This window comes from Pseudomonas sp. PDM18 (genome assembly GCF_014852585.1).
Lineage (GTDB): Bacteria > Pseudomonadota > Gammaproteobacteria > Pseudomonadales > Pseudomonadaceae > Pseudomonas.
Map to the genome: position 1 here is coordinate 171,249 of NZ_JACVBX010000001.1, position 56,758 is coordinate 228,006.

The 56,758-nt window shown below is 65.3% G+C and carries 49 protein-coding genes and 5 tRNA genes (2 of these 54 only partly in view); 21 read left to right on the top strand and 33 right to left on the bottom strand.

Features of this window, described 5'->3' with window-relative positions:
- Both IB274_RS00745 and IB274_RS00750 read left to right on the top strand, forming a co-directional pair.
- On the top strand, positions 1-616 hold the 3' portion of the coding sequence (locus IB274_RS00745; protein WP_024766911.1) for a LysR family transcriptional regulator. 278 nt of this gene lie to the left of the window's left edge; only the last 616 of its 894 coding nucleotides appear in the window; the start codon falls outside the window, past its left edge; the stop codon is at positions 614-616.
- A gap of 112 nt (positions 617-728) precedes the next feature.
- On the top strand, positions 729-3,605 hold the full coding sequence (locus tag IB274_RS00750; RefSeq protein WP_192430230.1) for a GGDEF domain-containing phosphodiesterase: 2,877 nt from the start codon (positions 729-731) through the stop codon (positions 3,603-3,605).
- Positions 3,606-3,611: 6 nt separating this feature from the next.
- Here the strand turns inward: IB274_RS00750 and IB274_RS00755 are convergent, their stop codons facing one another.
- Positions 3,612-4,235, bottom strand: a complete 624-nt coding sequence (locus IB274_RS00755; protein ID WP_192430231.1) for a helix-turn-helix domain-containing protein — start codon at positions 4,233-4,235, stop codon at positions 3,612-3,614.
- A 111-nt stretch (positions 4,236-4,346) separates the two neighbouring features.
- Here IB274_RS00755 and IB274_RS00760 point away from each other — a divergent pair, with 111 nt between their 5' ends.
- From IB274_RS00760 to IB274_RS00770, 3 genes are read left to right on the top strand one after another with little or no spacing between them, the layout of a single operon-like run.
- A complete protein-coding gene (locus IB274_RS00760; protein WP_192430232.1) occupies positions 4,347-5,459 on the top strand; it encodes an NAD(P)/FAD-dependent oxidoreductase in 1,113 nt (370 codons plus the stop codon).
- Positions 5,460-5,478: 19 nt separating this feature from the next.
- A complete protein-coding gene (locus tag IB274_RS00765) occupies positions 5,479-5,853 on the top strand; it encodes a RidA family protein (RefSeq protein ID WP_192430233.1) in 375 nt (124 codons plus the stop codon).
- 57 nt (positions 5,854-5,910) lie between these two features.
- On the top strand, positions 5,911-6,972 hold the full coding sequence (locus tag IB274_RS00770) for a hypothetical protein (protein WP_192430234.1): 1,062 nt from the start codon (positions 5,911-5,913) through the stop codon (positions 6,970-6,972).
- 89 nt (positions 6,973-7,061) lie between these two features.
- Here the strand turns inward: IB274_RS00770 and IB274_RS00775 are convergent, their stop codons facing one another.
- Positions 7,062-7,508, bottom strand: coding sequence for an Hsp20 family protein (locus IB274_RS00775; RefSeq protein WP_192430235.1), 447 nt, complete (start codon positions 7,506-7,508; stop codon positions 7,062-7,064).
- Positions 7,509-7,655: 147 nt separating this feature from the next.
- Here IB274_RS00775 and IB274_RS00780 point away from each other — a divergent pair, with 147 nt between their 5' ends.
- On the top strand, positions 7,656-8,402 hold the full coding sequence (locus tag IB274_RS00780; protein WP_192430236.1) for an SDR family oxidoreductase: 747 nt from the start codon (positions 7,656-7,658) through the stop codon (positions 8,400-8,402).
- 117 nt (positions 8,403-8,519) lie between these two features.
- Here the strand turns inward: IB274_RS00780 and IB274_RS00785 are convergent, their stop codons facing one another.
- The 11 genes from IB274_RS00785 to IB274_RS00835 all read right to left on the bottom strand — a co-directional run bounded on the left by IB274_RS00785 (position 8,520) and on the right by IB274_RS00835 (position 15,593).
- Positions 8,520-9,479 (bottom strand): tRNA dihydrouridine synthase, encoded by a 960-nt coding sequence (locus tag IB274_RS00785; RefSeq protein WP_192430237.1) that lies wholly within the window; start codon positions 9,477-9,479, stop codon positions 8,520-8,522.
- Positions 9,480-9,555: 76 nt separating this feature from the next.
- Entirely contained in the window at positions 9,556-10,011 is a 456-nt protein-coding gene (locus IB274_RS00790) for an acyl-CoA thioesterase (RefSeq protein ID WP_192430238.1), read from the bottom strand.
- Positions 10,008-10,658, bottom strand: a complete 651-nt coding sequence (locus IB274_RS00795) for a bifunctional 4-hydroxy-2-oxoglutarate aldolase/2-dehydro-3-deoxy-phosphogluconate aldolase (protein WP_192430239.1) — start codon at positions 10,656-10,658, stop codon at positions 10,008-10,010. The genes IB274_RS00790 and IB274_RS00795 overlap by 4 nt, the downstream gene beginning before the upstream one ends.
- Before the next feature lie 168 nt (positions 10,659-10,826).
- A complete protein-coding gene (locus tag IB274_RS00800; RefSeq protein ID WP_192430240.1) occupies positions 10,827-11,666 on the bottom strand; it encodes an alpha/beta fold hydrolase in 840 nt (279 codons plus the stop codon).
- A 13-nt stretch (positions 11,667-11,679) separates the two neighbouring features.
- Complete coding sequence (locus IB274_RS00805; protein WP_192430241.1) at positions 11,680-12,219, bottom strand: TetR/AcrR family transcriptional regulator; 540 nt, start codon at positions 12,217-12,219, stop codon at positions 11,680-11,682.
- Positions 12,220-12,387: 168 nt separating this feature from the next.
- Positions 12,388-12,463 (bottom strand) — tRNA-Glu (locus IB274_RS00810).
- Positions 12,464-12,521: 58 nt separating this feature from the next.
- Positions 12,522-12,597, bottom strand: a tRNA-Ala gene (locus IB274_RS00815).
- Between the two features lie 44 nt (positions 12,598-12,641).
- Positions 12,642-12,717: transfer RNA gene (locus tag IB274_RS00820), tRNA-Glu, on the bottom strand.
- A gap of 52 nt (positions 12,718-12,769) precedes the next feature.
- Positions 12,770-12,845, bottom strand: a tRNA-Ala gene (locus IB274_RS00825).
- A 281-nt stretch (positions 12,846-13,126) separates the two neighbouring features.
- Complete coding sequence (gltX, locus tag IB274_RS00830) at positions 13,127-14,611, bottom strand: glutamate--tRNA ligase (protein WP_192430242.1); 1,485 nt, start codon at positions 14,609-14,611, stop codon at positions 13,127-13,129.
- 61 nt (positions 14,612-14,672) lie between these two features.
- The gene (locus IB274_RS00835) at positions 14,673-15,593 is read right to left on the bottom strand and encodes a LysR family transcriptional regulator (RefSeq protein WP_192430243.1); all 921 of its coding nucleotides are present in this window, start codon (positions 15,591-15,593) and stop codon (positions 14,673-14,675) included.
- Positions 15,594-15,702: 109 nt separating this feature from the next.
- Here IB274_RS00835 and IB274_RS00840 point away from each other — a divergent pair, with 109 nt between their 5' ends.
- Together IB274_RS00840 and IB274_RS00845 are read left to right on the top strand one after the other, a co-directional pair.
- Positions 15,703-16,737 carry an HlyD family secretion protein gene (locus tag IB274_RS00840; protein WP_192430244.1) on the top strand — a complete coding sequence of 345 codons (1,035 nt, stop codon included), beginning with the start codon at positions 15,703-15,705 and terminating at the stop codon, positions 16,735-16,737.
- 49 nt (positions 16,738-16,786) lie between these two features.
- A complete protein-coding gene (locus tag IB274_RS00845; protein WP_192430894.1) occupies positions 16,787-18,286 on the top strand; it encodes an MDR family MFS transporter in 1,500 nt (499 codons plus the stop codon).
- A 16-nt stretch (positions 18,287-18,302) separates the two neighbouring features.
- On the opposite strand, the gene uvrB is transcribed toward IB274_RS00845, so the two are convergent.
- Complete coding sequence (gene uvrB / locus IB274_RS00850) at positions 18,303-20,318, bottom strand: excinuclease ABC subunit UvrB (RefSeq protein ID WP_192430245.1); 2,016 nt, start codon at positions 20,316-20,318, stop codon at positions 18,303-18,305.
- 184 nt (positions 20,319-20,502) lie between these two features.
- On the opposite strand from uvrB, the gene IB274_RS00855 reads away from it, so the two are divergent.
- The gene (locus tag IB274_RS00855) at positions 20,503-21,699 is read left to right on the top strand and encodes an amino acid aminotransferase (protein WP_192430246.1); all 1,197 of its coding nucleotides are present in this window, start codon (positions 20,503-20,505) and stop codon (positions 21,697-21,699) included.
- Positions 21,700-21,768: 69 nt separating this feature from the next.
- Positions 21,769-21,844 (top strand) — tRNA-Asn (locus tag IB274_RS00860).
- 111 nt (positions 21,845-21,955) lie between these two features.
- Here the strand turns inward: IB274_RS00860 and IB274_RS00865 are convergent.
- The 9 genes from IB274_RS00865 to IB274_RS00905 all read right to left on the bottom strand — a co-directional run bounded on the left by IB274_RS00865 (position 21,956) and on the right by IB274_RS00905 (position 29,617).
- The gene (locus tag IB274_RS00865) at positions 21,956-22,303 is read right to left on the bottom strand and encodes a ComEA family DNA-binding protein (protein WP_192430247.1); all 348 of its coding nucleotides are present in this window, start codon (positions 22,301-22,303) and stop codon (positions 21,956-21,958) included.
- Positions 22,304-22,496: 193 nt separating this feature from the next.
- Positions 22,497-24,485, bottom strand: a complete 1,989-nt coding sequence (locus IB274_RS00870) for a polysaccharide biosynthesis protein (protein WP_192430248.1) — start codon at positions 24,483-24,485, stop codon at positions 22,497-22,499.
- A 71-nt stretch (positions 24,486-24,556) separates the two neighbouring features.
- Positions 24,557-25,582 (bottom strand): MraY family glycosyltransferase, encoded by a 1,026-nt coding sequence (locus IB274_RS00875; protein WP_192430249.1) that lies wholly within the window; start codon positions 25,580-25,582, stop codon positions 24,557-24,559.
- Entirely contained in the window at positions 25,579-26,541 is a 963-nt protein-coding gene (locus IB274_RS00880; protein ID WP_192430250.1) for a UDP-glucose 4-epimerase family protein, read from the bottom strand. The genes IB274_RS00875 and IB274_RS00880 overlap by 4 nt, the downstream gene beginning before the upstream one ends.
- 55 nt (positions 26,542-26,596) lie before the next feature.
- Positions 26,597-27,748, bottom strand: coding sequence for a tetratricopeptide repeat protein (locus tag IB274_RS00885; protein WP_192430251.1), 1,152 nt, complete (start codon positions 27,746-27,748; stop codon positions 26,597-26,599).
- Positions 27,741-28,046, bottom strand: coding sequence for a lipopolysaccharide assembly LapA domain-containing protein (locus IB274_RS00890; RefSeq protein WP_081519338.1), 306 nt, complete (start codon positions 28,044-28,046; stop codon positions 27,741-27,743). Before IB274_RS00890 ends, IB274_RS00885 begins: the two co-directional genes overlap by 8 nt.
- 33 nt (positions 28,047-28,079) lie before the next feature.
- Complete coding sequence (gene ihfB, locus IB274_RS00895) at positions 28,080-28,364, bottom strand: integration host factor subunit beta (protein WP_015478091.1); 285 nt, start codon at positions 28,362-28,364, stop codon at positions 28,080-28,082.
- A gap of 197 nt (positions 28,365-28,561) precedes the next feature.
- Positions 28,562-29,161 (bottom strand): FMN-dependent NADH-azoreductase, encoded by a 600-nt coding sequence (locus IB274_RS00900; protein ID WP_192430252.1) that lies wholly within the window; start codon positions 29,159-29,161, stop codon positions 28,562-28,564.
- Between the two features lie 141 nt (positions 29,162-29,302).
- A complete protein-coding gene (locus tag IB274_RS00905; RefSeq protein ID WP_192430253.1) occupies positions 29,303-29,617 on the bottom strand; it encodes a 3-phosphoglycerate kinase in 315 nt (104 codons plus the stop codon).
- A 55-nt stretch (positions 29,618-29,672) separates the two neighbouring features.
- On the opposite strand from IB274_RS00905, the gene IB274_RS00910 reads away from it, so the two are divergent.
- The 4 genes from IB274_RS00910 (at position 29,673) to IB274_RS00925 (ending at position 33,921) form a co-directional block, all read left to right on the top strand.
- Positions 29,673-30,599, top strand: coding sequence for a LysR family transcriptional regulator (locus tag IB274_RS00910; protein WP_081519335.1), 927 nt, complete (start codon positions 29,673-29,675; stop codon positions 30,597-30,599).
- Between the two features lie 30 nt (positions 30,600-30,629).
- Positions 30,630-31,421, top strand: coding sequence for an alpha/beta fold hydrolase (locus IB274_RS00915; RefSeq protein WP_192430254.1), 792 nt, complete (start codon positions 30,630-30,632; stop codon positions 31,419-31,421).
- A gap of 29 nt (positions 31,422-31,450) precedes the next feature.
- On the top strand, positions 31,451-32,011 hold the full coding sequence (locus IB274_RS00920) for a peptidylprolyl isomerase (protein WP_192430895.1): 561 nt from the start codon (positions 31,451-31,453) through the stop codon (positions 32,009-32,011).
- Between the two features lie 77 nt (positions 32,012-32,088).
- Complete coding sequence (locus IB274_RS00925; RefSeq protein ID WP_192430255.1) at positions 32,089-33,921, top strand: ABC transporter ATP-binding protein; 1,833 nt, start codon at positions 32,089-32,091, stop codon at positions 33,919-33,921.
- A gap of 93 nt (positions 33,922-34,014) precedes the next feature.
- Here IB274_RS00925 and IB274_RS00930 read toward each other — a convergent pair whose 3' ends face one another.
- Positions 34,015-35,013, bottom strand: coding sequence for an AraC family transcriptional regulator (locus tag IB274_RS00930; RefSeq protein ID WP_192430256.1), 999 nt, complete (start codon positions 35,011-35,013; stop codon positions 34,015-34,017).
- A 148-nt stretch (positions 35,014-35,161) separates the two neighbouring features.
- On the opposite strand from IB274_RS00930, the gene IB274_RS00935 reads away from it, so the two are divergent.
- Entirely contained in the window at positions 35,162-35,479 is a 318-nt protein-coding gene (locus IB274_RS00935; protein WP_192430257.1) for an Mpo1-like protein, read from the top strand.
- 12 nt (positions 35,480-35,491) lie between these two features.
- Here the strand turns inward: IB274_RS00935 and IB274_RS00940 are convergent, their stop codons facing one another.
- Positions 35,492-37,012, bottom strand: a complete 1,521-nt coding sequence (locus IB274_RS00940) for a glycosyltransferase family 39 protein (protein WP_192430258.1) — start codon at positions 37,010-37,012, stop codon at positions 35,492-35,494.
- A 57-nt stretch (positions 37,013-37,069) separates the two neighbouring features.
- A complete protein-coding gene (locus IB274_RS00945) occupies positions 37,070-41,386 on the bottom strand; it encodes a DEAD/DEAH box helicase (protein ID WP_192430259.1) in 4,317 nt (1,438 codons plus the stop codon).
- Between the two features lie 111 nt (positions 41,387-41,497).
- Between IB274_RS00945 and IB274_RS00950 the strand changes: the two genes are divergently transcribed.
- Positions 41,498-41,866, top strand: a complete 369-nt coding sequence (locus IB274_RS00950) for a hypothetical protein (protein ID WP_192430260.1) — start codon at positions 41,498-41,500, stop codon at positions 41,864-41,866.
- Positions 41,867-41,874: 8 nt separating this feature from the next.
- Here the strand turns inward: IB274_RS00950 and IB274_RS00955 are convergent, their stop codons facing one another.
- On the bottom strand, positions 41,875-43,437 hold the full coding sequence (locus tag IB274_RS00955) for a sigma-54-dependent transcriptional regulator (RefSeq protein ID WP_192430261.1): 1,563 nt from the start codon (positions 43,435-43,437) through the stop codon (positions 41,875-41,877).
- A gap of 259 nt (positions 43,438-43,696) precedes the next feature.
- Here IB274_RS00955 and phhA point away from each other — a divergent pair, with 259 nt between their 5' ends.
- The 3 genes from phhA to IB274_RS00970 all read left to right on the top strand — a co-directional run bounded on the left by phhA (position 43,697) and on the right by IB274_RS00970 (position 46,139).
- On the top strand, positions 43,697-44,485 hold the full coding sequence (gene phhA / locus IB274_RS00960) for a phenylalanine 4-monooxygenase (RefSeq protein WP_192430262.1): 789 nt from the start codon (positions 43,697-43,699) through the stop codon (positions 44,483-44,485).
- A 104-nt stretch (positions 44,486-44,589) separates the two neighbouring features.
- Positions 44,590-44,946 carry a 4a-hydroxytetrahydrobiopterin dehydratase gene (locus tag IB274_RS00965; RefSeq protein WP_192430263.1) on the top strand — a complete coding sequence of 119 codons (357 nt, stop codon included), beginning with the start codon at positions 44,590-44,592 and terminating at the stop codon, positions 44,944-44,946.
- Positions 44,943-46,139, top strand: a complete 1,197-nt coding sequence (locus IB274_RS00970; protein WP_192430264.1) for an amino acid aminotransferase — start codon at positions 44,943-44,945, stop codon at positions 46,137-46,139. The genes IB274_RS00965 and IB274_RS00970 overlap by 4 nt, the downstream gene beginning before the upstream one ends.
- A 120-nt stretch (positions 46,140-46,259) precedes the next feature.
- Here IB274_RS00970 and IB274_RS00975 read toward each other — a convergent pair whose 3' ends face one another.
- The 6 genes from IB274_RS00975 to IB274_RS01000 form a co-directional block, all read right to left on the bottom strand.
- Complete coding sequence (locus IB274_RS00975; RefSeq protein WP_192430265.1) at positions 46,260-47,282, bottom strand: transporter; 1,023 nt, start codon at positions 47,280-47,282, stop codon at positions 46,260-46,262.
- A gap of 162 nt (positions 47,283-47,444) precedes the next feature.
- Positions 47,445-48,575: a TIGR03364 family FAD-dependent oxidoreductase gene (locus IB274_RS00980; protein ID WP_192430266.1), complete on the bottom strand. Its 1,131-nt coding sequence runs from the start codon at positions 48,573-48,575 to the stop codon at positions 47,445-47,447.
- 91 nt (positions 48,576-48,666) lie between these two features.
- On the bottom strand, positions 48,667-49,692 hold the full coding sequence (locus IB274_RS00985; protein WP_192430267.1) for a putative 2-aminoethylphosphonate ABC transporter substrate-binding protein: 1,026 nt from the start codon (positions 49,690-49,692) through the stop codon (positions 48,667-48,669).
- Between the two features lie 95 nt (positions 49,693-49,787).
- Positions 49,788-51,503: a putative 2-aminoethylphosphonate ABC transporter permease subunit gene (locus IB274_RS00990; protein WP_192430268.1), complete on the bottom strand. Its 1,716-nt coding sequence runs from the start codon at positions 51,501-51,503 to the stop codon at positions 49,788-49,790.
- A gap of 1 nt (position 51,504) precedes the next feature.
- A complete protein-coding gene (locus tag IB274_RS00995; protein ID WP_192430269.1) occupies positions 51,505-52,560 on the bottom strand; it encodes a putative 2-aminoethylphosphonate ABC transporter ATP-binding protein in 1,056 nt (351 codons plus the stop codon).
- A gap of 285 nt (positions 52,561-52,845) precedes the next feature.
- Entirely contained in the window at positions 52,846-53,697 is an 852-nt protein-coding gene (locus IB274_RS01000; RefSeq protein ID WP_192430270.1) for a LysR family transcriptional regulator, read from the bottom strand.
- Positions 53,698-53,951: 254 nt separating this feature from the next.
- On the opposite strand from IB274_RS01000, the gene wecB reads away from it, so the two are divergent.
- Positions 53,952-55,106, top strand: a complete 1,155-nt coding sequence (gene wecB / locus IB274_RS01005; protein ID WP_192430271.1) for a non-hydrolyzing UDP-N-acetylglucosamine 2-epimerase — start codon at positions 53,952-53,954, stop codon at positions 55,104-55,106.
- Positions 55,103-56,758 carry the 5' portion of a cyclic di-3',5'-guanylate-activated glycosyltransferase NrfB gene (gene nrfB / locus IB274_RS01010; protein ID WP_192430272.1) on the top strand. Its footprint extends 519 nt past the window's final position, so only the first 1,656 of its 2,175 coding nucleotides appear in the window; the start codon lies at positions 55,103-55,105; its stop codon lies beyond the right edge, outside the window. Before wecB ends, nrfB begins: the two co-directional genes overlap by 4 nt.

Consider the following 56,758-nt stretch of genomic DNA (forward strand, 5'->3'; position numbering starts at 1 on the left):
GGTCCTGGCCACCAGTCACCACATCGGCCTGCACCGCCTGCCGCCGCTGCTGCGCGCCTTCACCAAGGCCCACCCGCAGGTCGCGCTGGACATCCAGTTCTGTGACTCGGAAGTGGCCTACGAAGAGATTCTCCACGGCCGCGCCGAGCTGGCCGTGATCACCCTCGCCCCGGAAACCGCCGAACCCGTGCGCGCCGTGCCGGTGTGGGACGACCCGCTGGACTTCGTCGCCGCCCCCGAGCACCCGCTGTCGGTACAGGGCCCGGTGTTTCTCGCCGACGTGGCGCGGCACCCGGCGGTCTTCCCCGGCGGCAACACCTTCACCCACCACATCGTGCGGCGCATGTTCGAGGCCGAGGGCCTGACGCCGAACATCGGCATGAGCACTAACTACATGGAGACCATCAAGATGATGGTCTCCATCGGCCTGGCCTGGAGCGTGCTGCCACGCACCATGCTCGATGACAGCGTCGTCCGCCTGCCACTGCAGGACATCCAGCTCAGCCGCCAGCTGGGCTACATCCTGCATACCGAGCGCACGCTGTCCAATGCCGCACGAGCCTTCATGCGCCTGCTCGACGCCCAAGCGGCCGGGCTTGCGCCTGTCGCGGCCTAACCTCTATTGTTCTGACAGAACTAGAAGAAGGGGCCCGAATGCCCGTCCGCACACCCGTTCGCGTTAGCCGGCCCCACTTGGCCGGCGCTGCCAGACACAGGGGGAGCGCCGCATGAGCCGCGATCCGCACACGCCCCCGCACGCCTCCCACGGACAGGACAAGTTCGCCAAAGCCTTTCATACCGCGCCCGATGCCATGGTCATCACCGACCGGGACAGCGGAAAACTCCTCGAACTCAATGCCAGTTTCGTCGACCACTTCGGCTGGAGCCGCGAAGAAGCCCTCGGCCGCACCTCCCTGCAACTCGGCCTCTGGCGCAGCCTGGACGAACGCCAGCGGATGCTCGACAAGATCACCGCCGAGCGCCAGGTCGACGGCTTCGACGTCACCCTTATCACCCGTACCGGCGAAGTCCGCAGCGCCCGCGTCTACGGCTGCCAGATCGAACAGGACGGTCGCCCCTGCCTGGTCCTGACCGTTCGTGACATCACCCGCATGCGCGCCCAGGAACGCGCCCTGCGCGACAGCCAGGAGCGCCTGGACCTGGCGCTGGACTCCGCGCAGCTGGGCATCTGGGACTGGCACATCCCCAGCGGCCTCCTCTACGGCTCGGCCCGCGCCGCCGTTCTGCACGAATTGCCTGACCGGGATTTCCACGGGCCCTTCGGCGAATTCTTCGCCTGCGTCGACAAGACCGACCGCCAACGCATGCGCCAGGTATACGCGCGGCTCGCTCGCGGGCCGGAGAACGACTACCAGTTCACCTACCGCGCCCAGCTCGACTCCGGCGAAGTGCGCTACCTGGAAAGCCGCGCGCGGCTGTACCGCGATGCCGATGGCAAACCGCTGCGCATGGCCGGCACCCTGCTCGACATCACCGACCGCGTCCTGCGCGAACGCAGCCTGCAAGCCTCGGAAGAGAAGTTCGCCAGCCTGTTCCAGGGTAGCCCGGACCCGATCTGCGTATCGCGGGTGCGCGACGGCGAGTTCGTCGAAGTAAACCCGAGCTTCTGCAGCACCTTCGGCTGGCTCGCCGAGGAGATCATCGGTCGCTCGTCCCACCAGGTGACTTTCTGGGCCGACCACCACCAGCGCTCGCGGCTGTTCGAGCAACTCATGCGCGACCACTCGCTGCAGAACGTCGAGGTGCAGTTCCTCACCCGTGAAGGCCAGACCATCACCTGCATGGTGGCCAGCCGGCTGATCTGGGTCGACCGCCAGCTGTGCATCCTTTCCAGCTTCCGCGACGTCACCCGCCGGCTGCAGGCCGAAGCCGCGCTCAAGGCCAGCCAGGAGAAGTTCGCCAAGGCGTTCCACTCCAGCCCCGACGCCATCACCATCACCGAACGCGAGACCGGCCGTTATATAGAGGTCAACGAAGGTTTCTTCCGCCTCACCGGCTACCCTCCGGACGAGGTCCTGGGACAGACCTCGCTGGGCATGAATATCTGGGCAGACCCGGACGAGCGCCTGAACATGATCGCCGCGCTGAACCGCGACGGCTTCGTCCACCACCTGGAAATGCGCGGCCGCCACCGCGACGGCACGATCAAGACGGTGGACGTGTCGGTGGAGCCGATCGAACTGGGAGGCGTGGACTGCCTGCTGCTCACTGCCCGCGACACCAGCGAGCTGCGCGAGGCCGAGGCGCGCATCCAGCACCTGGCCTACCACGACGCCCTGACCGACCTGCCCAACCGCGCGCTGCTGATGGACCGCCTGAAACAGCAGATTTCCCTACTGCAGCGCCATAGCCTGCGCGGCGCGCTGATGTTCCTGGATCTGGACCATTTCAAGCACATCAACGATTCCCTCGGGCACTCGGTCGGCGACTCCATCCTGCAGATGGTCACCGCGCGCCTGGAGGCCAGCGTGCGCCAGGAAGACACCGTAGCGCGCCTGGGCGGCGACGAGTTCGTGGTGCTGCTGACGGGCATCGAGGGTAGCCGTCTGGAAACCGCCCAGCAGGTGCGTCAGCTGGCGGAAAAACTCCGTGACCTGCTGGCCGAGCCGATGCTGCTGGACGGCCACCGCTTGCAGATCACGCCGAGCATCGGCATCGCGCTGATCCCCGATGACGGCGCGACCCCGGACGACCTGCTCAAGCGCGCTGACATCGCCATGTACCGCGCCAAGGACGCCGGCCGCAATACCGTGCAGCTGTTCCACGAGTCCATGCAGCAGGCAGCCATCGAGCGCCTGCGCCTGGAGAACGGCCTGCGCATGGCGCTGGCCCGCCGTGAATTCAACCTGCACTACCAGCCGCAGGTGGACGCCCGCGATTCGCGCATCGTCGGCGCCGAGGCACTGCTGCGCTGGCGCCACCCGACTCGCGGGCCGCAATCGCCGGCCAGCTTCATCCGTGTACTGGAGGACAGCGGGCTGATCGTCGAGGTCGGCCAGTGGGTACTAGAGGAAGCCTGCCGCACCGGCGCGCGACTGCTCTCCGAGGGCCACATCAATGTCGAGAACTTCAGTCTCAGCGTGAACATCAGCCCCCGGCAGTTCCGCCAGAGCGACTTCGTCGAGCGCCTGCTTACCCTGCTGCACAAGACCAAACTGCCGCCCAGCCTGCTGAAACTCGAGATCACCGAGGGCATCGTGATCCAGCAACTGGACGACACCATTGCACGCATGGAGCGCCTGCGTGAAGCCGGCGTGCAGTTCGCCATGGACGACTTCGGCACCGGCTATTCCTCGCTGACCTACCTCAAGCGCCTGCCGGTGGATAGTCTGAAGATCGACCAGAGCTTCGTGCGCGACGCACCCAGCAACAGCAACGACGCGGAAATCGTCCGCGCCATCATTGCCATGGGGCATAGCCTCGGGCTGGAACTGGTGGCCGAAGGGGTGGAAACCCCGGAACAGTTGGCGCTGCTGACCGACCAGGGTTGTCACCTGTACCAGGGCTACCTGTTCGGCCGCCCGGTGCCGCTGGAGGATTTCATCGCCCTGCTGCCCGGCAACGATACCCGGCAGGCGACCTGAGGCCTGCTATTGCGCGGGCCGCAACTCCGACATCACCACCATCACCTGCGCCTCGTCGGCTTCGCCGTCGTTCAGATAGAGGTGGCCGACGCTGCTGTCGAAATAGGCTGTCTCGCGAGGCCCTATGCTGACCGACTCGCCCGTCTCGAACTGGATGCACACCCGGCCGGTCACCACCATGGCGAACTCCTGGCCCGGGTGTCGGACGTAATCATCGAACTCGCCAATCTCGCGGGCGAAGATGCGCGCGTAGAGCGGCGTCATGCTGCGTTGCGGGAAATCGCCGGCGATGGGGTAGTACTCGTAGCCGCCGGTGTCGTAGCCCGCCGCGTCGTCGATTCCGGTCTTGACGAAAGTCTTCAGCCCTATCAGCCCGCCGACGGACGGCAATGGGCGGAACAGCTGGGCAATATCCACCTGCAGAGCCCGGGCGGCTGCGGCCAGTTTGTCGTAGCTCACCGCCACCTGCGCCAGCTCCATCTTCGACAGGGTGGAGACCGCCACGCCAGACAAGTCGGAGAGCTGTTTCAGGGTCAGTTTCTGCTGTTTGCGAACCGCCCGCAGGCGCGCACCGACTTCGTCTCGATCCAGTTGCTGGGGCTTGGGTAGTGCCTGGGCGGTTTCGCTCATGGGATATCTCGTGAGGGGGCCGACGAAAGTTTACCGGGCCTTGCCTTTGGCGCAAAAATTCTCATATCTTAGATTTCTCACATAAGAGAAAACCTGCAGAAGGCCCATGCAGTGAGCCATTTCGATTTCGTCATCATCGGTGCCGGCATTGCCGGCGCCTCCCTCGCCTACCGCCTGAGCGAGACGCACAAAGTGCTGGTGCTGGAGCGCGAAGAGCAGCCCGGCTATCACTCCACCGGGCGCTCCGCCGCCATGTTCATGGCGGCCTACGGCACGCCGCAGATCCAGGCGCTGACCCGCGCCAGCCGGGCCTTCTACGAGAACCCGCCGGCCGGTTTCAGCGAGCACCCGATCCTCACTCCGCGCGGCTGCCTGTACGTGGGCGGCCCAGAGCACGTCGAGCTGCTCAAGCAGGCCGAAAGCACGCCCGGCGTCGAGCGCATCAGCACCGAACAGGCGCTGGAACTCCTCCCTGTCCTGCGCGCCGACGCCATTATCGGCGCGCTCTACGAGCCGGACGCCCGCGACCTCGACGTACACGCCCTGCATCAGGGTTACCTGCGCGCGCTGCGCCAGCGCGGCGGCGAGCTGCGGAACAACCGTGAGCTGCTGTCGGCGGAATACGCTGAAGAAGTGTGGACGCTCGAACTCAGCCAGGGCGAAACCGTCCAGGCCGCACAACTGGTCAACGCCGCTGGCGCCTGGGCCGATCACGTCGCCGAGCGCTGCGGCATCCGCCCGGTCGGCCTGCAGCCTTGCCGCCGCACCGCCTTCACCTTCCCAGCGCCCGAAGGCATGGACATCAGCCGCTGGCCGACGGTGATCGGCATCGACGAAAGCTTCTACTTCAAGCCGGACGCCGGCCAGTTGCTCGGTTCCCCCGCCAATGCCGACCCAGTGGAAGCGCAGGACGTGCAGCCTGAGGAACTCGATATCGCCCTTGGCGTGTACCACATCGAAGAGCACACCACCCTGGCGATCCGCCGGCCGAGCCATAGCTGGGCCGGGCTGCGCTCGTTCGTCGCCGATGGTGACCTGGTGATCGGCCAGGACGCGCAGAACCCGGCGTTCTTCTGGCTGGCCGCCCAGGGCGGCTACGGCATCCAGTCCGCCGATGGTGTGTCGCGCCTGGCCCAGTCACTGCTGCTCGGCCAGCCATTGCCCGAATCCCTGCGCCAGGAAGGCGTCGATCCCCAGCGCCTGAGCCCGGCGCGCCTGCGTTGAATTCTCCGGAGAGAAATCCATGAGCGATATCCAGCGTTACCCCAGCACCCTGCCCTTCCCCTTCTCCCGCGCCGTGAAGGCCGGCGGCTTCCTGTTCCTGTCCGGACAGATTCCGATGACCGCCGATGGCCAGGTCGTGAAGGGCGACATCCAGACCCAGACCGAAGCGGTGATGACCCGCATCGCCGAGAGCCTGGAAGCCTGCGGTGCCAACTACTCCCAGGTGGTGAAGGCCACGGTGTGGCTGTCCGACATGGCGCACTTCGCCGGCTTCAACGAGGTGTACAAGCGCTACTTCGACCAGGGCCTGCCGGTGCGCTCCTGCGTCGCTTCGGCGCTGGCGCTGGGCGTGGACGTCGAGGTGGAAGTCCAGGCCTACGTCGGCCAGGCGTGACCCTTTTCGACCCCGCCGCGGGCGGGCCGCTCTCATAACAACAACAGAGTCTCGATCATGAAAACCAGTCTCAAGCTCGGCGGTGCCTACATCGGCCTGGTGGTGGGCGTCGGCTTCGCCTCGGGCCAGGAAATCCTCCAGTTCTTCGGCGGCTTCGGCCTCATGGGCCTGGCCGGCGCGCTGGTGGCGCTGGCGCTGTTCGCCTTCCTGCTGATGAACCTCTACCAGATCGGCAGCCGTCTGCAGACCCAGTCGCACAAGGAAGCCATGGAGTACATCTGTGGCAAGCCGCTGGGCCGCGTCGTCGATCTGATGCTGACCTTCTTCCTGTTCGGCACCATGGTGGTGATGTTCGCCGGCGCCAACTCGTCCTTCGAGCAGCAACTGGGGATCGGCCATTCCATCGGCGGCATCGTCCTCGGCGTGCTGACCGTCATCACCGTGTGCCTGGGCCTGAAGCGGGTGATCACCCTGATGAGCCTGATCACCCCGGTGCTGATGATCATCGTGGCGATCATCGCCGTCTACGCGCTGACGCACATTCAAAAGCCGCTGGCGGAGCTGGAACAGATCGCCCTGGCAGTGCCGCACCCGGCGCCCAACTGGCTGCTCGGCGCGCTGCTCTATGTCTCGTACAACGTCGCCGCCACCGCGGCGGCCGTGGTGGTGATGGGCGGTAGCGTGGCCAACCTGCGCACCGCCGCGATGGGTGGGGTGTTCGGCGGCATCGGCGTGGGCGTACTGATCCTCGCCATGGCCCTGGTGATGCTGGTGCAGATCGATGTGATCGGCGGCAGCGCCATACCGACCCTGCTACTGAGCAACAACATCGCGCCCTGGTTCGGCGACGTGATGCTGGCGCTGCTGCTGGTGAAGTTGTACTGCACCACCAGCGGCTTCGCCTACACCCTGGCCGCGCGCTGTGCCGCCTACGGCGTGCCGTTCCGCGTGGCGACCGTGGTCGCGGTGGTGCTCGCCTTCATCGCCAGCCAGGTCGGCTTCGTCAAGCTGGTGAGCCTGGTCTATCCGGCCATGGGTTACCTGGGCTTCGCGTTGATGGCAGCCATCGTCTTCGCCTGGTGGCGCAATCGCTCGGCGCCACTGGGCCAGAACGCCTGATACATCGATGCAGAAAAACAAAACGCCCGCCTCTTTCGAGGCGGGCGTTCTTGTTTGCGGCTACGACCCGGCTAGCGCCGGGGCGCGGCTCAGCCTTCGATGGCCGGTTGCTGGCCGTTGATGGCGATCCGCTTGGGCTTGGCTTCTTCCGGAACGATGCGCACCAGCTCGACGCTGAGCAGGCCGTTCTTCAGCGATGCGCCCTGGACCTCGATGTGGTCGGCGAGGCGGAACGACAGCTTGAAGGCGCGCTGGGCGATGCCCTGGTGCAGGTAGGTGACGCTCTCGGAAGCCTTTTCGCGCTTGCCGCCGTTGACGGTCAGCACGCCGCGCTCCACTTGCAGTTCCAGGTCTTCTTCCTGCAGGCCGGCGGCGGCGATGACGATGCGGTAGCTGTCGTCACCGTGCTTCTCGACGTTGTAGGGCGGGTAGGAACTGCCGCTTTCACTGCGCAGGGCGGACTCGAACAGATCGTTGAAACGATCGAAGCCAACGGACTGGCGGAACAGCGGGGCGAGGGAAAGGACGTTGCTCATGGCGAATCTCCTGAATATTTCAGCAAGGTATGATCTGGAGCCTGAGGTCAGAACTCCGCTGCGGGACCCGTCTTCGGCCTCCCGCAGGGACATAGATAGGGACGGCCAAATCCGTTTCAAGCCCGTTTTCGAAAAAAGGATTTCATCGTGAAAAAGGTCATGCTGATCACCGGCGCCAGCCGCGGCATTGGCGCCGCTACCGCGCGGCTCGCCGCCGAGCGCGGCTTCGCCGTGGCGATCAACTATCACCGTAAGCGCGAGGCGGCCGAGGCGCTCGTCGCGCAGATCACTGCACTCGGTGGCAAGGCGCGTGCGTTTGCCGCCGACGTGACGAATGAAGGCGACGTCCTGCGGCTGTTCCGTGAAGTGGACGAAGCTTTCGGCCGCCTCGATGTGCTGGTGAACAACGCCGGCATCCTGGAGCGCCAGATGCGCCTGGAGGACATGGACGTGGCGCGTCTGCAACGGGTGTTCGCGGTGAACGTCACCGGCACCTTCCTCTGCTGCCGCGAAGCGGTAAAACGCATGGCGCACAAGCAGGGTGGCGAAGGCGGAAGCATCGTCAACGTCTCGTCCATGGCCTCGCGCCTGGGCTCGCCCAATGAGTACATCGACTACGCCGCCGCCAAGGGCGCAGTGGACAGCCTGACCATCGGCCTGGCCAAGGAAGTGGCAGCCGAAGGCATCCGCGTGAACGCCGTGCGACCTGGGCTGATCAGAACCGAGATCCACGCCAGCGGCGGCGAGCCGGGGCGCGTGCAGCGGCTGCGCTCGGCGATTCCTCTGGGTCGCGGCGGTGAGGCGGAAGAAGTGGCGCGGGCGATCCTGTTCCTCGCTTCGGACGATTCCAGCTACAGCACCGGCAGTTTCGTCGACGTCAGCGGTGGGCGCTGATCCGGCGTTGTCCCGGACCACGCTTTTGTAGGAGCGAGCTTGCTCGCGAACCGCCCCACCGACGGCGTATCGGGGGCAACTGCATTCGCGAGCAAGCTCGCTCCTACGAAGAGCAGATCAGGCGGCGACTTCGATCTGGACCTGCAGCATCCGATCCAGCACTTCGCAATCGTGCTCGCGGCGCACCTGGGCGAACAGCTCCACAGCTTCGGGATAACTGCGGGTGAGCATCCCCAGCCACTGCTTCAGGCGCCCCGGTGCGTACCGCGGCGCCAGCTTGCGCCGGGCCTGGCGCCAGAAGTCGTCGAGCAGCACGCGCACTTCCGACCAGGGCATCGGCACCACTTCGCGGCCATCGCGCCACGCGGCGATCTGCCGGGCGAGATCGGGGCGGGAAACCAGCCCGCGGCCGAGCATGATGTCCGCCACGCCGCTGATGGAGCGGCAACGGTGGTAATCTTCGAGGGTCCAGACTTCGCCGTTGGCGAACACCGGCACCTTCACCGCCTCCGCCACTTTCGCCACCCACTCCCAATGCGCTGGCGGCTTGTAGCCGTCGGCCTTGGTCCGCGCATGCACCACCACATGGGCGGAGCCAGCATCAGCCAGAGCGCGGGCGCAGTCGATGGCGCCGTCCGGGCTGTCGTAACCCAGGCGCATCTTCGAGGTCACCGGAATGTGAGCCGGCACCGCGCGGCGCACCGCCTCGATGATGCTGAACATCAGCTCGGGTTCCTTGAGCAAAACCGCTCCGCCACGGGACCGGTTCACCGTCTTGGCCGGGCAGCCGAAGTTAAGGTCGATCACCGGGGCGCCCAGCTCGCAGGCCTGCACGGCGTTTTCTGCCAGCAGTTGCGGGTCGGAGCCGAGCAGCTGTAAGCGCATCGGCACGCCGGCGCGGGTGCGGCTGCCATGCGCCAGTTCCGGAGCGAGCGCCAGGAACGACGACGGCGGCAGCAGCCGGTCATTGATGCGGATGAATTCGGTGACGCACCAGTCGATGCCGCCGACGCGGGTCAGCACATCGCGGAGGATGTCATCTACCAGCCCCTCCATCGGGGCCAGGGCGATCTGCACGGGGGAATCTCGGGCTATGGCGAAGGCCGCGGATTGTAGGGAATGCGCCGCGCCGGGAAAAGCGCGGCGCGACGGATCACGCGCCGGCAGCCACAGTTTCCGGGGCGAGCAGCGCGCGGCCGTAGCCTTCGATGAACTCCACCGGCATGCGCTTGGGCCTGCCGCTGGACAGCTCGATGCAGACGAAGGTGGTCTGTGCGCGCAGCAGGGTCAGCGCATCCGCCGGACGCACCAGCTGGAAGTGACGGGTCATCTTCAGTCGCTGGTCGGACTGGACGATCCAGGTCGCCAGTTGCAGTTGCTCGCCTTCATAAGCAGCGGCAAGGTAGTCCACTTCATGGCGCACCACGGCCATGGCACGATCCAGCCGGCGGTACTCGGCCAGATCCAACCCCAGGCTCTGGGAGTGGCGCCAGGCGCAGCGTTCCAGCCAACTGACGTAGACGGCGTTGTTGGCGTGGCCGAGGCCGTCGATGTCCTCGGACTTGACCTCGATGTCGATGACGAACGGATCAGGCAACTGCCAACTCATGAAGCGTGCTCCAGGCTTGCGGCCAGCGCGATCGCTTCGGCGGCCAGTTGGGTGATCTGGTCCCAGGCGCGGGCGCGGACCAGGCTGGGCGGCGCGATCCAGGTTCCGCCGACGCAGGCGACGTTGGGCAGGCGCAGCACGTTGAGCAGGTTTTCCTGGGTGATGCCGCCGGTCGGGCAGAAGCGGATGCCGGAGAAAGGCGCCTTCAGGCTCTTGAGCATCTTGATCGCCGCGTTGCCGTCAGCCGGGAAGAGTTTCAACGAGCGGTAACCGTATTCCAGCGCCACCAGCACCTCGGAAGGCGTCATCACTCCGGGCAGGAACGGCAGTTTCGCGTCGTCGGCGGCGGCGACCAGGCGCGGCGTGCAGCCGGGACTGACAGCGAACTGCGCGCCGGCGTCGCGGGCCTCCTGGAACTGCTCGGTGTGGATCAGCGTACCGGCGCCGATGACCATGTCCGGCAGCTCGCGGCGGATTTCGGCCACCGCATCGAGCGCCTGCGGCGTGCGCAGGGTCACTTCGAGCACCCGCACGCCACCGTCGTAAAGGGCGTGAGCCAGGTCACCCGCCAACGCCACGTCATCGATCACCAATACCGGCATGACCGGGCGCGCCTGCTGCAGCACCCAATCCAGCGACAGATTCATGCATCCCCCCAATCGGCCACCCGCGTGCGCAAGACCTCGCGCCCAGGCCGGGGCAACCGGAAATGCCCGAAAGTCTACGCCAGCGCGCCGGGCCTGACGACCCGCAAACGGGCCATCATGCAATGAAAACGGCGGCCTGTAGCCGCCGTCATCAGGTTGGTGAATGGTTCAGGAAGCCAGCGCCAGGGGCAACGGCATCTCGACCTCTTCCAGCAGCTCCAGAATGGCTTCGGTAACCGTCGCATCCGCCAGTACGCGGTGATGCCCGCCATCCTTCAGGCGCAGCAGCCGACTGCGCGGCCAGGCCTCGTGGATGGCTGAGGCCTCGTCTACGCGCACGTACTTGTCGTCCTCGGCATGCACCACCAGGCCGGGGAAGTCCAGCTCATAACGCGCGACGTCCAACTGTTTGGCCGCGATGCCGGTGCGCCCTTCCATCAGGCGGATGAAGCGCGAGCGCGCCAGAGGCGGCAGCCCGACCATTCGAGAGAAGCCGCGCAGAACGCCCAGCACGTTACTCGGCGCACCGATAGTCACCAGCGTTTCGGTGCGCAACCCCATCTGCGTCGCCAGCAGCGCGCTGGCGCCGCCCATGGAATGGCCGATCACGGCACGCAGCGGCGGCAACTCGCTGGCCGCTTCCAGAAGTGCTCGGGCGAACAGTACGATGTCCGCTTCCTGGCCGGGAGAGCGACCATGCCCCGGTCCGTCGAGGGCAATCACGCCATAGCCGGCACCTACCAACTTCTCGATCAGCGTGGCGAACTGGGTGGGACGTCCTTCCCAGCCATGCATCAGCAGCACAGCCGGCCCTTCACCCCAGCGCAGCGCGGACAGGCCGAAGCGCAGGGTGACGCGCTCGGAACTGGCCAGCAGCGGCAGCTCCCAGTCACGCGGGGCATATTCGTTGGGCGTCACGAACAGCTGACGCATGCGCTGCGCTGCCCATTTCGGCGCGACGCGGCCCAGGGTGGCGTTGACTCCTCGAACCCAGCTCAGACTGTTCATTTGCCGTATCTCCTCAGATCACCGCTTTTTTCGCGGCACGCAGGACGCGATCGGACAGGTCGCCATTACCCAAAGCACGAGCCAGCGCCAATCCACCAATCATCAGGGCCATGTCGCTGAGCACGCTGTCGATTTCCTCGGGACGGCCGGCCAGCGCTGCGACCATCAGCTCAACATGCTCTTCCAGGGTCTGACGGAACTCTTCCGGCAGATTGGCCACTTCGTTCAGCGAACTGGGAATCGGGCAGCCCTCATCCTCGGTATCGCGGTGCTTGCGCGACAGGTAGAACTGCGCCGTCAGCGCCCGGCGCTCGGCAAAGCTCAATCGCGGGTCGAAGCGCTTGAGTCCTTCGCGGCGCTTGGCGAGCAGTTGCCGGAAGGCCTCCAGCATCAGGGCGTCCTTGCTCTCGAAGTGCGAGTAGAAGCCACCTACTGTCAGCCCCGCCGCCGACATCACTTCGCCCACGCTGGGGCTGACCGGCCCGTGCTGCAGCAAGGCGCTGGTGGCGGCGGAAAGGATGCGTTCGCGGGTCTGGGCTTTCTTGTCGCTCATGGCTGACGTCTCCCTCGGGAAATATTATGGATAGAATATTATTCTCATAATAAAATCGACAAGTAGAAAACGTGACCGCTGGTCGGAGGAAAATTTTCTGGAGGGAGAAAAAACAAAAGGGCCACTGAAAGTCTCAGTGGCCCTATAGGCATCGCAGAGCGATAAAAATGGCGTCCCCTAGGGGACTCGAACCCCTGTTACCGCCGTGAAAGGGCGGTGTCCTAGGCCACTAGACGAAGGGGACATATCCTTCGAAGAAACCCACCACGCGGTGGATTCTGGCTTCATCCCGTTTGGGAATTTGGTGGAGCTAGACGGGATCGAACCGTCGACCTCTTGCATGCCATGCAAGCGCTCTCCCAGCTGAGCTATAGCCCCAGATGACTCTGGCTGACGATGCGGACGCATCGTCGCTGGATAAGTGGCGTCCCCTAGGGGACTCGAACCCCTGTTACCGCCGTGAAAGGGCGGTGTCCTAGGCCACTAGACGAAGGGGACGCAAAACCTTCGATTTCGGCTTCGTTCGGACAAACGAAGCTTACTGGTAATTTGGTGGAGCTAGACGGGATCGAACCGTCGACCTCTTGCATGCCATGCAAGCGCTCTCCCAGCTGAGCTATAGCCCCAAAGTACCGCTGGATCTACCGTTCCGCTTCTCCCTGTCAATTCAGTTCGTCGCTGGAACGGGGCGCATCTTAGGGGCGGGGCGAACCCCTGTCAACAAAATTTTTTCAGATTTCTTATTTTTTTCTCCCAAAGAACAATCACTTATGTGACCACCCTGATTTCCGCACGGTGAAATCCACGGCCCTCCTGCCCTCCTCCGGCTCGCCCGCAATCACTGGCGCCAGCATGAAAAAGGCCGGGCGCTTCGTAGCGTCCGGCCTTTTTCAGTGTAGGAAAGAACTCAGGAGCCGATGGCGTCGCGAATCTTTTCCCACTCCTTGGCTTCTTTCTTCGACGCACCGCCCAGCAGCTCCAGGGCCTGGCGCAGACGATAGCGTGACAGATCGGCGCCGAGGATCTCCATGGCATCGAGCACCGATACCGAGCTCGCTTGCCCGGTGATGGCCGGGAACATCAGCGGCATCACGTCCCGCAGCTTGAGGCCCAGGTGCTCGGCCACGGCCTGGATGGTCGCGGTGATACGGTCCTTCTCCCACTGGCGCAGCGATTCGAGCTTCCACAGCACCAGTTGCAGCACCTGGCGAACCTGGGTGGCGTCGAGTTTCTTGTGTTCGAACAGCTTGGCGTCCAGTGGCACGCCGCCGCTGAAGAAGAAGCCGGCCAGCGGGGCGATCTGGCTGAAGTTCTCCACGCGACCTTGTACGTGCGGGGCGATCTTCATCAGGTACTCGGGGTTCAGCGCCCACTTCTGCACTTCTTTCGCAAAGTCCTCGACGGACAGCTCGCGAATCCACTGGCCGTTCAGCCAGGAGAGCTTCTCGATGTCGAAGATAGGGCCGCCCAGCGACACGCGGGACAGGTCAAAGTGTTCAATCATCTCCGCCAGGCTGAACTTCTCGCGCTCGTCGGGCATGGACCAGCCCATGCGACCGAGGTAGTTCAGCAGCGCCTGGGGCAGCAGACCCATGCGCTCGTAGAAGGTGATGGAGGTGGGGTTCTTGCGCTTGGACAGCTTGCTCTTGTCCGGGTTGCGCAGCAGCGGCATGTAGCAGAGCACCGGCTGCTCCCAGCCGAAGTACTCGTACAGCTTGATCAACTTGGGTGCCGAGGGCAGCCACTCTTCGCCGCGCAGAACGTGGGTGATGCCCATCAGGTGGTCGTCGACCACGTTGGCCAGGAAGTAGGTGGGCAGGCCGTCGGCCTTCATCAGCACCTGCATGTCCATGCGGTCCCACGGGATTTCCACGTCGCCACGGAGCATGTCCGGCACCACGCAGACGCCCTCGGTCGGCACCTTCATGCGCACCACGTGGGATTCGCCGGCGGCGATGCGCTTGGCCGAATCCTCTTTCGGGATATGCATGCAGTGACCGTCGTAGCGCGGGGTTTCCTTGCGCGCCTGCTGTTCGGCGCGCAGTGCGTCGAGGCGCTCGGAGGAGCAGAAGCAGGGGAAGGCATGGCCTTTCTCGACCAACTCGTCGCTGTACTGCTTATAGATGGCGCCACGTTCGCTCTGCCGATACGGACCGTGCGGGCCACCGACATCCGGGCCTTCGTCCCACTCGATACCCAGCCAGCGCAGCGCGTCGAAGATCTGCTGTTCCGATTCGCGGGTCGAGCGCACCTGGTCGGTGTCCTCGATGCGCAGAATGAACTGACCGCCGTGCTGGCGGGCGAAGCAGAGGTTGAACAGCGCGATATACGCGGTGCCGACGTGCGGGTCGCCGGTGGGGGACGGCGCGATACGGGTGCGGACTGTGGTCATGAAGGCTCTCGTGTGCAGCAATTCTTCGTGTGAAGCGGACAGCGCGCGACGGCGCGCGCGCTCATGGGTGCGATGGTATCAGGCGGGCCACCTTTGGCTCCAGCCAGCGACCGGGATCAAGGGGCAGGTTATTGATCATGAAATCGAGGAAAGCCTTTACCTTCATCGCCTGGAAGCGCCGCGACGGGTAAACGGCGTACAGTTCTCCCACCGGCAGCTGGACCTGCGGCAATACGCGCACCAGGCTTCCGCTGGCCAACTGTTCGTCGACGATCAGCTCCGGCAGCGAGGCTATCCCCACGCCGGCCAGCACGGCTTCGCGGGCGAAAGTGATGTTGTTGCACGACAGCACCCGGTGGCACGGCACGGTTTCTCCGCGCAACGGCCAGTAGCGCTGGGAGTCGGCCTGCAGCAGCACGGCGCGGTGACCGGCCAGCTCCTCGACGGTTTCCGGGTGGCCATGCAGCTCCAGGTAGTCCGGGCTGGCGCACAGGCAGCGGCTGGTGGTCAGCATGCGCCGGGCGATCAGGGTCGAATCCTCCGGCTGGCCAACCATGATGACGATGTCCACGCCCTCCTCCAACGGATCGACGGTGCGCGAGGTCAGTTCGACCTCGGCGGTGATCTGTGGATAAAGGTTCATGAAATCGCCCACCACCTTGGCCAGGTACATCTGGCCGAACTCGATGGGCGCGCTGATGCGCAACAATCCCGACGGTGCCTGCTGCAACTGCATAACCGCCTGCTCCGCCTCGGCGAAGTCATGCATGATCTGCCGGCAGCGGTCGTAGTAGGCCTGCCCCACTTCGGTCAAGCGGAGTTTGCGCGTGGTGCGGTTGATCAGGCGCACGCCCAAACGCTCTTCGAGCAGCGCGATACGCCGGCTCACCGTGGACTTCTGCATGCCCATGCTCTGCGCTGCCTGGGTGAAGCTGTGCAGTTCCACCACGCGAGTGAAGATCAGCGCATCATCCAGCCCCATGATTGTTCCCTATAAGCAACAAAGTTTCCGAAGTGTAGCGGCTACGTGCCGCCACGGAACACTGTTACATTGGCAAACATTTTTTGGCCAACCAAACGCTCGTTTACCTATGCCCGCACAATTGAAACGCCGCCTGTCCGTGTTCTTCGTCATCCTCGCCGTGGTCGCCCTCGCCTTCCTGGCGCGCTGGTACTTCATCGGCCGCTTCGTCGAGAGCACCGACAACGCCTACGTGCAGGGTGAGATCACCCGCATCGCCAGCCAGCTTGGCGCACGTGTCGACGAGGTGCTGGTGCAGGACAACCAGCACGTCGAGAAAGGCCAGTTGCTGGTGAAACTGGAGGCTGCCGACTTCCAGCTCGCCCTGGACCGCGCCAAGGCCACCCTGGCTACCCGCGAGGCGGAACTGGAACAGGCGCGCAGCAAGCTCAAGGGCCAGACCAGCATGATCGCCGCCAGCGCGGCTGACGTGAACGCCAGCCAGGCCACCCTCGGCCGCACCGAAGTCGACCTCGGCCGCGCCCAGGCCCTGCGCAAGCCCGGCTATGTGTCGGAAGAGCGCGTGACCACCCTGGCCGCCGACTCCAACGTCGCCCGCTCCCAGGTGGCCAAGGCCCAGGCCGACCTCCAGGCCCAGCGCGTGCAGCGCGAAACCCTGGGCACTGACGTGCAGCGCCTGCAGGCGCAGATCGAAAGCGCCCGCGCCGACATTACCCAGGCCGAGATCAACCTCGCCCGTACCGAAATCCACGCGCCGGTCAGCGGCCTGGTCGGCCAGCGCGGCGCCCGCGTCGGCCAGTACGTGCAGGTCGGCAGCCAGTTGCTGTCGCTGGTGCCGGATGACGGCATCTGGGTCCAGGCCAACTTCAAGGAAACCCAGATCGGCAAGATGCGCCCCGGCCAGACCGCCAAACTGGTGTTCGACTCCTTCCCCGACCAGCCCATCGAAGGCCAAGTCCAGAGCCTGTTCGCCGCCTCCGGCGCGCAGTTCAGCCTGCTGCCGCCGGACAACGCCACCGGCAATTTCACCAAGGTGGTGCAACGCATTCCGGTCAAGATCACCTTCGCCGACGACAACCCGCTCAAGGGGCTGATCCGCCCGGGCATGTCCGTCGAGGCCGAGGTCGAGCTGCGTGGCCGGTGATCAACTGGTCCGGCCGGTCGGCGAACCGACCCGCCGCGACTGGATCGCCGTGTTCAGCGCTATGCTCGGCGCGTTCATGGCGGTGCTCGACATTCAGATCACCAACTCTTCGCTCAAGGACATCCAGGGCGCGCTGGCCGCCACCCTGGAAGAAGGCTCGTGGATCTCCACCTCCTACCTGGTAGCCGAGATCATCATGATCCCGCTCACCGCCTGGCTGGTGCAGCTGCTCTCGGCGCGCCGGCTGGCCTGGATGATCTCGGTCGGCTTCCTGTTTTCGTCGCTGCTCTGCTCGTTCGCCTGGAACCTGGAAAGCATGATCGTGTTCCGCGCCATGCAGGGCTTCACCGGCGGCGCGCTGATTCCCCTGGCCTTCACCCTGGCGCTGATCAAGCTGCCGGAGCACCACCGCCCCAAGGGCATGGCGCTGTTCGCCATCACCGCCACCTTCGCGCCCTCCATCGGCCCGACCCTGGGCGGCTGGCTGACGGAGAACTTCGGCTGGGAATACATCTTCTACATCAACATCCCGCCGGGCCTGCTGATGATCGCCGGCCTGCTCTACGGCCTGGAAAAGAAGGAAGCGCACTGGGAGCTGCTGAAAAGCACCGACTACGCCGGCATCGTCACCATGGCCATCGGCCTGGGCTGCCTGCAGGTGTTCCTCGAGGAAGGCCACCGCAAGGACTGGCTGGAATCCAACCTGATCGTCAGCCTGGGCAGCATCGCCCTGGTCAGCCTGATCCTCTTCGTGATCCTGCAGACCTCGCGGCCGAACCCGCTGATCAATCTGGGGATCCTACGCAACCGCAACTTCGGGCTGTCGAGCATTTCCAGCATCGGCCTGGGGATGGGGCTGTACGGCTCGATCTACGTGTTGCCGCTGTATCTCGCGCAGATCCAGGGCTACAACGCCATGCAGATCGGCGAGGTGATCATGTGGATGGGCGTGCCGCAGCTGTTCCTTATCCCGCTGATTCCCAAGCTGATGAAGATCATCGAGCCACGCCTACTCTGCGCCTTGGGCTTCGGCCTATTCGGCATGGCGAGCTTCTTCTCCGGCGTGCTCAACCCGGACTTCGCCGGCCCGCAGTTCAACCAGATCCAGCTGCTGCGCGCCCTCGGCCAGCCGATGGTAATGGTCACCATCTCGCTGATCGCCACCGTCTACCTGCAACCGCAGGACGCGGGCTCGGCGTCCAGCCTGTTCAACATCCTGCGCAACCTCGGCGGCGCCATCGGCATCGCCCTGCTGGCGACCCTGCTGGATAGCCGTGCCAAGGTCTATTACGACTACCTGCGCGAAGCCGTGGTGCCAGTGAACGGTGCCGTTGACGAGCGCCTGGCGCAACTGACCTCGCAGCTAGGCACGCAGCAGGCGGCGCTGGGCAAGATCAGCGAGATCGTCCACCAGCAGGCGGCGATCATGGCCTACAACGATGCCTTCCACGCCATCGGCATCGTGCTGGCGATCAGCATGGTGGCGGTGCTGCTGACCCGGCCGCTGCCGGCGCGAATGGGGGCTGGCGCGGGAGCCGGGGCGCACTGAGCCCCCCGCCCTCCTCTTACCCCATCGACACCATGCGATCGCGCAACTTGCCGATCTCGTCGCGCACCCCGGCCGCGGCCTCGAACTCCAGGTCGCGGGCCAACTGGTACATGCGTTCTTCCAGCTGTTTGATGCGCTTGCCAATCTCGTCGGGCGTACGCAGCTCGTTCTCGTACTTTCCGCTCTCCTCCGCCACTTTCGCCAAGCTGCGGCGCTTGCCCTTGGCGCCCGGCACCACGGCCCCTTCGAGGATGTCCTTGATGTCCTTCTTCACACCCTTGGGCACGATGCCGTGCTTGGCGTTGAACTCCAGCTGCTTGGTGCGGCGGCGCTCTGTCTCGTTGATCGCTCGCTCCATCGAGCCGGTGATCTTGTCGGCGTAGAGGATCGCCTTGCCGTGCAGGTTCCGCGCGGCGCGCCCGATAGTCTGGATCAGCGAGCGCTCGGAACGCAGGAAGCCTTCCTTGTCCGCATCGAGGATCGCCACCAGCGCCACCTCAGGCATGTCCAGGCCCTCACGCAGCAGGTTGATGCCCACCAGCACGTCGAACTTGCCCAGGCGCAGGTCGCGGATGATTTCCACCCGTTCCACGGTGTCGATGTCCGAGTGCAGGTAACGCACGCGCACGTCGTGGTCGCCCAGGTAGTCGGTAAGGTCCTCGGCCATGCGCTTGGTCAGGGTGGTGACCAGCACGCGCTGATCGACTGCCACACGTTTGCCGATCTCCGAAAGCAAGTCATCCACCTGGGTGGTTGCCGGGCGGATTTCCACTTCCGGATCAACCAGACCGGTGGGGCGCACGACCTGCTCGACCACGCGGCCAGCATGCTGGTCCTCATAAGGGCCGGGCGTTGCGGAGACGAAGATGGTCTGCGGGCTGATCGCCTCCCACTCTTCGAAGCGCAGCGGGCGGTTGTCCAGCGCCGAGGGCAGACGGAAGCCGTACTCCACCAGGGTTTCCTTGCGTGAGCGGTCGCCCTTGTACATGGCGCCGACCTGGGGAACGCTGACGTGGGATTCGTCGATCACCAGCAGGGCGTTGTCCGGCAGGTAGTCGTAGAGGGTCGGCGGTGGCTCGCCGGGACCGCGTCCGGAGAGGTAGCGCGAGTAGTTCTCGATGCCGTTGCAGTAGCCCAGCTCGAGGATCATCTCCAGGTCGAAGCGGGTGCGCTGCTCCAGGCGCTGGGCTTCGACCAGCTTGTTGTTGGTGCGCAGGTAGTCCAGGCGCTGCTTCAGCTCGGCCTTGATGTGCTCCACCGCCTCGAGCAGCGTCTCCCGCGGGGTGACGTAGTGGCTCTTGGGGTAGAAGGTAAAGCGCGGCAGCTTGGTCAGCACCTCGCCGGTCAGCGGATCGAAGGCGGCGATATTTTCCACTTCGTCGTCGAACAGCTCGACGCGGATGGCCTCGAGGTCGGATTCCGCCGGGAAGATGTCGATCACGTCGCCGCGCACGCGGAAGGTCGCGCGGGCGAAATCCATGTCGTTGCGGGTGTATTGCAGGCTGGTCAGGCGGCGCAGCAGCTCGCGCTGGTCCATCTTGTCGCCACGGTCCAGGTGCAGAACCATCTTCAGGTAGGACGCCGGGTCACCCAGGCCGTAGATCGACGACACGGTGCAGACGATGATGGCATCCTTGCGCTCCAGCAGCGCCTTGGTCGCCGACAGCCGCATCTGCTCGATGTGGTCGTTGATCGAGGAATCCTTCTCGATGTAGGTGTCCGAGGACGGCACATAGGCCTCGGGCTGGTAATAGTCGTAGTAGGAGACGAAGTACTCGACGGCATTGTTCGGGAAGAAGGTCTTGAACTCGCCGTAGAGCTGCGCGGCCAGCGTCTTGTTCGGCGCCAGCACCATGGTCGGGCGCTGCACCTGGGAAATGACGTTGGCGATGCTGAAGGTCTTGCCGGAGCCGGTCACCCCCAACAGCGTCTGGTGCGACAGCCCCGCTTCCAGTCCTTCCACCATCTGTCGGATGGCTTCGGGCTGGTCGCCGGCGGGCTCGAATCGCGAATCCAGCTGAAAAATCGACATGGGAACCTCGCTATGGCGTGTGACGCTTCGGTCGCCAAAGCGTCATACCAGTCGAAAAGCACGCGCGACAACTCGCCGCCTGCTGTAGAGGCCTATATAATACCGGCCCGTCGACGCAACCCCCAGCGCCGTGTGCGGGTGGGTTGCAATTGCACTTCACTCCCGCCTTAGAGCTGCTGCCAACATGAGTCTGTTCTCCGCTGTCGAAATGGCCCCCCGTGACCCGATCCTGGGCCTGAACGAAGCTTTCAACGCCGATACCCGTCCGGGCAAGATCAACCTGGGCGTAGGCGTTTATTACAACGAGGAAGGCCGTCTCCCGTTGCTGCGTGCCGTGCAGGCCGCGGAGAAAGCCCGCATCGAGGCCCACGCACCGCGCGGCTACCTGCCGATCGAAGGCATCGCCGCCTATGATTCCGGCGTGCAGAAGCTGCTGTTCGGCGCTGATTCCGAGCTGCTGGCCGAAGGCCGTGTGGTCACCACCCAGGCCGTCGGCGGTACCGGCGCGCTCAAGACCGGTGCCGACTTCCTCAAGCGCCTGCTGCCCAACGCGACCGTCGCCATCAGCGACCCGAGCTGGGAAAACCACCGCGCGCTGTTCGAAGCCGCCGGCTTCCCGGTGCAGAACTACCGCTACTACGACGCCGCCACCCATGGCGTTAACCGTGCCGGCCTGCTCGAAGACCTGAACGCCCTGCCTTCTCAATCGATCGTGGTTCTGCATGCCTGTTGCCACAACCCGACGGGCGTCGACCTGACCATGGACGACTGGAAGCAGGTCCTGGACGTACTCAAGGCCAAGGGCCACGTGCCGTTCCTCGACATCGCTTACCAGGGCTTCGGTGACGGCATCGACGAAGATGCTTCCGCCGTGCGCCTGTTCGCCAAGTCGGGCCTGAACTTCTTCGTGTCCAGCTCCTTCTCCAAATCGTTCTCGCTGTACGGCGAGCGCGTTGGCGCCCTGTCGGTCGTGACCGACAGCCGTGAGGAAGCCACCCGCGTCCTGTCCCAGGTCAAGCGCGTGATCCGCACCAACTACTCCAACCCGCCGACCCACGGCGCCAGCGTCGTCGCTGCCGTGCTGAACAGCCCGGAACTGCGTGCAGTCTGGGAAGAAGAGCTGGGCGAAATGCGCACCCGCATCCGCGCCATGCGCGTGGCCATGGTCGAGCAACTGGCCGCCCTGGGCGCCAAGCGCGACTTCAGCTTCGTTGCCGAGCAGCGCGGTATGTTCTCCTACTCCGGCCTGACCGCCGAGCAGGTTGAGCGCCTGAAGAACGAATTCGGCATCTACGCTGTCGGCACCGGCCGCATCTGCGTCGCCGCGCTGAACAATGGCAACCTGGACACCGTCACCCGCGCCATCGTCCAGGTGCTGTAAAAAAATCAGGGGAAGTCGTCGGCACTATGTTGACTTCCCCTTTTCAATCAGTAAGATACGCTCCGTTGTTCCGCGATAGCTCAGTCGGTAGAGCAAATGACTGTTAATCATTGGGTCCCTGGTTCGAGTCCAGGTCGCGGAGCCAAAATTCAAAGCCCTCGGCACACGCCGGGGGCTTTTTTATTGAGCCGGAGAAATGCGCCCCATTGAAAAAAGCCGGCCAGTGACCGGCTTTTTCATTTCACCAGGCAAAGGTTCAGAGCGAGATCCTGTCCCGGTTCTTGTCCAAAGTGCCCTTGCCGATACCCTTCACTTCCAGCAGTTGATCGACCGTGGTGAACGGCCCGCTGCTGGTCCGATAGTCGATGATGGCCTGGGCCTTCACCTTGCCGATGCCCTTCAAGGACTTCTGCAATTCTTCGACGGATGCCGTGTTGATGTTTACCGCCTCGACTTGGGCGACAGGCGCCTTGGCAATCGGCGCCGATACTTCGACCGCTGGCTTGCTGACAGGTTGAGTGCTGGTGGCAGCCTGGACGACACCACCAAAAGACAGGCTGGTGAACAAGATCAAGCTGGCGATGGAGAGCAGGTTCTTTTTCATGAGTCATTCCTTGAAATGAGAGGCTTCTAGGCGGGCGCGAAGGCGCCGCCCAGTGACCATATCGCCAGGAGTACTCGTGAGAACCTTGGTTTAGAGAGTCGACGCCAGTTTCCGGCGCCGCCGACAGATCGCCAGGAAAGAGCTGACGATGCTTGCAGACGCGGCGATCAAAGCGTCTGCTAGGAGCCCGGTATCAGGGCTCCATCCGCCGTTGCTGGTGGATCAGATCGACGATCTCTCCCTCGGGGCAATAGCCGCTGACGGTTTCCCGCAACAGTTGCCGCACCCGCGCGTAGTTGCCCTGGTCCACCGCCCTGAGCAGGTCCGCCAGGACGAGCTTGAAGCCCTCCCAGTGCATCAGCTCCTCGTTGGCCTTCATGATCATCGGATGCTCGGTGGCGCTGACGTTGTCGCCAATCAGCAGCTCCTCATAGAGCTTCTCGCCAGGCCGCAGACCGCTGAACTCGATGGAGATGTCGCCGTGGGGAGTTCGCTCGGAACGAACGCTCAGGCCCGACAGGTGGATCATCCGCTCGGCCAGTTCGAGGATCTTTACCGGCTGCCCCATGTCCAGCACGAAGACGTCGCCACCGCGCCCCATGGAGCCGGCCTGGATCACCAACTGGGCCGCCTCCGGGATGGTCATGAAGTACCGGGTGATGCCCGGATGGGTCACGGTGACCGGCCCGCCGCGCTTGATCTGCTCGCGGAACAGTGGGATGACCGAGCCGGACGAGCCGAGCACATTGCCGAAGCGCACCATGGTGAAACGGGTCTTATTGACCTGGTGCACCCCGGATTTATCGCCGAACAGCACTGGCGCCGATTCCTGGCTCAGGGCCTGGAGGATCATCTCCGCCAGGCGCTTGGTACTCCCCATCACATTGGTCGGGCGCACAGCCTTGTCAGTGGAAATCAGCACGAAGTGCTCGACACCAGCCTGCACCGCCACTTGCGCGGTATGCAGGGTCCCTATCACATTGTTCAGCACGCCCTCGGAAATGTTGTGCTCGACGATCGGCACGTGCTTGTAGGCAGCGGCGTGGTAAACGGTGACGACCTTCCAGGTGCGCATCACATCCAGCAGGCGCTCGGCGCTGCGCACGGACCCCAGGATCGGCACCAGTTGCACCGCGAGAGACTCGCGCTTGATGCGGTTTTCCAGCTCCTGGTGCACGCGGTAGAGGTTGTATTCGCTGTGCTCGAACAGCACCAGCACGGTGGGCGATGAGCCGAGGATCTGGCGGCAGAGCTCCGATCCGATGGAGCCGCCCGCACCCGTGACCATCACAACTTCGCCACGAATGCAGTGCTCGAACAACTCCTTGCGCGGCTCGACCGGGTCACGCCCAAGCAGGTCGGCGATGTCCACTTCCTGAATGTCGTCCACCCGAACCCGACCGTTAGCCAGCTCGATGAATCCCGGCACGCTTCGTACGTGAACCGGGTAGGGCTCGAGCAGGCCGAGGATTTCACGGCGCCGGGCGCGGGTAGCAGAAGGGATCGCCAGCAGCACTTCCTGGACCCCGGTCTCGTCGATCATCTGCTGGATGTGCTTGGGCTTGTAGACGCGCAGACCCGCGATAACGCGGTTGGCGATCTCGTCATCGTCATCGATGAAGGCCACCGGGCGCATCGCACGTCCCAGGCGCAACGCCGCCACCAGTTGGTTGCCGGCAGAACCGGCACCATACACCGCCACCTTGGGCAGGCCATCCTGTTGCTTGAGGAAGGGTACCGCCTGGACGGTGCTGTACCAGTCCCCCATGAAATACTGGCGCATGGCCAGGCGTAGGCCGCCGATCATCAACAGGCTTAGCCACCAGTAGTTCAGCACCAGAGAGCGCGGAACCATTTCGGTCACTGAGCGGTTCCAGTAGACCACTAGCGAGAGCAGCAGCGCCGAGATGGTCACCGCCTTCCAGATGGCGATCAGCGCGTCATTGCCCAGATAACGCATCACCGCACGGTACATGCCGAAGCGGATGAACAACGGGATCGCCACTGTCGGCGCCGCCACGAACAGCCAGCCATGAACGCGCAACGGATACTCCAGATCATCCGTACCCAGTCGCACGATGAACGCCAGCCACAGCGAGAACCACACCAGACAGATATCTGTGGCGACCTGCAATAGCCGTTTATGTCGTCTCGGAAGCCTCAGCAGGCGTTCTCGGAGCATCAGCGCTTGTCCTTAATCCCGAGCGGAGAAAATCATCCACTCGCTACATTGACCACCAAATCCGGCGGAGTTCAGCTCACATCCTGTTCATCCGGGCGTCCCGCACCCAGATGAGCTACGACAAGCACCAACGGAGCATAGGCCACAATCAGCGCCAGCAAACCCGAAACATGCCCCAGTGCAGCCAGCAACGCCAGCGGTAACAGCCACAGCAGGTTGATCAAGGTGACCCACAGCGATACCCGCAGATGACTGCCAAAGCGCCGTGATATGCGCTGGTATGCGTGGCTGCGATGTGCTTCGTAGACGCGCTCGCCACGCATCAGGCGATGCACCAGAGTGAAGGTCGCATCGACGATGAATGCGCCAAGCAGGATCAACCAGCTCCAGACCAGCGGCTGCGCTACCGACGCCGCCTGCAATGCCAGGCCGCCGAGGATCAACCCCAGGAATCCACTGCCCGCATCCCCCATGAAGATCCGCGCCGGGGGAAAGTTCCAGACCAGGAACCCCGCCGCCGCCATGCCCAGGATCAAGGGCAACCACACCAGTTGCGACTCGCCGACGAACCACCCGCAGAGGGCTCCGCCCAGGCAGACGCTGATAGCTTCCAGGCCGGCAATCCCGTCGATGCCGTCCATGAAGTTGTACAGGTTGAGCAGCCAGACCAGGAACACCACGCCCAGCAGGTCGCCGGCCAAACCCAGGTCCAAAGGTCCCCACGGCATAGTCAGCGCAGGCAGCCCACCGAGCCAGCCAAGCAGCCAGAACGCGGCGACAAAATGCCCGAGCAGCCGCCAACGCGCCGGAATATGACGGTGATCGTCCAGGAAACCTATGACCGCAACCAGAGAGCCGGCCGGCAATAGGGCCAACAGACTGCGGCCATCCACGGCGCCGAGAACAGCGGCCAGCGGTAGGCAGCCCAGGAAGCCCAACACTATGGCAACTCCGCCGCCGCGGGGCGTGGGAATCTGATGCGAACTGCGAGCGTTGGGAATATCCATGATGCTGCGCGCCAGTGCGTAGCGGCGCACGCCAGCAGTCATCACCCAGGATGCTATGAATACGACCACCAGCAGAATACCCATGCTCATCGTCCCTGCTCCTGATCACGCCCCTGCGCCGCTTCCCTCAGGGCTTGCTCGACGCTGACCGGCGGAGTCCAACCCAGTCGACTGCGCGTCGCGGAAATATCCACCTGCAGCGATCCCAGCAAGCGCTGGACCTGCCGGCTCCGCCCGGTCAGCAGCCCGAGCAGGCGCAGCAGCGCGGCGGGAACCGGCAGCAACCGCGGGCGAACCTCCAAAGCTCTGCTCAGGCCACGGCACAGCTGTGCCGTCGACAAATCTTCGCCGTCGCTAACCAGAAATACCTGCCCGGCGGCTGCCGGATGACGCGTGCAAAGCACCAGTAGGTCCACCAGGTTATCCCGCGCCACCAGGCTTCGACGATTATCGATAGAGCCAAAGGGCAACGGCAGGCGACGCTGCAAGGCGCGCATCAGGCTGGCGAAATTGGCCTTCACACCCGGACCATAGACCAGCGGCGGGCGCACCACAGCAACTTCGAGCCCGGTCTGGCGGGCCACGTCGAACAAAGCCTGTTCGGCTTCGAGCTTGGATTGCCCGTAAGGGTCCTGCGGTTGCGGCTCGGCGTCGGCAGTAAAGGGATGACCCGGCGCAGTCTCCTCGCCATTGACCTTGATCGAACTGACAAAGACGAAGCGCTTCGCACCAGCTGCCGCGGTCTGCTGCGCCAGATGCCGGGTCGCCTCGACGTTCACCGCGCGAAACTCGGCAAGCGGATCCGCCGCCTGCTCGTCCATGACATGAACGCGGGCAGCGCAGTGAATCACCACGTCCACCCCTTGCAGGGCCTGCGTCCAGGATTGCGCCACGCTCAACCCGTCGATGAGCGCCACCTCGACACCTTCGGGGTACTGTGCGATGGCGCCACGCTGGGCGACGCGAACCTGCACGTTATCTTCCTGGCACAAGCGCGCCAGTACGCCTCGGCCGACAAAACCGCTCGCACCCGTGAGAAGAACCTTCAATACAGTACCTGCAGAACCTGACGCCAGCGGCGTCTTCCATGTTTGAGCGAGCGCGTCAGAGCGGCGAAATGACCGGCCGCAGCGCATTCCAAGCGTGGCAACTGGGACATTGCCAGTGCAGTTCGCGGCCGGCAAAACCGCACTTGCCGCATCGATAGCGCGGCATTGTCTTATACAACCCGATGATTATTGGAGCGATTTTTCCCGTCGCCGAGTCTTTTTCCGTGTCGCTCCCCACTACTTCCAGGTATTCGCCCACACCTTGCCAGGAGGGATGGCGTTCCACCCGCTCCAGCATTCTTTCGCGCCAGCTGGAAGAACGCCCCGGCTGCTCGCTGTCGGCCAACAGCGCGAGGATCGCCGGCGGTACTTCCTCGCCCCCTGCCAGCTCGCGCAAACAAGCCAGCACCTCAGGCCGGGCAAGGCCGTCGTGGCGACGCAACAGCGGAACGATCTCGCCCAGGAAGGCCTTGGCATCGCTCGCCAGTTCGCCGATGGTGGCGACGGCAGCGGCCGGATCCTTGCGCCACAACTCGCAGTCCAGCCGCATCAGCAGAGCGCGTACACAGCGCTTGTCGACGCGACGAGCCTCGCGCAGCAGCTCCTGCATGGCACTGCGATCCCCAGTCTTGCCTTTTTCCTGAGCGAGCTCGCAGTAGTAGTTGGCCAGCGCCGCGCTCAACTCGGGCCGGCTCGACACCAGCCGGGCGGCCAGTTCGATCGCGCGGGACCAATTCTTCTCGCGCTCGCAGATGAGGCGCTGTTCATCCAGCGCCTCAAGCGAGATAGGCTCATCACGCTGCTGGGTCAGCTCGTCCAGCAACTCCTCGGCGCTGCCGAGCAAGCCGCCGGCAATATAGTCTCGAGCCAGCTCCAGGCGCACTTGCGCCACCAGCGAACCATCTTCGCCGGCGCGTCCCAGCAGGTCCTGGTGGATGTGAATGGCTTTCTCGATATCGCCACGGCGGCGGAACAGGTTGCCAACGTGAAGGTGGCTTTCGAGCGTTTCCGGGCTGACGACCAGGCCCTGGGAAAGGCTTTCCAGCGCGTCGTCGGAATGTCGCTCCAGCAGATTGTGCATGCTGTGGACGCGCGCCCGGAGGTTCGACTCGGACGCTGGCTGGGTTCGGGAAAGAGAGCGACGCCCCATCCACCAGCCGATGGCCAGGGCACAGAAGAAGAACAGCGTGGCGATGACGCTAGGCATGGTCCGTCAGCGACTTTTCACGCAGCGCGTCATTCTCCTTGCGGAAACGGGTGACTTCTGAACGCAGCCCGGTCATGCGGACGTGCGTCTTAGCGCGGAAGGGAATGCTCAGCAGCAGGCCGATCACGCCGCCGACGATGAAGGCAAGGGAGATGAAGACTACCAGCGGCCACTGCGGCGACTGCCAGCCGAGGAAGGTCAGCTGCGCGGGCTGCAGGTTTTCAAGGACGAAAACCACGACGACGGCAGCCAGGACGACCAGTGCCAGAATCAGCAGGAAACGTTTTGCCCGAAGCATGGACACTCCTTCTTGAAGACGGATACCCCGGGTTCATTCGGGTTCGTTGACGCGGTCGCGCAACTCCTTGCCAGGCTTGAAGTGCGGGACGAACTTGCCATCCAGGCGCACGGACTCGCCGGTCTTCGGGTTGCGGCCGGTGCGCGGCGCACGGTAATGCAGCGAGAAGCTACCGAAACCCCGGATTTCGATGCGATCCCCAGTGGCCAGAGCCTGGGACATTTGCTCAAGCATGGTCTTGATCGCCAGCTCCACATCCTTTGCGGAAAGCTGCCCCTGATGGGTGACGATTCTCTCGATCAACTCCGACTTGGTCATGGTTTTCCCTTCTTTTTCAAGCGGCTAGATCAGCTCTAGGTTCTTTTAGCATGCTGGTCATGCTTTGAACAGCCCGAACGGGAAGGATGTGTTTTCATCCGGTCAAGTAGTTGGCAAATAAAAAATGGCCGATTCCAGGGGAAGGAATCGGCCACGATCGCGCCCAGGAGCGGGGGGACGCGCAAACAGGAAACGGATCAGGCGATGGCGGCGAGCTGCGCCTTGGCCTTGGCCAGGCCCTTCTCGGCGAATTCGCCGCCCATGTTCAGGCCTTCGGCGTGGATGAAGGTCACGTCATGGATGCCGACGAAACCCAACGCCTGGCGCAGGTACGGCTCCTGGTGATCCAGCGCGCCGCCGGCGTAGACACCGCCACGGCTGGTCAGGACGAAGGCACGCTTGCCGGTGAGCAGGCCCTGCGGGCCGGTCTCGGTGTACTTGAAGGTGACGCCGGCGCGCAGCACATGGTCCAGCCAGGACTTCAGGGTGCTGGGGATGGCGAAGTTGTACATCGGCGCAGCCAGGACCAGCACGTCGGCAGCCTGCAGTTCGGCGGTCAGTTGGTTGGAGCGTTCGAGCGCGGCGCGTTCGATCTCGCTGTGCTCCTGAGCCGGCTTCATCCAGCCGCCTAGCAGATTGGCGTCCAGGTGCGGCACCTGCTCGACGGCCAGGTCGCGCACCTGGATCTCGTCGGCCGGGTGAGCGGCCTGCCACTGGGCGATGAAATCGCGGGTCAGTTGGCGGGAAACGGAACCTTCCTGACGGGCACTGCTTTCGATAACCAGGACGCGGGACATGGACTGGACCTCCATCGGTCGTTGAATGTGTCGATGGAGGTCATCCTAAAGATGAACAAATCGATAAAAAAGCGTAAATAGTCGCTTCTAATTATCGAATAAATTGATTTCTTACCTGACTGCTTCTAGTCTTGGGGGAACTCAGGAAGGGTTGCAGGTCAGCTTGATGCGCAGCTTGATCACTGCGCGGCTGAAGCTGGAAGTCAGGTTGGCCTCCTTGCCGGGTGCAATGGTCGCCTTGCGCACATGCGGCGTCTCGGGACCGTTGACGAAGACCGCAGTGCAGGTCACCGGCTGCTGGCCGCCGTTGCGCAGAAGGATCGCCCCCATCTGGTCACCGATGTCCTGGGTCTCGATATCCACCTCGGTGCCATTGAGGCTCTTTTGCACTTCGATGGGATAGGCCAGGGCGGTCAGCGGAAGCATGGCCAGAACGGCACAACAGAATTTTTTCATGGCGGTCTCTTGTAGGTCTTCTGCGGACCGCCAGAGTAGACAAGAGGAAGCGAGGATGAAAGCGCCCCGCGTTACCCTGGATCAGTGGAGAACCCTGCAGGCCGTGGTCGACCATGGCGGCTTCGCCCAGGCGGCGGAAGCCCTGCACCGTTCGCAGTCGTCGATCAGCTACACCGTGGCGCGCATGCAGGAGCAGCTCGGCGTGCCGCTGTTGCGCATCGACGGGCGCAAGGCCGTGCTCACCGAAGCCGGCGAGGTACTCCTGCGCCGCTCACGGCAACTGGTGAAATCCGCCGGCCAGCTGGAAGAGCTGGCCCACCATATGGAGCAGGGCTGGGAGCCGGAAGTGCGCCTGGTTGTCGACGCCGCCTATCCCACCGTGCGTCTGGTGCGCTCGCTGTCGGCCTTCATGCCGCAGAGTCGCGGCTGTCGCGTGCTGCTGCGCGAGGAAGTGCTGTCGGGCGTAGAGGAAGCGCTGGTGCAGGGCCATGCGGATCTCGCCATCAGCGGCCTGAACATTCCCGGCCACTTGGGCGCAGACCTATCCATCGTCGACTTCGTCGCTGTCGCCCACCCCGATCATCCGCTGCATCGCCTGCAACGCGAGGTCACCCACCAGGATCTGGAAACCCAGATGCAGGTAGTGATCCGCGACTCCGGCCGCCTGCAACCGCGCGACGTCGGCTGGCTCGGCGCCGAGCAACGCTGGACCGTCGGCAGCCTCGCCACTGCCGCCACCTTCGTCAGCAACGGCCTGGGCTTCGCCTGGCTGCCGCGACACATGATCGAGCGCGAACTGCGCGACGGCCAGCTCAAGCCCTTGTTGATGAAACAGGGCGGCGTGCGCGAGAGCCGCTTCTATCTTTATCCGAACAAGGAAAAGCCCCTGGGCCCGGCCACGCAGATACTCGTGGAACTGCTGACCACCTTCGCCAACGTGCCCCTCGACGCCCATTTCGCCGCCCCGGAAAGCCCGGCCTGAGCCCACAGCCGCCCGAACAAGGAGCCCGTCATGCCGTTCTTCGACCACGCCGGTCATCGCCTGCACTACGAGGAAAGCGGTTTCGGCACGCTGGTGCTGCTGGTGCATGGGCTCGGTTCCAGCACCCGCGACTGGGAATACCAGGTGCCGGAGCTGGAGAAACGTCATCGGGTGATCGCCCTCGACGTACGCGGCCACGGCCAGTCGGACAAACCGCGCCAGCGTTACAGCATCGCCGCCTTCGCCGAGGACGTGATCGCCCTGCTCGATCACCTGAGCCTGGGACGTGTGCACCTGGTGGGCATCAGCATGGGCGGCATGATCGGCTTCGAACTCGCCACCCGCTGGCCGGAGCGGCTGAACAGCCTGACCATCGTCAACAGCGCCCCGGAAGTGAAACCGCACAGCCTGCGCGAGTACCTGGAAGTGGCGCGCCGGCTGTTCCTCGCCCACGTGTTGGGCCTGGATACGGTAGGCAAGGCGCTGGGCAAGATGCTCTTCCCCAAGCCCGAACAGAGCGACCTGCGCCGCAAGATCCAGCAACGCTGGCCGCAGAACGACAAGCGCGCCTACCTCTCCAGCCTCCACGCTATCATCGGCTGGGGTGTGCAGGAACGCCTGGCGCGCATAACCTGTCCAACCCTGGTGATCAGCGCCGACCGCGACTACACCCCGGTCTCGCTCAAGCAGGCCTATGTCGGACGCATGCCCAACGCACGTCTGGTGGTGATCGAGGACTCGCGCCACGCCACGCCGCTGGACCAGCCGGAAAGATTCAATACCACCCTGCTCGACTTCCTCGAGCAGGTCGACCATCCCTAGAACCCTCAGGAAACATCCGCCAAATGACCCTGTTCAAACGCATCCTGCTCGCCGCCTGCTCCCTGGTCCTGGCCGGCTCGGCAATCGCCGCCGACGCCAACAAGCCCCACGTGCTGCTGTCCACCACCTCGGGTGAAATCGAAATCGAGCTGTACGCCGACAAGGCACCGATTTCCGTGAAGAACTACCTGTCCTACGTCGACAGTGGCTTCTACAACGGCACCATCTTCCATCGCGTGATTCCCAACTTCATGATCCAGGGCGGCGGATTCACCGAAGCCATGAAGGAGAAGGACACCCAGGCGCCGATCAAGAACGAGGCCGACAACGGCCTGCTCAACGAGCGCGGCACCCTGGCCATGGCACGCACCAGCGATGTGAATTCCGCCACCAGCCAGTTCTTCATCAACCTGACCGGCAACGACTTCCTCAACCACGGCGCCCGCGATTTCGGCTACGCGGTGTTCGGCAAGGTCGTGCGCGGCATGGGCGTGGTCGACCAGATCGCCGGCGTGAAGACCGGCAACCGCGGCATGTTCCAGGACGTACCGACCACCCCGGTGGTCATCCTCTCCGCCAAGCGTCTGTGATTCTGCGGAACCACGGCTGACGGAGGCCATTCAAGGCGAGCCCAGGACGGGCTCGCCGACACAACCCGAGAGCCATCATGCTTTACCGTCGTTTCGAACGTCTGATCGATCCCTTCCGCGACACCCCCGAGCGCATGCCGCCTTCCGACGTCGTCCGCTTCTACGTCTACTACCTGCGCCAGGTCTGGCCGGTCTTCCTCGCCCTGCTCTTCGTCGGGCTGATCGTCGCACTGATCGAAGTCGCGCTGTTCAGCTACCTGGGGCGCATCGTCGACCTCGCGCAAGGCACCGCGCCTGCCAACTTCTTCACCGTGCACGGCCGCGAGCTGATCTGGATGGCGGTGGTTGCGCTGGTCCTGCGCCCGGTATTCAACGGCCTGCACGACATGCTGGTGCACCAGAGCATCAACCCCAGCATGACCAACCTGATCCGCTGGCAGAACCACCGCTACGTGCTCAAGCAGAGCCTGGGCTTCTTCCAGAACGACTTCGCCGGGCGCATCGCCCAGCGCATCATGCAGACCGGCAACTCCCTGCGCGATTCCGCCGTGCAGGTAGTCGACGCCATCTGGCACGTGGTGATCTACACCGTCAGCGCCCTGGTGCTGTTCGCCGAGGCTGACTGGCGCCTGATGATTCCGCTGGCGCTCTGGGTGTTCGGCTACGTCGGCGCGCTGGCTTACTTCGTGCCCCAGGTGAAGAGCCGCTCGGTGGCAGCCTCGGACTCGCGCTCCAAGCTCATGGGGCGGATCGTCGACGGCTACACCAACATCACCACCCTCAAGCTGTTCGCCCACACGCGCCAGGAAGAGGACTACGCCCGCGAAGCCATCGACGACCAGACCCGCAAGGCCCAGCGCGCCGGGCGCGTGGTGACCTCGATGGACGTCACCATCACCATCTTCAATGGCCTGCTGATCGCCGGCACTACGGGCCTCGCCCTGTGGCTGTGGACCCAATCGCTGATCTCGGTCGGCGCCATCGCCCTGGCCACCGGCCTGGTCATCCGCATCAACAACATGTCCGGCTGGATCATGTGGGTGGTCGGCGGCATCTTCGAGAACGTCGGACAGGTGCAGGACGGCATGCAGACCATCGCCCTGCCCCGCCAGGTGACCGATGCGCCCGACGCCAAACCGCTGGTGGTGAAGCACGGCGAAGTGCGCTTCGACCAGGTGAACTTCAGCTACGGCAAGGGCGGCGGCCTGATCAGCGGCCTCGACCTGACCGTGCGCCCCGGCGAGAAGATCGGCCTGGTCGGTCCTTCCGGTGCCGGCAAGTCGACCCTGGTTAACCTGCTGCTGCGCCTGTATGACCTGGAGGGCGGACGCATCCTGATCGACGGCCAGGACATCGCCCACGTGACCCAGGAAAGCCTGCGCGCGCAGATCGGCATGGTCACCCAGGACACCTCGCTGCTACACCGCTCGATCCGCTCCAACCTGCTCTACGGCCGCCCGGATGCCGGCGAGGCCGAGTTGCAGGACGCGATCCAGAAGGCCCGCGCCTCGGAGTTCATCCCGCAGCTGAGCGACGCAGAAGGGCGCACTGGCCTCGACGCTCACGTCGGCGAGCGCGGCGTCAAGCTCTCCGGCGGCCAACGCCAGCGCATCGCGATCACCCGTGTGCTACTCAAGGACGCGCCGATCCTGATCCTCGACGAGGCCACCTCGGCGCTGGATTCGGAAGTGGAAGCGGCGATCCAGGAAAGCCTGGAGACCCTGATGCAGGGCAAGACAGTGATCGCCATTGCCCACCGTCTCTCGACCATTGCGCGCATGGATCGCCTGGTGGTGCTGGAGCACGGTCGCGTGGTCGAGAGCGGCAGCCATGCCGAGCTGCTCGCCCATGGCGGGCTCTATGCGCGGCTGTGGCGACACCAGACCGGCGGGTTTGTCGGGGTGGATTGATCACGCCCCGCGCACGACCGTCCACGATTGTGCGTCGGAGCTTCCCTAGGAGCGGGCCATGCCCGCGATCAGCGTCGACAGGCAGTGCCTGATTCACAAGTCCTCGCGATACTCCCCCGGCGTCTTGCCGAACCAGCGGCGGAAGGCGCGGAAGAAGTTGCTCGGCTCCGAGAACCCCAGCAGGTAGGCAATCTCCAGCAGCGTCATGCGCGGCGTGGCGAGGTACTGCTGGGCCAGTTCGCGACGCGTATCGTCGAGCAGTTGCTGGTAGCTGGTGCCCTCTTCCTGCAGGCGACGCTGCAGCGTGCGCTCGGACAGGTGCAGCGCCTGCGCCACGCTCTCGCGCTTGGGTTCGCCTTGCGGCAACAGGCGACACAGCACCTGACGCGTCTGGTGGCTGAAGCGGCTGCTGACGAAGCGCGCCAGGTACTCCCCGGCGAAACGGTCGTGCAGCCGCGCCAGCTCCTCGTTGGCGGTGGGCAGCGGCGCGCTCATGTCCTCGTGGGAGAACAGCATCGCGCAGTCCGCATGGCCGAAGCTCAGCGGCGCCTGAAACAGCTCGCAGTAGGGTTCGACATCCGGCGGCGCCTCACCAGCCAGGCGCACCTCCAACGGCTTGATCGCCCGCCCGGTGATCCAGCGCAGCATGGCGATCAGGCTCGCCAGCGAGCACTCCGCGCTCTGCCGCGGCACGGGCAGGAGATCACCATGGACGACGATGCGGTACAGGCAGCCCTCAGGCAGGCGGCGGAAGGTCAGGTCGGCACCCTCGGCGATGATCCGCTGGTAGCGCTCCAGGCGCTCGAAACCCTCGCCCAGGTTGCGGCTGGACATCAGCGCATAGCCCACCACGGGGAACGCCGGCGTATGCACGCGAGCGATGTTCAGGCCGATGGCCGGGTTGCCGGACAGCTCCACGGCGCGGTTCCACAGGCGGCTCATGGCGTCTTGCGGGAAGCGCGCATCGGGGTCGTCGAGGGCGGCGAAATCAAGCCCCAGTTCGGCGAACAGCGCGCGGCAGTCGAGGCCTTCCAGCTCCAGCGACTGGACGATCCCCCGCACCCAGCTCGACAGGGTCGTACGCTCAGGCATGCAATTTCTTCTGGTTATGGTGGTGATCCGCGCCGATCGGCCGGAGAAGCCGGCGGCACAGGGGGATACTAAACTGGCCCCCTATGTCATCCGCAAGTCTGAAGGCACCAGCCTACACTGGCGCCATCACAACAACAGGAGGTGCGCCATGAGCACCCAGACCGCCGATCGATTCCAGAGCTTCGCCGAGTTCTACCCGTACTACCTGCAGGAACACAGCAACGCCGTGTGCCGCCGCCTGCACTACGTGGGCAGCCTGCTGGTGCTGTCGATCCTCGCCTACGCCATTTTCAGCGGCCACCTGCTGTGGCTGCTGGCCATGCCGCTGGCCGGCTACGGCTTCGCCTGGGTCGGCCACTTCGTGTTCGAGAAGAACCGCCCAGCCACCTTCAAGTACCCGCTGTGGTCGCTGATGGGCGACTGGGTAATGCTCAAGGACGCCTTCACCGGGCGCATCCGCTTCTGAGTCACTGAGCGATCAGCGCGCGGCGTTACGCAGCGACGCGCGCTCGAACAACAGCGCCTGTACTTCCCCGCCGGCATGCTGGGCAACGCGCCGCCAGCTCGAGGGAACGTCGGGAATCTCCTGGTCGTTGTAGCGACTCATCACCAGCCACACGCGGCCATCGCCTGGCGGCAGGTCGGCCAGGCGATCGACGAAGCTGTGCTGGCGGTCGTCGATCAGCGAACCGAAGCCATACTCGCCAGGTCGCCCGGAAGAGCCGTCGTCCGCCGGCGCGGTATAGAGCAGCGGCTCGATGCCGGTGCGGTTGTAGTAACGGAATGCCAGGTACCAGAGGATGTCGTCGACTACCACCCGGTCCCCCACGTGGTAATGGGCGTTGACGTAGTCGACCATCCCGTCGAACTGCTCGTCCGGGTCCGTTTCGAGGGCACGCTCCAGCCCCATGCCCTGCAGGCCGAGCAGCGTTGCCAGCATCACTGCGCCGAGAACGCGCCGCGCCTCCAGCAGGCGGTCCAGCGCCAGCGCGAACAGCAGCGGCAGGCCGAGGGCAAAGGCCGTCAGGTAGCGCTCGACGAACACCGGCGAAACGAAGGACACACCATACAGCCCCAGCAGCGGCAGGCCGACGTACAGCGAGACCAACACGCCAGCGCGCTGGCGGCTGCGATCGTGACGCAGTACCAGCAACATCGCCCCCACCACCAGCAACGGCACGCCCGCCAGCAGGGGCCAGGACAGCTCGTTACCATCGGATTGCGCCAGCCATTGCCAGAGCATGGAGGGAACGGAACGGCCATCCACCGGCGGCTCCCAGCCCACGTCGCCACCGGCGACCAGCACAGCCATATGCCGAACCAGGTCCAGCAGGCCGGGCAACCAGGGCAGGAACAGCACGGCGATGGCCAGGTTGGCCAGCCACCAGTCGCGGCGGCGCAGCGGAGTGTTCGGCAGCGACGCCAGCCAGGCCCAATGCACGAGCAGGCCGAACAGGCTGAAGTAGTGGGTGTAGAAAGCCGCCGTCATCAGCAGCACGTAGACCAGCAGATGACGACGCTTGCCCTCCTCCAGCCAGTAGAGCAAGGCCAGAGTCGCCGCCAGCAACCAGCAGCCGAGCAGCGAATACATGCGCACTTCCTGGCTATAGCGCACCGCCGTCGGCAGCACCACCAGCAGCAGAACGGCGAGCCAGGCCGCGCGGCGACTGGCGAGGCGCCAGGCCAGCCAGCCACCGAGGAATACCGCGAGCGTGCCGAATACCGCACTGAACAGGCGCAGCGAGAACACGCCCTCGCCCAGCTGCCCGGTCCACAGGTGCAGCAGATAGAAGTACAGCGGCGGATGCACGTCACGGGCGGCGTGCTGCCAGAGTTGCAGCGGCGAATAGCGGGCGAGGAACAGGCTGGAGCTTTCGTCGCCCCAGATGGCCGAACCGGTCAGCTCATACAGGCGCAGACACAGAGCTAGCGCCAGCAGCGGCAGGAACCACCACTGGCGCAACAAGGCAAACAGACTCGGGGACTCGCGGGAAGACATCACAGCCTCGCAGGGAGAAACTGCCGTGCCGCTGAGTGTACGTCAGCCGCGCCCGGCTTACCGGCGGATCAGCAGTTCCCGCGCGCGGGCCTGGTCTTCCGGCGCCAGCTCCGCGAGCAGCTCCACCTCGCTGGCGATCAACGCGCCCACCGGCACACCATCGCGATAAAGCACGCGGTTGCCGCTCACCGCCGGTACCTTGCGCCCCGGCAACAGGGTGCCGGCCAGGTTCAGCGGATCGACTGCAGACACCACCACCCATTCGCCGCTCGCTTCACGGCGGCGCACTTCGCGCAACAGGCCGACGGCTTCGGGCAGGGCGAACTGCTCGCCGGTCAGCCCGGCGACGAAGCGTCCGCCACGGATTTCCCCGCGCGCCTCCAGGCGGTGATAGACCCGCAGCAGATCGCGCCACGGCGGCAGCCAGTCGGCCTCGCGATCGAGCAGGCGCCAGCAGACCACGCCGTAGCGGCGCAGCAGGGTCATGGCGACATGTTCGAGCACTTCCGCCGGCAACCGCGCGCCCGGCTCCAGCGTGGAGCGACGCAGCAGCGCCCAGCGCCCGGCATCGGCCATGCCGAACAGTGACGTGCGCGAGCGACGCTGCGGGTGCCGCCGCGCCGCCGGCATCAGCAGCGCGCGCAGGCCGGCGAAGCTGTCGGCATTCACCCGCCCCGCCGCTACCAGTTCCCCCAGCACGGTTTCCAGCTCGGTGCGCAGCAGGTGGCTGTCGCTGGCCAGTTCCTCGAAGAAAGACGCGCCTTGCTCCTTGAGCGCCTCCAGCACCTTGCTGGCCTTGGCGGACAGCTCGGCATCCGCCTGCCCCGCGCTCAACGCGCTCCACTGCGCCATCTGTGCGCGGGGCAGCAGCACGATGGGCGTGCTCTTCAGCGGGCCGCCACGCCCCTTTGCAGCGGTTCGACCCGGCAGGCGCGCCCAGACGATGCGACCGGCGCGGCACAGGTCGTCCAGCCAGTTGATTCCGTAGTCGGCCACGCGGCTGGGCAGGATGTCGCTTTCCCAGGCGCTGGCGGCGGCCTGGAAGCCCTCCAGCTGACTGAGCACGCCGGCCAGTGATTCCGCACCGCGCACCCGCGCTGCGCTGGAGACGCGCTGCCAGTCGAACAGGAAGCGCATGAAGTCCGCCCGCGCCACCGGCTCGATCTCCCGGCGCAGGCGCTTGACCGTGTAGCGGTGGATGCGCGCCAGCAGATGGCGTTCGCACCACTCGTCCTCGCTCGCGCCGGGGGTAAAGCGACCTCGCAGCACGTAGCCCTCACGCTCCAGGCTGGCGAGGGCGAAGCCGGTATCACCGGTGGCAATGCCCAGGTCATCCGCCAGTTCACGCAGCAGGCGCGGGCCGAAACCGGTCAGGCGCGCCCGCACCAGTTCGACCTGCGCTTCGTCCACCGCACAGGGCTCACACAGCGCCGCAGGCAGATCGAGCGAGGGCTTCATCGCGACCTGCGGATGCAGCGCAAGCCATTGGCTGAGCCGTTCCGCCGCCACCCAGACGGCGCCCACGGGCAGTTCCAGGCGCGTCGCCCTCCCCGCCTTGGCCAGCGCCTGGAGCAGGAAGGGCCAGCCCTCGTTGGCCTGCGCCTCGCTGTCGCGAATGCCGCCCAGGCCGGTCAGCGCCTCGTGCATTTCATCGGCGTCGCGGGCTTCGGGCCAGGCCTCGGCACGCACCGCGTCGATGGCATCGGCATCCAGCGCACCGAGGTCATCGGCGCTTTCCGGGTCGGTCCAGCGGCGGCTCTGCACGGCCTGGGTACGGCGTTCTTCCAGCGGCGCGTCGTCGAGGAAGGCGTACGGGCTGGCGGACAATACCTCCGCCGCCAGCGGTGACGGCGCCGGCAGGTCGCGCGCCAGCAGGGTCACCGCACCGCTTTCCATGCGCCGCAGCAGGTTGAGCCAGCCTTCACAGTCCATCGCCTCGTGCAGGCAGTCGTCGAGGGTCTGCGCCACCAACGGATGATCGGGAATCTCGCGCTCGCCGACGATGTTCTCCAGGCACGCCACCTGATCGGGGAACACCGAGGCCAGCAGGTCTTCGCTGCGCATGCGCTGCAACTGCGGGGCGACCTTGCGCCCGCCGCTATAGCGCGGCAAGGCTAGCGCGGTAGTAGCGTTCCAGCGCCAGCGCACACCGAACAGCGGCGCGTCGAGCAGCGCCTGGATCAGCACATGCTCGGCGCTGTTGGAGTGCAGGTAGCGCCACACCTCATCCAGCGGGAAGCTGTGGCTGGTGGACAGCGAGAGGATGATCGCGTCTTCGGTGGCGGCGGCCTGCAGCTCGAAGTTGAAGGTGCGGCAGAAGCGCTTGCGCAGCGCCAGGCCCCAGGCGCGATTGATGCGGCTGCCGTAGGGCGAATGGATGACCAACTGCATGCCGCCGGATTCATCGAAGAAGCGCTCGAGGATCAGCGTCTTCTGCGTCGGCAGCGCGCCGAGGGCGTGGCGCGCGCGGGCCAGGTATTCCACCAGCTGCCGCGCCGCGGCGTCGCTCAAGCCAAGCAGCCCCTGCAGCCAGTCGATGGCCCGTGTCAGCGGTTCGGGGTCATTCGCACCCTGGGCGAGCAATTCGTCCAGTTGGCCGCGCAGGCGCGCGACGCTGGTGGACAGCTCGTCGGTACGCCCCGGCGCCTCGCCGAGCCAGAAAGGGATGTTCGGCGGCTGGCCCTGGGCGTCTTCGACGCGCACGCGTCCCGGCTCCACGCGCAGGATGCGGTAGGAAATATTGCCCAGCTGGAACACATCGCCGGCCAGGCTCTCCACCGCAAAGTCCTCGTTCACCGTGCCCACGGTGAGGCCTTGCGGCTCCAGCAGAACGGCGTAGTCGCCGGTATCGGGGATGGTGCCGCCGGAGGTCACGGCGGTGAGCTTGGCGCCGCGTCGGCCGCGCAGGCGTTGGTGCACGGCGTCACGGTGCAGGTACGCGCCACGCTGGCCGTTGCGGCTGGTGTAACCCTCGGCGAGAGTGCGCAGCATCGCGTCGAAGTGCTCGCGACTGAGGTCGGCATAGGGCTGCGCGGCGGTGAACAGTTCGAAAAGCGCGTCCTCGCGCCATTCCTGGCAGGCCACTTCAGCGACTATCTGCTGGGCCAGGACATCCAGCGGCGCGTGGGGAATGCTCAGGGCGTCCAACTCGTTCTGCCGCACGCTGTCGAGCAGCGCCACGCACTCGATCAGGTCGTCCCGCGAGGTCGGGAACAACCGCCCCTTGGGCGTGCCACCGACGCTGTGGCCGGAGCGGCCGACGCGCTGCAGGAAGGCGGCGATCGAGCGCGGTGAGCCGATCTGGCAAACCAGTTCGACGTCGCCGATGTCGATGCCCAGTTCCAGCGAGGCAGTGGCCACCAGCACCTTCAACTGGCCAGCCTTGAGTCGCCGCTCGGCGCCCAGGCGCAGTTCCTTGGACAGACTGCCGTGGTGCGCCGCCACCCAGCCGGAACCGATGCGCTCGGCCAGGTGCCGGGTAATGCGCTCGGACAACCGCCGAGTGTTGACGAAGACCAGCGTGGTGCGGTGCTCGCTGGCCAGTTCGGCGAGGCGGTCGTAGACCTTGTCCCAGACATCGTGGGACATCACCGCATCCAGCGGCGCCGCCGGCACTTCCAGGTTCAGGTCGCGCTCGCGGCTGTAGCCGATGTCGACGATGCGACAGGCCTGGTGGCGGCCGACGAGAAAACCCGCCACCGCCTCGATGGGTTTCTGCGTGGCGGACAGGCCGATGCGCACCAGCGGCGCTTCGCACAATGCCTGCAGGCGCTCCAGTGACAGCGCCAGATGGCTGCCACGCTTGCTTGCGGCCAGTGCGTGGATTTCATCGACTATCACGCTGCGCGCGCCGGCCAGCATGGCGCGGCCGGAGTCCGAGCCGAGCAGCACGTAGAGCGATTCAGGTGTGGTGACGAGGATATGCGGCACCTGCCGACGCATGGCCTCGCGCTCGCTGGAGGTGGCGTCGCCGGTGCGTACCGCCGTACGGATATCCACTTCCGGCAGGCCCATTTCGACCAGCGCCGCGCGGATGCCGGCCAGGGGCTCTTCGAGGTTGATGCGGATGTCGTTGGACAGCGCCTTGAGCGGCGAGACATAGACCACGGTGGTGCGATCGGGCAGCGCGCCGCCGTTCGCCAGCCCCTCGCGGACCAGCGCATCGATGGCCGAGAGGAAGGCCGTGAGCGTCTTGCCCGAACCGGTGGGCGCCGCCACCAGGGTCGACTCGCCGGCCTGGATCGCCGGCCACGCCTGCACCTGGGCCTGGGTCGGAGCCGGAAAATGCGCGCGGAACCAGCCGGCCACCGCCGGGTGGAAGGCAGACAGCACATCGGCTCGCTTGGCGCGGGGGGAGGTTCGGGGAGCGCTCATGCAGACCAATATGGTGGCGCGCGAAGCCCGTCACAAGGACCACTGATCGCGCCTCGCCGCAGGCCGCACCAGCCGTTACTCTTCATTCACCCACCCGGCGGAAGTACATCGATGAGCGAGCGTGATCGCGACTATTACTGGGAGCAGGTCAGGCAGCAGAACAAGCAGAAGCCGCCCGAAGACCCGAAGCGCAACTGGCGGATGCTGGTGAAGCCGCTGCTGTGGTTCCTGATTCCCTTGCTGATCCTCGCCGCCGGCACCGCCCTGTGGCGCAACCCGGCCAGCCAATTCTGGCTGCACGAACGCTGGGTACTGCTGCAGATTCGTCTGGGCGTGACTCCTGACGGTCTGCAGACGACGCCCGCGGCCTCGCCCTACAGCGACAGCCCGCGCAAGCTGTCCGACTGCATCAAACCGGGCAATGTGATCGACGATGAAGTGCGGGCGTGCGTGAAGGGATATCAGCCGAAGACCTGGTGACCAGCGCCTCAGGACTCCTCGCTCTGCCCCAGCCCGTGCATCCGCAGCTTGTTGGCGATGGTGGTGTGCGACACCCCCAGCCGCTTGCCCAGTTGCCGGCTGCTCGGGTGCTCGCGGTAGAGCCGCTCCAGCACCGCGCGTTCGAAGCGGCCGACGATGGCGTCCAGCCCGCCTTCCAGGGAAAAATCCCCCAGCGGGTGCGGCGCACCGTAGTCCGGCAGGCGGATGTGCTCGGGGCGGATGGTGCCGCCTTCGCACAACGAAACCGCCTGGAACAGCGCGTTCTCCAACTGCCGCACGTTGCCCGGCCAGTGGTAGCGGCCGAGGCGGTCCAGCGCCTGCGGCGAGAGCCTGGGCAGCGGGCAGCCGATCTGCCGGCTGGCCTGGTCGAGGAAGTGCTCCACCAGCGGCTCCAGGCCGTCCAGGCATTCGCGCAGCGGCGGGATGTGCAGCGACAGCACGTTGAGGCGGTGGTAGAGGTCCTGGCGGAATTCGCCCTTGGTGCACAGCTCGGACAGGTCCACCTGGGTCGCGCAGATCACCCGCACGTCCAGGTACACCTCCTCGTCGCTGCCGACGCGGCGGAAGCAGCCGTCCTGCAGGAAGCGCAGCAGTTTGGCCTGTAGACGCGGGCTCATTTCTCCGACGCCATCGAGGAACAGCGTGCCCCCGGCAGTCAGCTCCAGCAGGCCGAGCTTGCCTTCCGGGCGCGCACCTTCGAAGGCGCCGGGGCCGTAGCCGAACAGCTCGGTCTCGGCCATGGATTCGGGCAGGCCGGCGCAATTCAGCGCCATGAACGGCGACTGCCCGCGCGGGCTGGCGAGGTGGCAGGCGCGGGCCAGCAGCTCCTTGCCGGTGCCGGTCTCGCCTTCGATCAGCAGCGGCGCGTCCAGCGGCGCCATGCGCCTTGCCTCGCGGACCACGGCCGCCATCACCCGCGAGCTCTGGAAGATGCTGTCGAAGCCGCGCAGCTCCAGGCGACGCACGTTGTAGATGCGCTCGCCGACCCGGTCAGCGCGGTGCAATGTGAGTACGGCGCCAGCCAGTGCTTCGCTTTCGTCGTGCTCGGTCTGCAGCGGCGCGATGTCGGCGAGGAACACGTCGCCCTTTACCTTAACTCGCAAGCCGTTGATGCGCGCCTTGTTGGCCCGCACCAGTTCGGGCAGGTCCAGGTCTTCGACGTAGCGCGACAGGGGGATACCCGGCACTTCGTCGACGCGCACGCCCAGCAGCTGGGCGGCGGCGCGGTTGCCCGCGACTATCTGCCCGGCCATGTCGATGGACAGCACCGGGAACTCCAGCGCCGCCAGCAGTGCGTTTAGCTCGAGGTGGCGGCGCTCGCTGGGCATCAGGCCGACGCGCTTGACGCCGAACACGCCGGGCACCGCTTCAAGCTTGGGCTTGAGTGACTGGAACTGCAGGTTGATGAGGTTCGGGCAGAGCAGGTAGATGGCGTTGCCCTGCTCGCCGCCGACTTCGCCGCGGTTGACGTTGATGCCGTAGTCGACCAGCAGGTTGAGGATGTCGCGCAGGATGCCGACGCGGTTCTGGCAGTGCACTTTGATGCGCATGGCGGGCCCGTGGTTGTCGTTGTGATGGGCACTCCGGCACGGGTTTTCGCAAGGCGGCCGGAAATTACCGTCAAGAATATGTGACAGATCAGCGCGCCTTCAAGCCATGGCGGGATGCTTGCGCCGCCAAGCGTAATTATTTCTTTACGGATTGCCGCTCAGGGCGCTGGCCAGCGCTGCGCCAGGGGGCTGATCGCCGGCGCGCATCGCGCTATTGATGAGTCATCACAAGAACAGGCAGCTCGACGCCGGAGGCTCCATGAAGACAACGCAGTACGTGGCCCGCCAACCTGATGAAGACGGTTTCATCCACTACCCGGAAACCGAGCACCAGGTCTGGAACACCCTGATCACCCGCCAGTTGAAAGTGATCGAGGGCCGCGCTTGTCAGGAATACCTGGACGGCATCGAGCAGCTCGGCCTGCCCCATGAGCGCATCCCGCAGCTGGCCGAGGTCAATCAGGTGCTCCAGGCCGCCACCGGCTGGCGTGTGGCGCGGGTGCCGGCGCTGATCCCGTTCCAGACCTTCTTCGAGCTGCTGGCCAGCCAGCAGTTCCCCGTCGCCACCTTCATCCGCACCCCAGAAGAGCTGGACTACCTGCAGGAGCCGGACATCTTCCACGAGATCTTCGGCCACTGCCCGCTGCTCACCAACCCCTGGTTCGCCGAGTTCACCCACACCTACGGCAAGCTCGGCCTGGCCGCCAGCAAGGAAGAGCGCGTGTACCTCGCCCGCCTGTACTGGATGACCATCGAGTTCGGCCTGCTGGATACCTCGCAGGGCCTGCGCATCTACGGCGGCGGCATCCTCTCGTCGCCAAAAGAGACGGTCTACAGCCTCTCCGACGCGCCCGAGCACCAGGCCTTCAGCCCGCTGGAATGCATGCGCACGCCGTACCGCATCGACATCCTGCAGCCCCTGTATTTCGTGCTTCCCGAGCTCAAGCGCCTGTTCGAGCTGGCCCATGAGGACATCATGGCGCTGGTGCGCGAAGCCATGCGCCTGGGCCTGCATGCGCCGAAGTTTCCGCCGAAACAGGCCGCCTGATCCGCTGCAATCGATCCCATCTGTGCCTAGGATGAGACGTGCTCGCGAGCCTAAGATGGTTCGCGAGCGCACTCCTATGCCACCCACGACAAGGAGAACCTTTGATGACCGCACTCACCCAAGCCCATTGTGAAGCCTGCCGCGCCGACGCCCCGAAGGTGTCCGACGAAGAACTGGCGGTGCTGATCAAGCAGATTCCGGACTGGAATATCGAGGTCCGTGACAATCACATGGAACTGGAGCGGGTCTTCCTGTTCAGGAATTTCAGGCACGCCCTGGCCTTCACCAACGCGGTAGGCGCCATTGCAGAGGAAGAAGGCCACCACCCCGACCTGCTGACCCAGTGGGGCAAGGTCACCGTCACCTGGTGGAGCCACGAGCTGAAGGGCCTGCACCGCAACGACTTCATCATGGCCGCGCGCACCGACGAGCTGGCCGCGAAAGCAGAGGGACGCAAATGAGCCATTTCGCCAAGGTCACCCGCGTGCCGGGCGACCCGATCCTGGGCCTGCTCGAAGCCTACCGGGCGGACCCCAATCCCGCGCGGCTCGACCTTGGCGTGGGCGTCTACAAGGACGCCCAGGGCCTCACGCCGATCCCGCGCGCGGTGAAGCTCGCCGAACAGCGCCTGGTGGATGCCGAGACCACCAAGAGCTACGTCGGCAGCCACGGTGACGCGCTGTTCGCCGCGCGCCTGTGCGAGCTGGTGCTGGGCGTCACCTCGCCGCTGCTGGCCGACTCCCGCGCCGACGCTACCCAGACACCCGGGGGCACCGGCGCGTTGCGCCTGGCGGCGGAGTTCATCGCCCACTGCCTGCCGGGCAAGAACATCTGGCTGAGCGACCCGACCTGGCCGATCCACGAAACCCTGTTCGCCGCCGCCGGCGTGCCGATCAAGCACTACCCCTACGTCGGCGCGGACAACTGCCTCGACGCCGAAGCCATGTTCGCCATGCTGGAGAAAATCCCCCAGGGCGACGTGGTGCTGCTGCACGCCTGCTGCCACAACCCGTCCGGCTTCGACCTGGATCATGCGCAATGGCAACGCGTGCTGGAGATCGTCCGCCGGCGCGAACTGCTGCCGCTGCTGGACTTCGCCTACCAGGGCCTGGGCGATGGGCTGGAAGAGGACGCCTACTCGGTGCGCCTGCTGGCGGAAAGCCTGCCGGAAGTGCTGATCACCAGCTCCTGCTCGAAGAACTTCGGCCTCTACCGCGACCGCGTCGGCGCGCTGATCGTCTGCGCCGAGAACGCCGACAAGCTCACCGACATCCGCAGCCAGCTGGCGCTGTTCGCCCGCAACCTGTGGTCCACCCCGCCGGCCCACGGCGCGGAAGTGGTCGCCACCATCCTGGGCGACCCGGAGCTGAAGAACCTCTGGCTGGACGAACTGGACGGCATGCGCGGCCGCATCGCCGAACTGCGTATAGGCCTGGTGGAAGCCCTGCGCCCCCACGGGCTGGCGGATCGCTTCGCGCACATCGCTATCCAGCGCGGCATGTTCTCCTACACCGGCCTGCAGGCCGAACAGGTGCGCATCCTGCGTAAGGAGCACAGCATCTACCTGGTGAGCAGCGGTCGCGCGAACATCGCCGGGCTCGACGGCGAGCGCCTCGACCACCTGGCGGCGGCCATCGCCCGCGTCTGCCGCTGACGACGATTTCTTCCCCCTCGACCGGCCTTTGAGCCGGTCTTTTTTTGCCTTGGCTGAGGGGGCGCATGAGCGTAGGAGCAGGCTGGTTGCGCCGGCGAAAACCTGTAGGAGCGAGGTTGGTCAGTAATCGTCACGCTTGCGAAACGCCCAGCGCCCGGCCAGCCCGGTGAAGCTGGCCACCAGCACCACCAGGATCCAGAAGCCTTCCGGGTCGCCGGAGAACGGAATGCCGCCGACGTTCATGCCGAAGAAGCCGGCGATGATGTTGATCGGCAGCGCCAGGACAGTGACAACGGTGAGGGTGAACAGCGTGCGGTTGCTCTGCTCGTTGATCTTCGCGGCGATCTCCTCCTGCAGCAGCTTGATGCGTTCGCCCAGCGCCGTGAGGTCGTTGATCACCAGGGAGAACTCCTCGGTGGCCTCGCGCAGCACGCGCACGTCGTCCTCGGTCAGCCAAACCGGTGGGCGATTCAGCAGGCGCATCAGCGAGCCCGGCTCCAGCGCCAGCAGGCGTTGCAGGCGAACCAGCACACGGCGCATGGCGCCCAGGTCGGCGCGGCTGGCGGAGAGGCGCGAGGACAGCAATTGGTCCTCGATGCGATCCACGCTGATGCTGGTCTCGCGGACGATGCGGGTGAGGATTTCGCCCTGGTCGCGCAGCAGGTGCACCAGCAGTTCCAGCGGCGAATTGAAGCTCTCACCGTGCTTCACCGAAGAACGCAGCGTGTCCACCGAGCGAAGCGGCTGCGCACGGGCGGTGACCAGCAGGCGACCACGGGCGCAGACCCAAAGGGTGGCGACATCCGAGGACATGCGGCTGCCGAAATCGAATACCACGTCGTTGACCACCGCCAGCAGCGCACCGTCCACATGCTCGATGCGGGTGGAGCGCGAGCCTTCACGCAGGGTTTCGAAGAAGTAGTCGGGCAGCTCCAGGTGCGACTTCATCCAGCGCTCGCAGGCTGCGTGCGCCAGGTTCAGGTGCAACCAGAGGAATTCATCCGTGGCGCGCGGCTCCCGCAGGCGTTGCAGGGCGGTAGGCGAATCGATCTCGAGCCCCGGCTGGTCGGGGCGAAAGCTGAAGCCATAAAGCAGGCCGAACAGATCGGAATCCTGATGGCTCTGGACGATGCTGTGGTTCATGGGACTCCGTGCACGCAGGTGGGAGGTGCGTGTAGGAGCGAGCTTGCTCGCGAACCCGCACGGCACGGGCTATTCGCGAGCAAGCTCGCTCCTACGAAGAGCAGATTGCGCCCGCCCCTTGGTGTTACCAGACACCCATGAAAGTCAGATGACAGCCACGTGTCAGCCGAACAGGGTCGCCACAGTGCGCTCGCCCAGCGCCGGGCCGATGCTCATGCCCACCCCGGTATGCATCAGCACGGCGGTGATGCCATCGCCGGCCTGCAGCACCGAGAACGGCCCCGGCCCGCGCGAGCCATAGACACCCTGCCAGCGCTCGACCACTTCCACGCGCATGCCTAGCGTGTCCTCGGCCAGTTGCAGCATCAGCCGGTCGACGAACTCGGCATTGAACGGCGCGGCATCGCTGCCGTAGTGGTGGGAGTCGCCGATGATCAGCTCGCCATGGGGCGTCGGGCTGACCAGCAGGTGGATGCCCTGCTCTTCCAGCTCCGGTGTCTCGCGGCGAATCTGCTCGCGCACCGCCTCGGTCTCGGGCAGGTCGGAGAAGGCGCCGTAATGCACGCAGCTCAGGCCGGTAAGGATCGAATGGGCGAGGCCGATGTCGACCTGCGGGCGGGCACGCAGCATCTGCAGGCGGCACACCTGCGGCTGCAGCGGAGCGATGACCTCGGCCAGCAGCGTCTGGTAGTCGTGGCCGGAGCAGACGATCACCTGTCCGACGGTGAAGGTGCCCGCGGTGGTGCACAGCACGCCGGTGTCGACGTCACGCACCAGGGTGGAGAAGTGGAACTCAACACCGTGCTCGCGGTGCAGGTAGTCGATCAGGCTCGGCAGCGCCTCGCGGGAATACAGCTGCTGGTCATCGAAGCCCAGCAATGCCGCGCGATGGTGGCGGAAGTGGCCCTGGTAGAGGTCGTTGAGTTCGCGGCCGCGCAGCAGGCCCACGCGGTAGTCCAGCTCCCTGGCGCGGCCGGCGCAGAAGGCTTCCAGCAGGTGCTCCTCGGCTTCGCTGCGGGCGAACAGCAGCGAGCCATTGCGCCGCAGGGAGAACCCGGCGCCTTCCGCCCACTGCGCCCAGATCGGCCGGCTGGCCCGGGCCAGGTCCGACATCACGCCCGGCGGCTGGCCGGTGACCAGCGCCTGGCCGAAGTTGCGTACGGAGGCGCCCAGGGGCGTGGCGGTGCGTTCGAAGACGCGCACGGAGAGGCCGCGGCGGGCGGCGGCGTAGGCATGGGAAAGGCCGAGGATGCCGGCGCCGACGATGGCGACGTCGCAGTGGGTGTGGGTCATGGGGGGTATGTCCTGCGTGGTGAAGAGCCCCTCTCCCCCACCCTCTCCCTGAAGGGAGAGGGCTAGGGAGAGGGAATCCTCTCTCGGAAAATTACTTCTGCGCGACCTTCTCCGACTTGCCGTCATAGCGCTTGCGCCACTCGGCAAGGATCTCGTCGCGGTTCTTCGAGGCCCAGGCGAAGTCGTTCTTGATCAGGCGCTGTTCGTAGTCGGCCGGCAGTTCGGTCTGCGGCTTGGCGATGCCCGGCTGTGCCAGCACGGCGAAGTTTTCCTTGTACAGCTCCATGGCTTTCGGGCTGGCGGAGAAGTCGGCGAGTTTCTTCGCCGCGGCTTCATGCTGGGTGCCCTTGACGATGCCGGTGGCTTCGATTTCCCAGCCCAGGCCTTCCTTGGGCAGGACGATGTCCAGCGGCGCGCCCTGGCGCTTGAGCTGTACGGCCGGGTATTCGAAAGAGATGCCGATCGGGAATTCGCCGGCGGCGGCCAGCTTGCACGGCTTGGACCCGGAGTGGACGTACTGGCCGATGTTCTCGTGCAGCGCGTCCATGTAGGCCCAGCCCTGCTTCTCGCCGAAGGTCTGCAGCCAGGCGGAGACGTCGAGGAAGCCGGTGCCCGAGGAAGCCGGGTTCGGCATGACGATCTTGCCCTTGTACTCGGGCTTGGTCAGGTCCTGCCAGCTCACTGGTTTCTCCAGGCCCAGCTTCTGCGCCTCGACGGTGTTGAAGCAGATGGTCGCGGCCCAGACGTCCATGCCGACCCACGCCGGCGGGTTGGCCGGGTCGCGGTAGTTCTTGCCGATGGCGTCCAGGTGTTTGGGCGCGTACTTCTCCAGCATGCCCTGCTGGTCGAGGATCGCCAGGCTGGAAGCGGCCAGGCCCCAGACGGCGTCGGCCTGCGGGCGATCCTTCTCGGCCAGCAGCTTGGCGGTGACGATGCCGGTGGAGTCGCGCACCCACTTGATTTTGATATCCGGGTTCTCGGCTTCGAAGGCCTGCTTGTAGGCGGTCAGCTGTTCCGGTTCCAGGGCGGTGTAGACGGTCAGCTCGGTGTCGGCGGCGTGGACCTGTGCAGCGAAACCGGCAACCACGGCGGCGGCGAGGGCAAGACGTTTGAACATGTGGAGCTCCTTGGCAGTGTTGGTCTCCCGCGCGGGGCGGGTTTGTCAGGGGTTGAGCCCGGCACGCAAGCACCGGGCGACAGCGTCCAGCGGGGTTACGGGTTCGCACCCTTCCTCCAGGCCTGCGAGCGGCGCAGCAGGCCGCGCGAGGCGCCGGCCAGCAGCAGCGACACGGCTGCGGAAGTGAGCAGGATCAGGGTCGACATGGCGGCCGCGCCGCCGACGTTGCCGGAGTCGTCCATGTTCAGCACGGCGACGGCGGCGAGGATGGTGTCCGGGTTGTAGAGGAAGATCGCCGCCGACACCGTGGTCATCGCCGAGACGAACAGGTAGCGGGTGATATCCAGCAGCGCCGGCAGGCAGATCGGCACGGTGACGCGCAGGTAGTGGCGCCACAGTGGCATCTTCAGCGACAGCGCAGCCGCCTCGAACTCGCCGTCGAGCTGGCGCAGCGCGGCGGTGGCGGTCATCTGCGCGGTGGTCAGGTAGTGGGAAATGGTGCACACCACCAACAGCGCCATGCTGCCGTAGAGCACATGCAGCGGGTTGCCCGGCAGGTTGAAGAAGAACACGTAGCCCAGGCCCAGCACGAGGCCCGGCACGGCCATCGGCACGAAGCACAGCATGCGCAGCAGTTGGCTCAGCCAGCGCTGCTCACGGGTCTTCTCGATCAGGTAGGCGCCGGTGAAGATCAGCGCGCTGCCGATGATTGCGGTGCACGCGGCCATCGTCAGGCTGTTGCGGTAGGCCAGCCAGCCGCCACCGGCGGTGGTGTTGAAGTCGTAGTGGTGTAGCGACAGCGACAGGTTGTACGGCCAGAACTTCACCAGCGAGGAGTACACGGCCATACCGAGCACGCCCAGCAACACCGCGCTGATCAGCACGACGATGGCGAGGAAGGCGGCATCTCGGCGGCGTGACTGCTTGGGGTGGTAGACCTGCGCCCGGCCGCTCATGGCGTCGCCCTGGCGACGGCGCAGCCAGGTGTCGACGGCGAAGCTGAGCAGCGCCGGCAGCAGCAGGATCATGCCGATCTGCGCGCCACGGCCGAACTGCTGCTGGCCGACCACCGCCTTGTACGCTTCCAGCGCCAGCACCTGGTAGTCGCCGCCCACCACGACCGGCACGCCGAAGTCGGTGATGGTCAGGGTGAACACCAGGCAGAAGGCAGCGAACACGCCCTGCCGCGAGGCCGGCCAGGTAATGCTGCGGAAGGCCTTCCAGGGCCCGGCGCCCATGCTCGAGGCGGCGTCGAACAGGCGCGCATCGGCCAGCGACAGCGCCGACAGCAGGATCATCAGCGCATGGGGGAAGGTGTAGATGGCCTCGCCGAGGACGATGCCCCAGAAGCCGTAGATGTTGTCCGGCAGCAGGTGGCGCAGCAGGCCCTGGTTGCCGAACAGGTAAATCAGCGCGATGCCCGGCAGCATCGACGGCGCCAGCAGCGGCAGCAGGGAAATCCCGCGCCACAGGCCCTTGGCCGGGATCAGCGTGCGTTGCAGCGCGTAGGCGAACAGGTAGGCCGCCGGCACGACGATGCAGGCCACGCTGACCGAGACCTTCAGGCTGTTGCCCAGCAGCCAGTGGAAGTTGTCGCTGCGCAGCAGCTCGCCCATGGCCGCGAGGCCGCCGCCCTGCCCTGCTTCGCCGCTGAAGCCGCGCCAGAAGATGGCCAGCAACGGCATCAGCACCGCCAGGGTGAGCAGGACCAGCAGCAGGTATTTGCCGCCACGGACGAACAGGCGATCACCCAGATCGCCGCGAACCTTGCCGACGGACAGCGCCGGACTGTGCTTCACCACGGCTTCCATCTCAGGCGAACACCTGCAGACTGCGCGGCGGCAGCGACACCCAGATGTCCGGGGTGCCCAGGCGCGGCATGTCCTCCGGCGCCAGCTCGGCCAACAGCGCGTGGCCCGGCAGTTGCTCCAGCTCGAAGCTCATGCGGCAGCGGTTGCCCAGGAAGGTGATCTCGCGGATCTGCGCACGGAACAGGTTTTCCTGGTGCACGGCGGGGTTCACGCTGATCGCTTCCGGGCGGCAGAACAAACGACCCGAGGCACTGGGCGCCTGGCTCGGCAGACGCAGGCTGAGGCTGCCGACCCGCGCATGACCATCGCTGCCTCGCTCGAACGGCAGCCAGTTGCCCTGGCCGACGAACTCGGCGACGAAGGGCGTGCTCGGGGTGCTGTAGATCTCCTGGGCGGTGCCGTACTGCTCGATGCGCCCGTGGTTCATCACCGCAATGCGGTCGGCCATCAACATGGCCTCGTCCTGATTGTGGGTGACCATCACGGTGGTGATGCCCAAGCTCTTCTGCAATTGGCGCAGCTCGCCGCACAGATGCTCGCGGACGCGGGCGTCCAGCGCCGACATCGGCTCGTCGAGCAGCAGCAGCGACGGGCTTGGCGCCAGCGCGCGGGCCATGGCGATGCGCTGCTGCTGGCCACCGGAGAGCTGGCCGGGATACTTCTTCTCGCTGCCGGTGAGGCCGACCAGTTCGAGCATCTCGGCGACGCGGCGGCGCGCTTCATCCTTCGAGGCGTTAGTCAGGCCGTAGGAGATGTTCTGCTCGACCGTGAGGTTGGGGAACAGCGCGTAGGACTGGAACAGGATGCCGTAGTCCCGCGCCTGCGGCGGCAGGTTCGACACATCGCGATCACCCAGGTGCAGGCTGCCATCGTCCTGTCGCTCCAGGCCCGCGATACAGCGCAGCAGCGTGGTCTTGCCGCAGCCGGAAGGGCCGAGCAGGCAAACCAGCTCACCGGCCTTGACGTCCAGCGACACGCCGTCGAGGGCGACGAACTGGCCGAAGCGCTTGCGGATATGACGCACGCTGAGCGGCGTGCCGGCGATGATGGGGTGCATGGTGGTACCTCGTCTTCTTGTGGTTCACACCGCGTGAGCCGTGGCGTGAAGGAACGAGGTCCATGCTAGGGACGGATTGCGACGGCACTATTGCGAAAGGGCCAAGTGCGCCGATAGATCCATAGGCAGATTTTGGTATGGGGGCGAATTTTTTTTGGAGGTGGCGGCGTTGAGCGGTTTGTCAGAACACCACTGTAGGAGCGCGCCATGCGCGCGATCGCGGGCATGGCCCGCTCCTACACTGGAACACCTGCGCTGGACGACTCGCGAGCAAGCCCGCTTCTTCTACACCTGCGCCAGCGCCAGGAAAGCACTCGGCAAGCGCGCCTGCCGCCTATCCTTCAGGCAATACAGGTACTCGTCGATCAGGCTCGCACCCTTGATCTCCAGCACGCACAACTGCGGGTTATCCGGCACTTCCTGGCGGGCAATGATGCTCACCCCCAGGTTACGAATCACCGCCTCGCGGATCGATTCACGGCTGCCGATCTCCAGCATCGAGGCCGGCGTCACCCCCGCCTGCTGCAACATCGCCTCGGTCAGTTGGCGGGTCGTCGAGCCCGCCTCGCGCATCAGCAGGCAATGGTTGCGCAAGTCCCCCAGGCTCACCGACGACAGCGCGGCCAGCGGATGGCTGCGGTGCACCGCCAGCACCAGCGGATCGCTGCCCAAAACCACTCGGGCCAGGCGCGCGTCGTCCACCTGCTGCGATGAGGCGGCCAGGTCGACCCGGCATTCGATGAGCGATTCCAGCACCTGCTGGGAGTTGCCGATCTCCACCGACACTTCAATCTGCGGGAAGCGCTCGCGGAAATTCTTGATCAGCCCGAGCACGTAATAAGGAGAGGTAGCGCCGATACGCAGCGCGCCCTGCATCTGCCCACAGTTGCGCAGGTAGAACTCGATATCAGCCTCCTGCTGCAACAGCGCCTCGACCATCGGCAGCAGACGCGCGCCCTCGTCGCTCAGGGTCAGGCGACGGCCGCCGCGATAGAACAACTCCACCGCATACTGGCTCTCCAGGTTGCGGATCTGCGTGGTCACGGTCGGCTGGCTGAGGCCGAGTTTCTTCGCCGCCTGGGTGATGCTGCCCAGCTTCGCCACCCGGTAGAACGCCTTCAATTCCGCGCTCAGCATCGACCGATCCGCCTATTCGAAAAATCCATCAACATTTTTTCTCGGCGCTGCCGGCAAACCGGCGCCAGCCCACTGACGACGCGGCCTGCAGCCAGGCGACAAAACACCCGAAAAGGTCAACATACCTGACCTGTATCACTGGCAATGCCAGTTGTAGCTGGACAGCCCGGACTTGAGCGACTTTCATTGCCCTTGGAAAAATCCCACACGGAAACCGAAGGCGGCCTCACAAGGGTGCGCCCAAGGAGCAATTGATGAAGTACAAAGTCACCATGGTTTTCGGAACCCGTCCGGAAGCCATCAAGATGGCCCCCCTCGCCCGCGTCCTCCGCCGTACCCCGGAAATCGAGCTGCGTATCTGCTCCACCGGCCAGCATCGCGAGATGCTACAGCAAGTGCTGGACTCCTTCGAACTCGAGGTGGACGAAGACCTCGACGTCATGACCCAGGGCCAGACGCTGAACAGTCTGTCCCTGCAGATGATGGGCAAGCTGGACGACAGCTACGACCGCCATCGTCCGGACATCGTGCTGGTCCACGGTGATACCACCACCAGCTTCATCGCCGCCCTCACCGCATTCCACCGGCAGATCCCGGTGGGCCACGTCGAGGCTGGCCTGCGCACCGGCAACATCCACCAGCCCTGGCCGGAGGAAGCCAACCGCCGCCTCACCGCGGTGATCGCCGACCTGCACTTCCCGCCGACCAAGGCCTCGCGCGACAACCTGCTGCGCGAAGGGGTGAACATCGACCAGATCGAGGTCACCGGCAACACGGTGATCGACGCCCTGCTGTGGATGCGCGAGCACCTGCACGAAACCAACTGGAAACCCGCTATCGACTCGCCCCTGGCCAAATTTACCGGGGACCGCCGCGTGGTACTGATCACCGGTCACCGCCGGGAAAACTTCGGCAAGGGTTTCGAGCGCATCTGCCAGGCCCTGGCGGAGCTGGCCCAGCGCTTCCCCGACGTGGACTTCGTCTACCCGGTGCACCTGAACCCGCAGGTGCAGAAAGCCGTGTACGGCCTGCTCTCGGACAAGCCCAACATCCACCTTATCGCCCCGCAGGACTATCAGCACTTCGTCTGGTTGATGGACCGCGCGTACATCATCCTCACCGATTCGGGCGGCATCCAGGAGGAAGCGCCGGCGCTGGGCAAGCCGCTGCTGGTGCTGCGCCGCGTCACCGAGCGCCCCGCCGTACTGGAAGGTGGCACCGTGGTACTGGTGGGCACCAACACCAGCCGCATCGTCAGCGAAGCCAGCCATCTGCTGCGCGACGAAGAAGTCTACGAACAGATGAGCCGAGTATTCAGCCCCTACGGCGACGGCCATGCCAGCGAGAAGATCGTCGCCCGGCTGCTGTCTTGGTTCGGTGAATCACGCAAGGCAAGCGAGTTCGAATGAGCCTCGAACTGGTCGATATCCTCACCTACGTTCTCTATGCCCTGAAGTACCTGGCGATCATCCTCGCCGCGCTGATGTTCCTGCTCGGACTGGATGACCTGTTCATCGACCTGGTGTACTGGGGCCGCGTACTGGTGCGCCGCTTCCGAATCTACAACCGCTTCGACCGGGCCGACGAGGAACGCCTGTTCGCCGCTCCGGAGAAGCCGTTGGCGATCATGGTGCCGGCCTGGAACGAGGTCGGCGTGGTGGGCGAGATGGCCCGCCTGGCGGCTTCCACCCTGGACTACGAGAACTACCAGATCTTCGTCGGCACCTACCCGAACGATCCGCAGACCCAGGCGGACGTGGACGCGGTGTGCCTGCACTACCCCAACGTGCACAAGGTGGTCTGCGCGCGCCCCGGCCCCACCAGCAAGGCCGACTGCCTGAACAACATCATCGACGCCATCCTGCGCTTCGAGGCCGACGCGCGCATCGAATTCTCCGGCTTCATCCTGCACGACGCCGAAGACGTCATCTCGCCTTTGGAACTGCGCCTGTTCAACTACCTGCTGCCGGCCAAGGACCTGATCCAGATCCCGGTCTACCCCTACGCCCCGGAATGGACCGGCTTCACCGCCGGCCACTACGTCGACGAGTTTGCCGAGAACCACGGCAAGGACGTGCCGGTACGCGAAGCACTGACCGGCCAGGTGCCCAGCGCCGGCGTCGGTACCTGCTTCAGCCGCCGCGCCATCGCAGCGCTGCTGGAGGACGGCGACGGCATCGCCTTCGATGTACAGAGTCTCACCGAGGACTACGACATCGGCTTCCGCCTGAAGCAGAAAGGCATGAAGTGCATCTTCGCCCGCTACTCCATCACCGACCCGCAGCTGGCATTGAAGAACGAATGGGTGCCGGGCATGGACCGGCGCTTCTCACAGGTCATCTGCGTGCGCGAACACTTCCCGCGCACCTGGCAGCACGCCATCCGGCAGAAGTCCAGGTGGATCACCGGGATCGTTTTCCAAGGCACGCGCAACCTGGGCTGGAGCAGCAAGACCATGCTCAACTACTTCCTCTGGCGTGACCGCCGGGGGTTGATCGCCTACCTGCTGAGCTTCCTGGTCAACCTGCTGTTCCTGGTGCTGATCACCATGTGGCTGATCACCAGCCTGTCGCCCAACGCCTGGCGCTTCCCGTCGATCCTCGAGGGCAGCCAGTTGCTGGTCGTGCTCTTGTTCCTCAACGGCCTGATGCTGCTCAACCGACTGTTCCAGCGTTTCTGGTTCGTCACTCGCTTCTACGGCATCTTCGAGGGGCTGCTGTCGGCGCCGCGGATGATGTGGAGCAACTTCGTCAACTTCTTCGCCAACCTGCGCGCGCTCAAGCAGGTGATGGAGATGGGCGATTCGCGCCGGGTCGCCTGGGACAAGACCACCCACGAATTCCCCGCCCTCGCCGGCCCGCAGCGCACGCCGCTGGGCCAGCGCCTGAAGGAGAAGGGCCTGATCACCGAAGAGCAGCTGCAGTCGGCGCTGACCAGCCCGGTCCGTCGCCGCCTAGGCCGCGAGCTACTGCTGCGCGAGCTGATCACCAGCACCCAGTTGGTCGAAACACTGGCCGAGGAACTGGGTGAGGAATGGGCGCCGCTCAATCCCTTCACTCTG

What these genes read in the sequence shown, in the direction of transcription:
- IB274_RS00790 (WP_192430238.1), bottom strand. Translation starts at nt 10,011, where the DNA reads ATGAGTTGGCAGTTGCCTGATCCGTTCGTCATCGACATCGAGGTCAAG.
- IB274_RS00890 (WP_081519338.1), bottom strand. Translation starts at nt 28,046, where the DNA reads ATGCTTCGGGCAAAACGTTTCCTGCTGATTCTGGCACTGGTCGTCCTG.
- IB274_RS00940 (WP_192430258.1), bottom strand. Translation starts at nt 37,012, where the DNA reads ATGTCTTCCCGCGAGTCCCCGAGTCTGTTTGCCTTGTTGCGCCAGTGG.
- IB274_RS00950 (WP_192430260.1), top strand. Translation starts at nt 41,498, where the DNA reads ATGAGCGAGCGTGATCGCGACTATTACTGGGAGCAGGTCAGGCAGCAG.
- IB274_RS00750 (WP_192430230.1), top strand. Translation starts at nt 729, where the DNA reads ATGAGCCGCGATCCGCACACGCCCCCGCACGCCTCCCACGGACAGGAC.
- IB274_RS00805 (WP_192430241.1), bottom strand. Translation starts at nt 12,219, where the DNA reads ATGAGCGACAAGAAAGCCCAGACCCGCGAACGCATCCTTTCCGCCGCC.
- IB274_RS00755 (WP_192430231.1), bottom strand. Translation starts at nt 4,235, where the DNA reads ATGAGCGAAACCGCCCAGGCACTACCCAAGCCCCAGCAACTGGATCGA.
- IB274_RS00795 (WP_192430239.1), bottom strand. Translation starts at nt 10,658, where the DNA reads ATGAATCTGTCGCTGGATTGGGTGCTGCAGCAGGCGCGCCCGGTCATG.
- IB274_RS00855 (WP_192430246.1), top strand. Translation starts at nt 20,503, where the DNA reads ATGAGTCTGTTCTCCGCTGTCGAAATGGCCCCCCGTGACCCGATCCTG.
- IB274_RS00990 (WP_192430268.1), bottom strand. Translation starts at nt 51,503, where the DNA reads ATGGAAGCCGTGGTGAAGCACAGTCCGGCGCTGTCCGTCGGCAAGGTT.
- IB274_RS00975 (WP_192430265.1), bottom strand. Translation starts at nt 47,282, where the DNA reads ATGAACCACAGCATCGTCCAGAGCCATCAGGATTCCGATCTGTTCGGC.
- IB274_RS00970 (WP_192430264.1), top strand. Translation starts at nt 44,943, where the DNA reads ATGAGCCATTTCGCCAAGGTCACCCGCGTGCCGGGCGACCCGATCCTG.
- IB274_RS00840 (WP_192430244.1), top strand. Translation starts at nt 15,703, where the DNA reads ATGCCCGCACAATTGAAACGCCGCCTGTCCGTGTTCTTCGTCATCCTC.
- IB274_RS00775 (WP_192430235.1), bottom strand. Translation starts at nt 7,508, where the DNA reads ATGAGCAACGTCCTTTCCCTCGCCCCGCTGTTCCGCCAGTCCGTTGGC.
- IB274_RS01000 (WP_192430270.1), bottom strand. Translation starts at nt 53,697, where the DNA reads ATGCTGAGCGCGGAATTGAAGGCGTTCTACCGGGTGGCGAAGCTGGGC.
- IB274_RS00995 (WP_192430269.1), bottom strand. Translation starts at nt 52,560, where the DNA reads ATGCACCCCATCATCGCCGGCACGCCGCTCAGCGTGCGTCATATCCGC.
- IB274_RS00915 (WP_192430254.1), top strand. Translation starts at nt 30,630, where the DNA reads ATGCCGTTCTTCGACCACGCCGGTCATCGCCTGCACTACGAGGAAAGC.
- phhA (WP_192430262.1), top strand. Translation starts at nt 43,697, where the DNA reads ATGAAGACAACGCAGTACGTGGCCCGCCAACCTGATGAAGACGGTTTC.
- IB274_RS00985 (WP_192430267.1), bottom strand. Translation starts at nt 49,692, where the DNA reads ATGTTCAAACGTCTTGCCCTCGCCGCCGCCGTGGTTGCCGGTTTCGCT.
- IB274_RS00870 (WP_192430248.1), bottom strand. Translation starts at nt 24,485, where the DNA reads ATGCTCCGAGAACGCCTGCTGAGGCTTCCGAGACGACATAAACGGCTA.
- IB274_RS00980 (WP_192430266.1), bottom strand. Translation starts at nt 48,575, where the DNA reads ATGACCCACACCCACTGCGACGTCGCCATCGTCGGCGCCGGCATCCTC.
- IB274_RS00900 (WP_192430252.1), bottom strand. Translation starts at nt 29,161, where the DNA reads ATGTCCCGCGTCCTGGTTATCGAAAGCAGTGCCCGTCAGGAAGGTTCC.
- IB274_RS00925 (WP_192430255.1), top strand. Translation starts at nt 32,089, where the DNA reads ATGCTTTACCGTCGTTTCGAACGTCTGATCGATCCCTTCCGCGACACC.
- IB274_RS00965 (WP_192430263.1), top strand. Translation starts at nt 44,590, where the DNA reads ATGACCGCACTCACCCAAGCCCATTGTGAAGCCTGCCGCGCCGACGCC.
- IB274_RS00875 (WP_192430249.1), bottom strand. Translation starts at nt 25,582, where the DNA reads ATGAGCATGGGTATTCTGCTGGTGGTCGTATTCATAGCATCCTGGGTG.
- wecB (WP_192430271.1), top strand. Translation starts at nt 53,952, where the DNA reads ATGAAGTACAAAGTCACCATGGTTTTCGGAACCCGTCCGGAAGCCATC.
- IB274_RS00865 (WP_192430247.1), bottom strand. Translation starts at nt 22,303, where the DNA reads ATGAAAAAGAACCTGCTCTCCATCGCCAGCTTGATCTTGTTCACCAGC.
- IB274_RS00930 (WP_192430256.1), bottom strand. Translation starts at nt 35,013, where the DNA reads ATGCCTGAGCGTACGACCCTGTCGAGCTGGGTGCGGGGGATCGTCCAG.
- ihfB (WP_015478091.1), bottom strand. Translation starts at nt 28,364, where the DNA reads ATGACCAAGTCGGAGTTGATCGAGAGAATCGTCACCCATCAGGGGCAG.
- IB274_RS00905 (WP_192430253.1), bottom strand. Translation starts at nt 29,617, where the DNA reads ATGAAAAAATTCTGTTGTGCCGTTCTGGCCATGCTTCCGCTGACCGCC.
- IB274_RS00955 (WP_192430261.1), bottom strand. Translation starts at nt 43,437, where the DNA reads ATGCGCATCAAAGTGCACTGCCAGAACCGCGTCGGCATCCTGCGCGAC.
- IB274_RS00800 (WP_192430240.1), bottom strand. Translation starts at nt 11,666, where the DNA reads ATGAACAGTCTGAGCTGGGTTCGAGGAGTCAACGCCACCCTGGGCCGC.
- IB274_RS00765 (WP_192430233.1), top strand. Translation starts at nt 5,479, where the DNA reads ATGAGCGATATCCAGCGTTACCCCAGCACCCTGCCCTTCCCCTTCTCC.
- uvrB (WP_192430245.1), bottom strand. Translation starts at nt 20,318, where the DNA reads ATGTCGATTTTTCAGCTGGATTCGCGATTCGAGCCCGCCGGCGACCAG.
- IB274_RS00770 (WP_192430234.1), top strand. Translation starts at nt 5,911, where the DNA reads ATGAAAACCAGTCTCAAGCTCGGCGGTGCCTACATCGGCCTGGTGGTG.
- gltX (WP_192430242.1), bottom strand. Translation starts at nt 14,611, where the DNA reads ATGACCACAGTCCGCACCCGTATCGCGCCGTCCCCCACCGGCGACCCG.
- IB274_RS00835 (WP_192430243.1), bottom strand. Translation starts at nt 15,593, where the DNA reads ATGGGGCTGGATGATGCGCTGATCTTCACTCGCGTGGTGGAACTGCAC.
- IB274_RS00935 (WP_192430257.1), top strand. Translation starts at nt 35,162, where the DNA reads ATGAGCACCCAGACCGCCGATCGATTCCAGAGCTTCGCCGAGTTCTAC.
- IB274_RS00885 (WP_192430251.1), bottom strand. Translation starts at nt 27,748, where the DNA reads ATGCCTAGCGTCATCGCCACGCTGTTCTTCTTCTGTGCCCTGGCCATC.
- IB274_RS00910 (WP_081519335.1), top strand. Translation starts at nt 29,673, where the DNA reads ATGAAAGCGCCCCGCGTTACCCTGGATCAGTGGAGAACCCTGCAGGCC.
- IB274_RS00945 (WP_192430259.1), bottom strand. Translation starts at nt 41,386, where the DNA reads ATGAGCGCTCCCCGAACCTCCCCCCGCGCCAAGCGAGCCGATGTGCTG.